Source organism: Streptomyces reniochalinae, from assembly GCF_003323735.1.
Lineage (GTDB): Bacteria > Actinomycetota > Actinomycetes > Streptomycetales > Streptomycetaceae > Streptomyces > Streptomyces reniochalinae.
This window is the reverse complement of the sequence record NZ_QOIM01000032.1, coordinates 1-57,671: the sequence shown is the minus strand read 5'-3', so window position 1 is coordinate 57,671 and position 57,671 is coordinate 1. Positions and strand designations below refer to the sequence as shown.

At 72.2% G+C, this 57,671-nt stretch carries 47 protein-coding genes, 4 pseudogenes and 3 riboswitches (1 of these 54 running past the window's edge); of the genes and pseudogenes, 31 read left to right on the top strand and 20 right to left on the bottom strand.

Annotated elements, in window-relative coordinates; all coding sequences use genetic code 11:
- The 6 genes from rpe to DQ392_RS12455 all read left to right on the top strand — a co-directional run.
- On the top strand, positions 1-157 hold the final stretch of the coding sequence (rpe, locus tag DQ392_RS12480; RefSeq protein ID WP_114015641.1) for a ribulose-phosphate 3-epimerase. It extends 527 nt beyond the left edge of the window; the window shows 157 of its 684 coding nt (coding positions 528-684); the start codon falls outside the window, past its left edge; it ends in the stop codon at positions 155-157.
- Between the two features lie 133 nt (positions 158-290).
- Entirely contained in the window at positions 291-1,289 is a 999-nt protein-coding gene (locus tag DQ392_RS12475) for a sugar-binding transcriptional regulator (RefSeq protein WP_181856399.1), read from the top strand.
- A gap of 66 nt (positions 1,290-1,355) precedes the next feature.
- Positions 1,356-1,832 carry a cation:proton antiporter regulatory subunit gene (locus tag DQ392_RS12470; protein ID WP_114015639.1) on the top strand — a complete coding sequence of 159 codons (477 nt, stop codon included), beginning with the start codon at positions 1,356-1,358 and terminating at the stop codon, positions 1,830-1,832.
- A gap of 39 nt (positions 1,833-1,871) precedes the next feature.
- Complete coding sequence (locus DQ392_RS12465; RefSeq protein WP_114015638.1) at positions 1,872-3,128, top strand: cation:proton antiporter; 1,257 nt, start codon at positions 1,872-1,874, stop codon at positions 3,126-3,128.
- 111 nt (positions 3,129-3,239) lie between these two features.
- On the top strand, positions 3,240-4,676 hold the full coding sequence (locus tag DQ392_RS12460; protein ID WP_114015805.1) for a GuaB1 family IMP dehydrogenase-related protein: 1,437 nt from the start codon (positions 3,240-3,242) through the stop codon (positions 4,674-4,676).
- Positions 4,677-4,773: 97 nt separating this feature from the next.
- Positions 4,774-5,475 (top strand): class I SAM-dependent methyltransferase, encoded by a 702-nt coding sequence (locus tag DQ392_RS12455; protein ID WP_114015637.1) that lies wholly within the window; start codon positions 4,774-4,776, stop codon positions 5,473-5,475.
- Here DQ392_RS12455 and DQ392_RS12450 read toward each other — a convergent pair.
- Complete coding sequence (locus DQ392_RS12450) at positions 5,472-6,479, bottom strand: SGNH/GDSL hydrolase family protein (protein ID WP_114015636.1); 1,008 nt, start codon at positions 6,477-6,479, stop codon at positions 5,472-5,474. The two genes, DQ392_RS12455 and DQ392_RS12450, sit on opposite strands and share 4 nt — an antisense overlap.
- Before the next feature lie 60 nt (positions 6,480-6,539).
- On the opposite strand from DQ392_RS12450, the gene DQ392_RS12445 reads away from it, so the two are divergent.
- From DQ392_RS12445 to DQ392_RS12435, 3 genes are all read left to right on the top strand, one after another.
- Positions 6,540-7,004, top strand: coding sequence for an Lrp/AsnC family transcriptional regulator (locus DQ392_RS12445; RefSeq protein WP_114015635.1), 465 nt, complete (start codon positions 6,540-6,542; stop codon positions 7,002-7,004).
- Between the two features lie 157 nt (positions 7,005-7,161).
- Complete coding sequence (locus tag DQ392_RS12440; protein WP_114015634.1) at positions 7,162-7,929, top strand: carbon-nitrogen hydrolase family protein; 768 nt, start codon at positions 7,162-7,164, stop codon at positions 7,927-7,929.
- A 73-nt stretch (positions 7,930-8,002) separates the two neighbouring features.
- Positions 8,003-9,724 (top strand): flavin monoamine oxidase family protein, encoded by a 1,722-nt coding sequence (locus tag DQ392_RS12435; RefSeq protein WP_114015633.1) that lies wholly within the window; start codon positions 8,003-8,005, stop codon positions 9,722-9,724.
- A gap of 75 nt (positions 9,725-9,799) precedes the next feature.
- Here the strand turns inward: DQ392_RS12435 and DQ392_RS12430 are convergent, their stop codons facing one another.
- From DQ392_RS12430 to DQ392_RS12415, 4 genes are all read right to left on the bottom strand, one after another.
- Entirely contained in the window at positions 9,800-10,729 is a 930-nt protein-coding gene (locus DQ392_RS12430; RefSeq protein ID WP_114015632.1) for a TIGR03619 family F420-dependent LLM class oxidoreductase, read from the bottom strand.
- Positions 10,730-10,854: 125 nt separating this feature from the next.
- A complete protein-coding gene (locus DQ392_RS12425; protein ID WP_114015631.1) occupies positions 10,855-11,562 on the bottom strand; it encodes a DUF5995 family protein in 708 nt (235 codons plus the stop codon).
- Between the two features lie 184 nt (positions 11,563-11,746).
- Complete coding sequence (locus DQ392_RS12420) at positions 11,747-13,126, bottom strand: uracil-xanthine permease family protein (RefSeq protein ID WP_114015630.1); 1,380 nt, start codon at positions 13,124-13,126, stop codon at positions 11,747-11,749.
- Between the two features lie 219 nt (positions 13,127-13,345).
- Positions 13,346-14,548 (bottom strand): MFS transporter, encoded by a 1,203-nt coding sequence (locus DQ392_RS12415; RefSeq protein ID WP_181856405.1) that lies wholly within the window; start codon positions 14,546-14,548, stop codon positions 13,346-13,348.
- A 488-nt stretch (positions 14,549-15,036) separates the two neighbouring features.
- Positions 15,037-15,167, top strand: a riboswitch (FMN riboswitch).
- Between the two features lie 149 nt (positions 15,168-15,316).
- Between DQ392_RS12415 and ribD the strand changes: the two genes are divergently transcribed.
- From ribD to DQ392_RS12365, 10 genes are all read left to right on the top strand, one after another.
- Positions 15,317-16,546, top strand: a complete 1,230-nt coding sequence (ribD, locus tag DQ392_RS12410; RefSeq protein WP_114015628.1) for a bifunctional diaminohydroxyphosphoribosylaminopyrimidine deaminase/5-amino-6-(5-phosphoribosylamino)uracil reductase RibD — start codon at positions 15,317-15,319, stop codon at positions 16,544-16,546.
- The gene (locus DQ392_RS12405; protein ID WP_114015627.1) at positions 16,547-17,203 is read left to right on the top strand and encodes a riboflavin synthase; all 657 of its coding nucleotides are present in this window, start codon (positions 16,547-16,549) and stop codon (positions 17,201-17,203) included. It begins immediately after the preceding gene.
- Positions 17,200-17,883, top strand: coding sequence for a nicotinamide riboside transporter PnuC (pnuC, locus tag DQ392_RS12400; RefSeq protein WP_114015626.1), 684 nt, complete (start codon positions 17,200-17,202; stop codon positions 17,881-17,883). Before DQ392_RS12405 ends, pnuC begins: the two co-directional genes overlap by 4 nt.
- A gap of 64 nt (positions 17,884-17,947) precedes the next feature.
- Positions 17,948-19,321, top strand: coding sequence for a bifunctional 3,4-dihydroxy-2-butanone-4-phosphate synthase/GTP cyclohydrolase II (locus tag DQ392_RS12395; RefSeq protein ID WP_114015625.1), 1,374 nt, complete (start codon positions 17,948-17,950; stop codon positions 19,319-19,321).
- A 59-nt stretch (positions 19,322-19,380) separates the two neighbouring features.
- Positions 19,381-19,866: a 6,7-dimethyl-8-ribityllumazine synthase gene (ribH, locus tag DQ392_RS12390; protein WP_114015624.1), complete on the top strand. Its 486-nt coding sequence runs from the start codon at positions 19,381-19,383 to the stop codon at positions 19,864-19,866.
- Positions 19,867-19,900: 34 nt separating this feature from the next.
- Positions 19,901-20,173, top strand: a complete 273-nt coding sequence (locus DQ392_RS12385; RefSeq protein ID WP_114015623.1) for a phosphoribosyl-ATP diphosphatase — start codon at positions 19,901-19,903, stop codon at positions 20,171-20,173.
- A gap of 78 nt (positions 20,174-20,251) precedes the next feature.
- The gene (gene hisG, locus DQ392_RS12380; RefSeq protein ID WP_114015622.1) at positions 20,252-21,103 is read left to right on the top strand and encodes an ATP phosphoribosyltransferase; all 852 of its coding nucleotides are present in this window, start codon (positions 20,252-20,254) and stop codon (positions 21,101-21,103) included.
- A 40-nt stretch (positions 21,104-21,143) separates the two neighbouring features.
- The gene (locus DQ392_RS12375) at positions 21,144-21,623 is read left to right on the top strand and encodes a PH domain-containing protein (protein WP_114015621.1); all 480 of its coding nucleotides are present in this window, start codon (positions 21,144-21,146) and stop codon (positions 21,621-21,623) included.
- Between the two features lie 178 nt (positions 21,624-21,801).
- A complete protein-coding gene (locus DQ392_RS12370; RefSeq protein ID WP_114015804.1) occupies positions 21,802-23,226 on the top strand; it encodes a hemolysin family protein in 1,425 nt (474 codons plus the stop codon).
- Entirely contained in the window at positions 23,223-24,374 is a 1,152-nt protein-coding gene (locus DQ392_RS12365; protein ID WP_114015620.1) for a hemolysin family protein, read from the top strand. Before DQ392_RS12370 ends, DQ392_RS12365 begins: the two co-directional genes overlap by 4 nt.
- Here the strand turns inward: DQ392_RS12365 and DQ392_RS12360 are convergent.
- Positions 24,298-26,397 (bottom strand): AAA family ATPase, encoded by a 2,100-nt coding sequence (locus tag DQ392_RS12360; protein WP_114015619.1) that lies wholly within the window; start codon positions 26,395-26,397, stop codon positions 24,298-24,300. The two genes, DQ392_RS12365 and DQ392_RS12360, sit on opposite strands and share 77 nt — an antisense overlap.
- A 377-nt stretch (positions 26,398-26,774) precedes the next feature.
- The gene (locus DQ392_RS12355; protein ID WP_114015618.1) at positions 26,775-27,416 is read right to left on the bottom strand and encodes a uridine kinase family protein; all 642 of its coding nucleotides are present in this window, start codon (positions 27,414-27,416) and stop codon (positions 26,775-26,777) included.
- A gap of 390 nt (positions 27,417-27,806) precedes the next feature.
- Between DQ392_RS12355 and DQ392_RS35185 the strand changes: the two genes are divergently transcribed.
- Positions 27,807-29,216, top strand: coding sequence for a peptidase C39 family protein (locus tag DQ392_RS35185; protein WP_114015617.1), 1,410 nt, complete (start codon positions 27,807-27,809; stop codon positions 29,214-29,216).
- Positions 29,217-29,294: 78 nt separating this feature from the next.
- Here the strand turns inward: DQ392_RS35185 and DQ392_RS36185 are convergent.
- From DQ392_RS36185 to DQ392_RS12300, 9 genes and pseudogenes are all read right to left on the bottom strand, one after another.
- A pseudogene (locus DQ392_RS36185) lies at positions 29,295-30,137 on the bottom strand (tyrosine-type recombinase/integrase); the annotation flags it as partial.
- On the bottom strand, positions 30,112-30,657 hold the full coding sequence (locus DQ392_RS12340; protein ID WP_114015615.1) for a hypothetical protein: 546 nt from the start codon (positions 30,655-30,657) through the stop codon (positions 30,112-30,114). The gene DQ392_RS12340 and the pseudogene DQ392_RS36185, both read right to left, overlap by 26 nt.
- Positions 30,654-30,938, bottom strand: coding sequence for a DUF211 domain-containing protein (locus tag DQ392_RS12335; protein WP_114015614.1), 285 nt, complete (start codon positions 30,936-30,938; stop codon positions 30,654-30,656). Before DQ392_RS12335 ends, DQ392_RS12340 begins: the two co-directional genes overlap by 4 nt.
- Positions 30,939-31,080: 142 nt before the next feature.
- Complete coding sequence (locus DQ392_RS12330; protein WP_181856398.1) at positions 31,081-31,275, bottom strand: hypothetical protein; 195 nt, start codon at positions 31,273-31,275, stop codon at positions 31,081-31,083.
- A 472-nt stretch (positions 31,276-31,747) separates the two neighbouring features.
- The gene (locus DQ392_RS12320) at positions 31,748-33,076 is read right to left on the bottom strand and encodes a PP2C family protein-serine/threonine phosphatase (protein ID WP_181856397.1); all 1,329 of its coding nucleotides are present in this window, start codon (positions 33,074-33,076) and stop codon (positions 31,748-31,750) included.
- A 101-nt stretch (positions 33,077-33,177) separates the two neighbouring features.
- Positions 33,178-33,642: an inorganic diphosphatase gene (locus DQ392_RS12315; RefSeq protein WP_181856396.1), complete on the bottom strand. Its 465-nt coding sequence runs from the start codon at positions 33,640-33,642 to the stop codon at positions 33,178-33,180.
- A gap of 44 nt (positions 33,643-33,686) precedes the next feature.
- Positions 33,687-33,751, bottom strand: a riboswitch (Fluoride riboswitch).
- A gap of 112 nt (positions 33,752-33,863) precedes the next feature.
- Positions 33,864-35,129, bottom strand: coding sequence for a phosphopyruvate hydratase (gene eno / locus DQ392_RS12310; protein ID WP_114015610.1), 1,266 nt, complete (start codon positions 35,127-35,129; stop codon positions 33,864-33,866).
- A 183-nt stretch (positions 35,130-35,312) separates the two neighbouring features.
- A pseudogene (locus tag DQ392_RS12305) lies at positions 35,313-35,923 on the bottom strand (2,3-bisphosphoglycerate-dependent phosphoglycerate mutase); the annotation flags it as partial.
- The gene (locus DQ392_RS12300) at positions 35,920-36,408 is read right to left on the bottom strand and encodes an inorganic diphosphatase (protein ID WP_114015609.1); all 489 of its coding nucleotides are present in this window, start codon (positions 36,406-36,408) and stop codon (positions 35,920-35,922) included. The pseudogene DQ392_RS12305 and the gene DQ392_RS12300, both read right to left, overlap by 4 nt.
- Positions 36,409-36,670: 262 nt before the next feature.
- Positions 36,671-36,735, bottom strand: a riboswitch (Fluoride riboswitch).
- A gap of 188 nt (positions 36,736-36,923) precedes the next feature.
- On the opposite strand from DQ392_RS12300, the pseudogene DQ392_RS12295 reads away from it, so the two are divergent.
- Positions 36,924-37,127: pseudogene (locus DQ392_RS12295) on the top strand (helix-turn-helix domain-containing protein); the annotation flags it as partial.
- Positions 37,128-37,858: 731 nt separating this feature from the next.
- Here the strand turns inward: DQ392_RS12295 and DQ392_RS12290 are convergent.
- Both DQ392_RS12290 and DQ392_RS12285 read right to left on the bottom strand, forming a co-directional pair.
- The gene (locus DQ392_RS12290; protein WP_114015608.1) at positions 37,859-39,136 is read right to left on the bottom strand and encodes an NAD(P)/FAD-dependent oxidoreductase; all 1,278 of its coding nucleotides are present in this window, start codon (positions 39,134-39,136) and stop codon (positions 37,859-37,861) included.
- 93 nt (positions 39,137-39,229) lie between these two features.
- The gene (locus DQ392_RS12285; protein ID WP_114015607.1) at positions 39,230-40,423 is read right to left on the bottom strand and encodes a LacI family DNA-binding transcriptional regulator; all 1,194 of its coding nucleotides are present in this window, start codon (positions 40,421-40,423) and stop codon (positions 39,230-39,232) included.
- A gap of 177 nt (positions 40,424-40,600) precedes the next feature.
- Between DQ392_RS12285 and DQ392_RS12280 the strand changes: the two genes are divergently transcribed.
- From DQ392_RS12280 to DQ392_RS12235, 10 genes are all read left to right on the top strand, one after another.
- On the top strand, positions 40,601-41,644 hold the full coding sequence (locus tag DQ392_RS12280) for an SIS domain-containing protein (RefSeq protein WP_114015606.1): 1,044 nt from the start codon (positions 40,601-40,603) through the stop codon (positions 41,642-41,644).
- Complete coding sequence (locus tag DQ392_RS12275; RefSeq protein WP_114015605.1) at positions 41,644-42,618, top strand: PfkB family carbohydrate kinase; 975 nt, start codon at positions 41,644-41,646, stop codon at positions 42,616-42,618. Before DQ392_RS12280 ends, DQ392_RS12275 begins: the two co-directional genes overlap by 1 nt.
- A 7-nt stretch (positions 42,619-42,625) precedes the next feature.
- A complete protein-coding gene (locus tag DQ392_RS12270; protein WP_114015604.1) occupies positions 42,626-44,686 on the top strand; it encodes a hydantoinase/oxoprolinase family protein in 2,061 nt (686 codons plus the stop codon).
- A gap of 79 nt (positions 44,687-44,765) precedes the next feature.
- The gene (locus DQ392_RS12265) at positions 44,766-46,508 is read left to right on the top strand and encodes a hydantoinase B/oxoprolinase family protein (RefSeq protein WP_114015603.1); all 1,743 of its coding nucleotides are present in this window, start codon (positions 44,766-44,768) and stop codon (positions 46,506-46,508) included.
- Between the two features lie 135 nt (positions 46,509-46,643).
- Positions 46,644-48,095: an MFS transporter gene (locus tag DQ392_RS12260; RefSeq protein WP_114015602.1), complete on the top strand. Its 1,452-nt coding sequence runs from the start codon at positions 46,644-46,646 to the stop codon at positions 48,093-48,095.
- Positions 48,092-49,714 (top strand): gamma-glutamyltransferase, encoded by a 1,623-nt coding sequence (locus DQ392_RS12255; RefSeq protein ID WP_114015601.1) that lies wholly within the window; start codon positions 48,092-48,094, stop codon positions 49,712-49,714. Before DQ392_RS12260 ends, DQ392_RS12255 begins: the two co-directional genes overlap by 4 nt.
- A gap of 363 nt (positions 49,715-50,077) precedes the next feature.
- Entirely contained in the window at positions 50,078-50,824 is a 747-nt protein-coding gene (locus DQ392_RS12250; protein WP_114015600.1) for a response regulator transcription factor, read from the top strand.
- An 89-nt stretch (positions 50,825-50,913) separates the two neighbouring features.
- On the top strand, positions 50,914-52,470 hold the full coding sequence (locus DQ392_RS12245) for a sensor histidine kinase (protein WP_114015599.1): 1,557 nt from the start codon (positions 50,914-50,916) through the stop codon (positions 52,468-52,470).
- A 40-nt stretch (positions 52,471-52,510) separates the two neighbouring features.
- The gene (locus DQ392_RS12240; protein ID WP_114015598.1) at positions 52,511-53,926 is read left to right on the top strand and encodes a bifunctional glycosyltransferase family 2/GtrA family protein; all 1,416 of its coding nucleotides are present in this window, start codon (positions 52,511-52,513) and stop codon (positions 53,924-53,926) included.
- Positions 53,923-56,181, top strand: coding sequence for an ArnT family glycosyltransferase (locus DQ392_RS12235; protein ID WP_114015597.1), 2,259 nt, complete (start codon positions 53,923-53,925; stop codon positions 56,179-56,181). Before DQ392_RS12240 ends, DQ392_RS12235 begins: the two co-directional genes overlap by 4 nt.
- Here the strand turns inward: DQ392_RS12235 and DQ392_RS12230 are convergent.
- Both DQ392_RS12230 and DQ392_RS35815 read right to left on the bottom strand, forming a co-directional pair.
- A pseudogene (locus DQ392_RS12230) lies at positions 56,176-56,978 on the bottom strand (cytochrome P450); the annotation flags it as partial. The gene DQ392_RS12235 and the pseudogene DQ392_RS12230 sit on opposite strands and share 6 nt — an antisense overlap.
- Positions 56,979-57,159: 181 nt before the next feature.
- Positions 57,160-57,294, bottom strand: a complete 135-nt coding sequence (locus DQ392_RS35815; protein ID WP_281272979.1) for a hypothetical protein — start codon at positions 57,292-57,294, stop codon at positions 57,160-57,162.
- Positions 57,295-57,671: the final 377 nt, after the last annotated feature.

Below are 57,671 nucleotides of genomic sequence, written 5' to 3'. Positions count from 1 at the left end.
CGGGGTCTCCGCCTCCACCATTGAGCGGTGCGCCGAGGCGGGTGCCGACGTGTTCGTGGCCGGCTCCGCGGTCTACGGTGCCGAGGACCCTGTGGAGGCGGTGCGCGCGTTGCGGCGGCAGGCGGAGCGGGCCGGCCGCCCGGGGCAGGGGAGCTGAGGTGAACGCTGGGTGACCAGGGTCACGTTTGTCAGGGGATCTGCAAGGATGAACGCGCGGCGCGCACGTGCCGCCGGCGCGGACACGGCAAGACAGTGAGGTGAGAGCGGTGTCGTCGGGGCGAGCCACGCGAATGGGACCCGCCGAGCTCATGCAGGCGGCGGCGATGGCCCGCCGTTTCTATCTGGAGGGCAAGTCCAAGATCCAGATCGCGGACGAGTTCGGGGTGAGCCGCTTCAAGGTGGCCCGGGTGCTGGAGACGGCGCTCGAATGCGACCTGGTGCGGATCGAGATCAGGGTGCCGGCCGAGCTGGAAGCCGAGCGTTCGGACGCGCTGCGTGCCCGCTTCGGGCTGCGGCACGCGGTCGTCGTCGAGTCGCCCACCGAGGCCGTCGACGACGCGGCGGACCCGGAGAACCTCGGCGAGGTCGCCGCCGATCTGCTGGGCGAGCTGGTCACCGACGGCGATGTGCTGGGTCTGGCCTGGGGCCGCTCCACCATCCACATGGCGACGGCGCTGCGCCAGCTGCCCCCGTGCACGGTGGTCCAGCTCACCGGTGTCTACGACGCGGGCACGGCCGACCGCGGTTCGGTGGAGGCCGTCCGGCGTGCCGCGGAGGTCGCGGGCGGGGAGGCGCACCCCATCTACGCGCCGATGCTGCTGCCGGACAGCTCCACCGCCGCGGCGCTGCGTCACCAGACGGGCATCGCTCGCGCTTTCGAGTACTTCGACAAGGTGACCGTCGCCGCCGTCTCCATCGGCTCCTGGGAGCCGGGGATCTCCACGGTGCACGACATGCTCAGCGCCGAGGAGCGCGAGCACTACTCGTCACTCGGGGTGGCCGCCGAGATGTCGGCGCACCTGTTCGACGCGCAGGGCCGGCGGATCGGCCGCGACCTGGGGGAGCGGTGCATCACCGTCGAGGCCGAGCGGCTGCGCCGGATCCCGGAGGTCGTGGCCATCGCCGGGGGGCACCGGAAGGCGGCCGCCATCGGCGCCGTGCTCCGCTCCGGACTGGTCACCAGCCTGGTGACCGACACCGCGGCAGCCGACTGGCTGCTGGCCGAGGAAGAATCGGGCCCCCGTCCGGCGTTGGAGCGTACGGATCCGGACAGCACCGCCGCTTCGTAGCAGTTCGCCGCAGGACGCCGAGCGGACCTGCGCAGTCCTCGTGGAAGGTTGAGAAGGGCAGCAGCCATGACGACCAAGAGCACCAAGCTGCCGGGGTTGGGCAAGCAGTACGACATCACCACCCGGACCGGGCGCCACATCTCGGTGGTCGCCCACCAGGACGGCCGCAGGTTCCTCGGTTTTCATCCGGAGGACGACCCCGACGCCTGTCTGGCCACGGTGCAGCTCGACAGGGAGGAGGCGGGCTCCCTGGCGGAGATCCTCGCTCCCGGCGAGAGCCCGCGGCTGGGCACGTGCGAGATGGAGATCGACCTGGTCACCGTCCGCATCCCGATGTCGGGGCAGTCCCCGTACAGCGGGGAGCCACTGGGTGCCACCCAGGCGCGGAGCCGTACCGGCGCCTCCATCGTCGCGGTGCTGCGCCGTACCGGCGCGGTGCCCTCGCCGACGCCCGACTTCCGGCTGGAGGCGGGGGACACGCTCGTCGCCGTCGGTACCCGGGAGGGAGTGGACGAGCTGACACGCATCATCTCCGGCACCTGAGCCGCGAGGACAAGCCGCTGGACAACTGAAAGGCCCTTTGTGCACGACACCACCGTCCTGCTGATCGAACTCGGCGCCGTCATTCTGGGACTGGGGCTGGTAGGCCGCTTCGCCGGCCGTATCGGGCTCTCCCCGATCCCGCTCTACCTGCTGGGGGGTCTCGCCTTCGGGCAGGGAGGGCTCTTCCCGCTGACCGCCACCGAGGGGTTCATCGAGGTCGGTGCGGAGATCGGGGTGATCCTGCTCCTGCTGCTGCTCGGTCTGGAGTACAGCGCCTCGGAGCTGGTCACCAGTCTCAAGACCCAGTACCCGTCCGGCATCGTGGACTTCGCGCTCAACGCGGTGCCGGGCGCGGTGGCGGCGCTGCTGCTGGGCTGGGGCCCGGTCGCGGCGGTGGCGCTGGCAGGTGTCACCTGGATCTCGTCGTCCGGGGTGATCGCCAAGGTGCTCACCGACCTGGGCAGGCTCGGCAACAAGGAGACGCCGGTCATCCTGGGTGTGCTGGTGATCGAGGACCTGTCGATGGCCCTCTATCTGCCGCTGCTGACGGCGCTGGTGGCGGGGCTCGGGCTGGCGGGGACGAGCGTGGCGATGCTGGTGGCGGTGGGCACGGTCGGCATCGTGCTGCTGGTGGCGCTGCGCTTCGGCCGGCACATCAGCCGCGCCGTCAGCTCGAACACCCCGGAGATGCTGCTGCTCGTGGTGCTGGGGCTCACCTTGCTGATCGCGGGTATCGCCGCGAAGCTCCAGGTTTCGGCGGCCGTCGGCGCGTTCCTGGTGGGTATCGCGCTCTCGGGCGAGACGGCCGAGAACGCGCGCAGCCTGCTCACGCCGTTGCGGGACCTGTTCGCCGCCGTCTTCTTCGTCTTCTTCGGGCTCAACACCGACCCCTCCCAGATCCCGCCCGTGCTACTGCCCGCGCTGATCCTGGCCCTGGTCACCGCCGTCACGAAGGTGCTCACCGGCTGGTATGCGGCGGGGCGTGCCGGAGTGGGCGGCAAGGGGCGGCTGCGCGCGGGCGGGGCGCTGGTGGCGCGGGGCGAGTTCTCCATCGTGATAGCGGGGCTCGCCGCGGGCGTGGACTCGCGGATCACCCCGCTGGCGACCGCGTACGTGATGATCATGGTGGTCTTCGGTCCGCTGACCGCCCGCTGGACGGAGCCGGTGGTGCGCCGTCTGAAGGGGGTGGCCGACGCCCGCGCGGCGCGCCGCACGCCGGTGGCCCCGGAGCCCGAGCCCGCCTCCCCGCACGGCGAGGTGGTCCCCGACCCGGTGAGCGGCGGGCACACTCCGTAGTCGCGGCGGGGCGTTGCGCGCTGTCCTCGTGCGATCCCACCAGGGCCGGCCGCTCACTCCGGCGGATCCTCCCCTCTCGCATGGATGTGCGGACGTGGGAGGATGAAGTACGTGCGTTTTCTCAATGATCAGCGGCCCCCGTACGACCTGACGTACGACGACGTCTTCATGGTGCCGAACCGCTCGGCGGTCGGTTCCCGGCAGGGCGTGGACCTCTCCTCGCCCGACGGCACGGGCACCACCATCCCCCTGGTGGTCGCCAACATGACCGCCATCGCCGGACGCCGTATGGCCGAGACCGTGGCTCGCCGCGGCGGGCTCGTGGTGATCCCCCAGGACATCCCGATCGACGTCGTCACCGAGGTCATCGGCTGGGTCAAGCGGCGGCACCACGTCCTCGACACCCCCATCACGCTCGCCCCCACCCAGACCGTCGCCGACGCGCTCTCGCTGCTGCCCAAGCGGGCACACGGCGCCGGTGTCGTGGTGCGGGACGGGCGGCCCGTCGGCGTCGTCACCGAGTCCGATCTGACCGGCGTCGACCGCTTCACCCAGCTCTCTGAGGTCATGACCAGCGAACTGCTGGTCGTCGACGCGGACATCGACCCCCGTGACGCCTTCAACCGGCTCGACGCAGCGCACCGCAAGTTCGCGCCCGCGGTCGGGCCCGACGGCAAGCTCGTCGGCATCCTCACCCGCAAGGGCGCGCTGCGGGCCACCCTCTACAGCCCCGCCGTCGACGCCGGAGGCGCCCTGCGCGTCGCCGCCGCCGTCGGCATCAACGGCGACGTGGCGGCGCGTGCCCGTGCGCTGCTGGACGCGGGCGTCGACACCCTCGTGGTGGACACCGCCCACGGCCACCAGGAAGGCATGCTCGACGCCCTCAAGGCCGTCCGCGCCCTCGGCCCGGCCGTCCCGGTCGTGGCCGGCAACATCGTGGCCGCCGAGGGCGTACGCGACCTGATCGAGGCGGGCGCCGACATCGTCAAGGTCGGCGTGGGCCCCGGCGCCATGTGCACCACCCGCATGATGACCGGCGTCGGGCGGCCGCAGTTCTCCGCCGTCCTGGAGTGCGCCGCCGAAGCCCGCAAGTTCGGCAAGCACGTGTGGGCCGACGGTGGCGTGCGGCACCCCCGCGACGTCGCCATGGCGCTCGCCGCCGGAGCCTCCAACGTGATGATCGGCTCGTGGTTCGCCGGCACCCACGAGTCGCCCGGCGACCTCCAGCAGGCCGCCGACGGACGCCTCTACAAGGAGTCGTTCGGCATGGCCTCCGCCCGCGCCGTGCGCAACCGCACCCAGGAGGAGTCGGCCTACGACCGTGCCCGCAAGGGCCTGTTCGAGGAGGGCATCTCCACCTCCCGGATGTTCCTCGACCCGGCCCGCCCCGGCGTCGAGGACCTGATCGACTCCGTCATCGCGGGCGTCCGCTCGTCCTGCACCTACGCGGGCGCCGGCACGCTGGAGGAGTTCGCGGAGAAGGCCGTCGTCGGCGTCCAGAGCGCCGCGGGCTACGCGGAGGGCAAGCCGCTGCACGCCAGCTGGTGACCGCTCCGGCGACCGGCGCCGCACCCCGGGCCGGGGCGCGGCGCCGGTCGTGTCCGAGGGCTTCCGCGCCACTGAGCCGCGTGATCGGATGACGTGCATGAGCACTTACACGCGCCAAGCGAACACGGGCACCGGTCCTGGGGAGATCACCCCGGACGGCTGCGCCGTGGAGGTCTACGCCCGGCTGCCGGAGATCGGCGAGACCGGGATCGTCGCCTCCGCCGTGGCGGAGCCCCGCGGACTGACCCTGCTCGAACTCGGCGCGGGCTCCGGGCGGATGACCCGCTCCCTGGTCCGGCGCGGCTTCCGGGTGACCGCCGTCGACGAGTCGCCGGGCATGCTCGACCTGATCGAGGACGCCCGCACCGTACGCTCCGCCATCGAGGACCTCGATCTCGGCGAGCGCTTCGACGTCGTCACCCTCACCTCCTTCCTCGTCAACACCGCCGACGACGACCTGCGCACCGGACTGCTCGACGCCTGCGCCCGGCACGTCGCCTCCGACGGCTGCGTCGTCATCCAGCGCCAGCACGACAGCCGCCACGAGGACGTCAGGCCCGGGCACGGCTGGCGCGCGGACGGGATGACCGTCACCACCACCGACGTCGAGCAGGTCGGCGACGGACTCACGCGCTCCCGCGTGGAGTACACCAGCGAGGGCCGCACCTGGGTGCAGACGTACTACTCGCGTCTGCTGACCGAACCCGTCTTCGCCGAGGCGCTCTCCGCCGCCGGGCTGCGCGTCGACCGCTGGCTGACGGAGCGGCACGACTGGGTGCGTGCCGTACCGGCCGGCTAGAGAGCCCCGCCCTCCCCGGGCGTCGGCACGGCCGCCTCCTCGCTCAGGGCGCGGGCCACCGCGGAGGCGACCAGCGCGTGCCCCGCGTCGTCGGGGTGCACGCCGTCCACCAGGTGTCCGGGACCGATCAGATCAGCGCCCGGCAGCAGCGCGAGCCGGTCGTCGCCCGCCGCGATCCGGGCCCGTACGGCCTCCTCCATCGCCGCACGCAGTCCTGCCAGGGTCGCGCCGAGGGCGTTCGGCTCACGCTCGGCCTCCGGACGCACCAGCGGAGAGACCACCAGCAACGGCGCACGGGGATGCCCTGCGCGCACCAGGCGCAGGAACGCCGTGACGGTCTCGGCCATCAGCCCCGTCGAATACGGCACGCCCGTCCAGCAGTTGCAGCCGAACGCCAGGGTCAGCACCGAGCCGGGGAGAGCCGCCAGCTGCTCGGCGCTCGCCATCTCCCCGTGCGCGGAACCCGTGTAGCCCAGGTTGACGGTGTCCAGGCCCAGCTCGCGGCCCGCGACCGCGGGCCAGCCCAGTGAGGGCGCCGACGCCGACCAGCCCTCCGTGATCGAGTCGCCGTACACCAGCCAGCGGGGTCGCCGCGGTGCGGGCCGCGCGCCGCGCACCCCCAGCAGCACAGGGGCGTACCCCTCCGGCGGGTACAGCACCCCGCGGCCGCCCGGCCAGTCCACGCGCAGCACCCTTGTGGCCTCCTGCGGGGTCTCCGGGACGGCGGTGACCCTCTCGCCGTCCCGCAGCGCCTCCCACATCCGGCTCCCCTCCCGCAGCGCGTCCACGGTGCCCAGAGCGGCCGCGCGGTAGCGCACCTCGAACGGGCCCCGCGCGACGAACTCCAGCCGTACCCCCACCGGCATCCGGGCCCGGGCCCAGGTCGTGGCCGGCAGCCGGGCCGCGTCCGCCGGGTCGGCGCGCACGCACCTGTCGCCGTCCCGCCAGGACACCCCCCTCAGGAACGGCCCGGCGTCCTGCCACCCGCCCACCTCTTCCGGCACCCTCACCCCGTCCTTCCGGCCGTTCCGCGGCCCGAGTTCACCTCGTGTTCTACTGGCGCCGTGCCACAGAACGATCTCGACACCCTCGACGAACGCATCGTCCACGCCCTCGCCGAGGATGCCCGCCGCACCTACGCCGACATCGGAGCCGAGGTCGGCCTGTCGGCACCCGCCGTGAAGCGGCGCGTGGACCGGCTGCGGGAGCGCGGCGCGATCACGGGGTTCACCGTACGGGTCGATCCGGCCGCCCTGGGGTGGCAGACGGAGGGTTTCATCGAGATGTACTGCCGCTCCCGGACGGCGCCCGAGGACATCCGCCGGGCGCTCGCGCGCTATCCCGAAGTGGCCTCGGCCTCCACGGTGACCGGGGACGCCGACGCGCTCGTGCAGGTCTTCGCGGCGGACATGCGGCACTTCGAGACGGTGCTGGAGAGGATCGCGGGCGAACCCTTCGTCGACCGCACCAAGTCGGTACTGGTGCTCTCCCCCTTGCTGCGCCGCTACACCGCGGGCCCCCCGCTGTAGACGCACCCTGCCCTTCCCCCCGGATTGCGTCCGGGGGCACTCCGGCACGGCAACGCAACAGAACGTCCGTCTCGGCCGAGATCGCGCAACAGATGAGGGGTGACCCCGCAAGATCGGCAGCTTGCCGCCCGCAAGGGCGCTCCGTAGCGTCGAAGTCGTGCGTATCGCCCTCCACCAGACCCGGGCCGCCGGCCTGGACGCCCTCGACAGCGCGGCCCGCGAGGCAGCCGCTCGGGGTGCCCGTCTCCTCCTCACGCCGGAGCTCTCCCTCACCGGCTACGCCCTCGCCGACCCGGCGGGGGCGGCACAGCGCAGCGACGGCCCGGCCGCGCGGAAGGTCTCCCGCATCGCCCGCCGCCACGGGGTCGCTGTCGGCTACGGCTACCCCGAGCGGGGCGAGGACGGCGCCGTGCACAACACCGCCGGGCTCGTCGGCCCGGACGGCGAGGCCCTCGCGCACTACCGCAAGACGCACCTGTACGGCACCTACGAGACCGAGCACTACACGCCGGGTACCCGCCTGCCCGTCCAGGCGCGGCTGGAGGGGCTGACGCTCGGTCTGCTGATCTGCTACGACGTCGAGTTCCCCGAAGCCGTGCGCGCGCACGCCCTCGCGGGCACCGACGTCCTGCTCGTGCCGACCGCGCTGATGCGCCCCTACGACACGGTGGCCACGACGCTCGTTCCTGCGCGGGCCGTGGAGAGCCAGCTCTACGTCGCCTACGCCAACCGCGTGGGCCGCGAGGGCGAGTTCGACTTCGCGGGGCGCAGCTGTCTGGCCGCTCCTGACGGCACCGTGCCGGCCCGCGCCGACGGCGACGCGCAGACCCTGCTGGTGGCCGACGCCGATCCGGCGTTGCTGGAGGCGTCCCGCGAGCGCAACCCGTATCTGGCCGACCGCCGCCCCGAGCTGTACCCGGCCTGAGGCCCCCTCCACTCGCGCCCAGGGCGCCGTCCCCCTACCCCTTGCCAGGCCCGCACCCCAGGAGTACCTCCGCATGACTTCCACCGTGCCCACCGCCGCCCACGAGCAGGACGAGCGGCAGCCCGCAGGCGAGCAGCAGGCGCAGCGTCCGCTCACGATGTTCGGTCCCGACTTCCCGTTCGCCTACGACGACTACCTGGCGCACCCGGCGGGCCTGGGCGCGGTGCCGCCCGCCGAACACGGCAGCGAGGTCGCCGTCGTCGGCGGCGGCCTGTCGGGCCTGGTGGCGGCGTACGAGCTGATGAAGATGGGGCTCAAGCCCGTCGTGTACGAGGCCGACCAGCTCGGCGGCCGGCTGCGCACGGCGGCGTTCGAGGGCGGCGACCCGTCGCTGCGCGCGGAGATGGGCGCCATGCGCTTCCCCCCGTCCTCGACCGCGCTCCAGCACTACATCGACCTCGCCGGGCTGGAGACCAAGCCGTTCCCCAACCCGCTGGCGCCCGGCACCCCCTCCACCGTGGTGGACCTCAAGGGCGAGTCGCACTACGCCCGCACGCTGGAGGACCTGCCGCCCGTCTACCACCAGGTGATGGAGGCGTGGAACGCCTGCCTGGAGGAGGGCGCCGACTTCTCCGCGATGCAGCGGGCGATACGCGAGCGGGACGTGCCCCGCATCCGCGAGATCTGGTCCGGGCTGGTGGAGAAGCTGGACAACCAGACCTTCTACGGCTACCTGTGCGACTCCCCGGCCTTCTCCTCCTTCCGGCACCGGGAGATCTTCGGCCAGGTCGGCTTCGGCACCGGCGGCTGGGACACCGACTTCCCCAACTCGATCCTGGAGATCCTGCGCGTCGTCTACACCGGCGCCGACGACGACCACCGCGGCATCGTCGGCGGCTGCCAGCAGCTGCCGCTGCGGCTGTGGGAGCGCGAGCCCGGCAAGCTCGTCCACTGGCCGCAGGGCACCAGCCTGGCCACGCTGCATCCGGGCGGCGCCCCCCGCCCCGCCGTCACCCGGCTGCACCGCACCGCGGGCAACCGCGTGACCGTAACCGACGCGGGCGGGAACACCCGCACCTACCGGGCCGCCGTCTTCACGGCCCAGTCGTGGCTGCTGCTCAGCCGCATCGACTGCGACGACGCGCTGCTGCCCATCGACCACTGGACGGCCGTGGAGCGCACCCACTACATGGAGTCCTCCAAGCTGTTCGTCCCCGTCGACCGGCCGTTCTGGCTCGACCAGGACCCGCGCACCGGCCGGGACACGATGAGCATGACGCTCACCGACCGCATGACGCGCGGCACCTACCTGCTGGACGAGGGACCCGACCGGCCCGCCGTCATCTGCCTCTCGTACACGTGGTGCGACGACAGCCTCAAGTGGCTGCCGCTGAACGCGAACGAGCGGATGGAGGTCATGCTCAAGTCGCTGGGCGAGATCTATCCCGGCGTCGACATCCGCAAGCACATCACCGGCGACCCGCTCACCGTCTCCTGGGAGGACGAGCCCTACTTCCTCGGCGCCTTCAAGGCCAACCTGCCGGGGCACTACCGCTACCAGCGGCGGCTGTTCACCCACTTCATGCAGGACCGGCTGCCCACGGACCGGCGCGGCCTCTTCCTGGCGGGTGACGACATCTCCTGGACGGCAGGATGGGCCGAGGGAGCCGTACAGACCGCGCTCAACGCCGTGTGGGGCGTCATGCACCACCTCGGCGGCGCCTGCGACCCGGCCAACCCCGGCCCCGGGGACGCCTTCGACGGAATCGAACCTGTGCTGCTGCCGGAGGACTGACCAGGGGGCCGAAGCGGACCGGAAGTGCCGGGCGGGCCGAAGGCGCGGGCGGACCAGAGGGGCGCGGGGAGCGGGCTACAGCCCTGCGTCCGTGACCGCCTCGCGCAGCTCCTTCGCGGAGTCGATCAGCTCCTGGGCGTCGCGGCACTCCAGCTGGTTGTCCAGCAGCACCTCGCTCACCCCGGCCCGCGCCGCCCCGGCCAGGTCCTCGACGATCTGCTCGACACTGCCCTGGTAGGGGCTGCGCCTCCCCTCGACGGGGCGGTCGGTGACCCGGACGAACGCCCGTACCGTCGTGGACAGTTCGGCCGGATCGCGCCCCACCTCGCCGGCCAGTTCCCTGATCCGGGCGTGGGTGGCGACCACCTGCTCGTTGGAGACCAGCGAAGGCAGCCAGCCGTCGGCCCGCCGCACCAGCCGCCGCAGCGCACGGTCGTTGCCCGCCGCCAACAGCACCGGAACGTGGGACGCCGCGGGCTTGGGGCCCACGGCCGACGGGGTGAAGCGGGTGCGCCCGCCCTCGTAGGAGGCCGGGTCGGCGCCCCAGACCTTGGCGCACACGTCCAGCAGCTCATCCAGAGCGGCGCCGCGCGAGGCGTAGTCGACGCCCGCAGCCGCGTACTCGTCGCGCGACCAGCCCGTGCCCAGGCCGGCGACGAGCCGGCCCCCGCTGGCCGCGTCCAGCGAGCCCAGCGCCCGCGCCAGCAGGAACGGCGGGCGCAGCGGGCCGACCAGAACGGCGGAGCCCAGCCGGACGCGCCCGGTGACGGCCGCGGCCATCGACAGGGTGACCAGCGGATCGGCGACCGACCTGAAATACGCGGACCACTCCAGACCCGGGATCAGGTACATGTCGTCCAGGGGCTGTTCGGGCCGCATGATCCGCTCCAGCACCCAGACGCTGTCGTACCCCATCTCCTCGGCCGCCCGCGCCACCGTCGTCACGTCCGTGGCCAGGTCGTACGTACCCGTCTGCGGCAGTCCGAGCCCCAGTCGCAGTGCCATGTCGCCCTCCGTCAGCTGATCGCCCGTCGTCGGCGCCCTGCGGGCGGGGACCGTCCCCCGCGCCCGTGGTACCTGCCTACGCGATCAGGTCCCTCAGGGCAATGGCGCCTCCCCGGCCCGGACGCTCAGTGCCACAGCGGCGTCAGCAGGCAGCGGCCCGTCATGGCGACCGTCGAGTCGAGCCCGTCCGCCATGTCCTCCAGCAGTTCGCCGAACGTGCGCAGCCCCCACAGCGCCCGGAACGCGGCCCACGCGCCGCATCTGGCCCGCTCCAGGCTCCACGCACCGATCAGGTGCGTCAGCGGATCGGCGACGTCCAGCAGGTCGGGGCCCGGCATCAGCTCCTCGCGGATGCGCTCCTCAAGACCCGTCAGCAGCTCGCCGATCCGCTCGAAGTCCGCCTCCAGCGTCTCGGGACCCGCCCCGAGCGCCTGGCAGGTGTCCACCAGCGCCAGCGGCAGGTCGTGGCAGATGTGCGCGTTGACGCCCGCCAGGGCGAACTGGAGCGGATGAACGGACGGATGGCGGCGGAAGCGGAAGAGCGGGCGCCAGCACGCGGGCGTGCGCAGCCCCTGGGCCTCGGCGTCCACCGCGTCCAGGAAACGCCGGGCGAAGCGCGTGCCCAGCTCGCCGGTGGCGGCGCGGTCGGCGAAGTGCCCGGAGACCAGCCGCCGCTCCAACTCCTCGGTCACCGACAGATACACCCGGTCGAAGACGGCCACCCCGTCCTGGCGCGGCAGTGTCGCGCCGATCTCCCGCATGCGAGCGGTCACTTCGGCAATCGACGCCGACGACACCGCGCGCTGCGCGGGTACCTGGTCCGTAGAGGTCATGCCACGCAGCGTGACAGCCGGCCGCGCGCCACGGAGCCGGCCCGCACCGCAGGGCCCCCGGACGGAGGACGCCGGTCTCGGCGATCTCGGCCTCACAGCGGGTGACGCGGGCCGTCGGCGTGCGCGAGGTGGGGGAGGACCACCGGGGACGGTACTTCGAGCTGACGGCGCAGGGCGCGCCGCCTCACTCCTTCTCGTCGTAGCCGCTGGTGCCCTCGTCCAGCAGCGGCTCCTGCGCCTTGAGATGCGGCGGTGCCAGCGCCTTGAGGACGTGGTAGCCGGTGAGGACGACGAGGGTGCCCAGCGCGATGCCGCTCAACTCGAATGTGTCGGTGAACTTCAGGGAGACGCCGCCGACCCCGATGATGATGCCCGCGGCCACCGGCACCAGGTTGAGCGGGTTGCGCATGTCCACGCGGTTGTTGATCCAGATCTGCGCGCCGAGCAGGCCGATCATGCCGTACAGGATGACGGTGATGCCGCCGAGCACCCCGCCGGGGATGGCCGCGACGATCGCGCCGAACTTGGGGCAGAGCCCGAAGAGCAGGGCGAAGCACGCCGCCGCCCAGTACGCGGCCGTCGAGTAGACGCGCGTGGCGGCCATGACCCCGATGTTCTCCGAGTAGGTCGTGGTGGCCGGGCCGCCGAACGCCGTGGAGAGCACGCTTCCCACGCCGTCCGCGGAGATCGCGGTACCGAGTTGGTCGTCGAGCGGGTCACCCGTCATCTCGCCGACGGCCTTCACATGGCCCGCGTTCTCGGCGACCAGCGCGATCACCACCGGCAGCGCCACCAGGATCGCCGACCACGAGAAGTCGGGGCCGTGCACCGACGGCAGCCCGAACCAGTCGGCCTGCCCGACCCCGGACAGATCCAGCCGCCAGTGGTCCACCGTCTTCCCGCTCGCGTCCGGCGAGTGGATCCGGCCGAAGACCGTATCGAGGCCCCACGAGAGCAGGTACCCGACGACCAGCCCCAGGAAGATCGCGATGCGCGACCAGAAACCCCGCAGACACACCACGGCGAGGCCGGTCAGCAGCATCGTCAGCAGAGCCGTCCACTGGTCCTGCGGCCAGTAGGTGCTCGCCGTGACCGGTGCCAGGTTGAAGCCGATCAGCATGACGACCGCGCCGGTCACCACCGGCGGCATCGCCGCGTGGATGATCCGCGCTCCGAACTTGCGCACCGCCATACCGACGAGGAGGAGCGCGGCACCGACCACCAGGATCGCGCCGGTCACCGTGGCGCTGCTGCCGCCCTGGCCGCGGATGACGGCGGCCACGCCGACGAAGGAGAGGCTGCACCCCAGGTAGCTCGGTACCCTGCCGCGGGTCGCGAGCAGGAAGAACATCGTCGCGAACCCGGACATCATGATGGCGAGGTTGGGGTCGAGGCCCATCAGGACGGGCGCCACGAAGCTGGCACCGAACATGGCCACCACGTGCTGGGCGCCCAGGCCCGCGGTCCGCGGCCAGGACAGCCGCTCGTCGGGCTTCACGACGGCACCGGGTGCGGGGACTCGCCCGTCCCCGTGCACCTTCCACCGCACGCCGAGCCCACCCATGATCGCTCCCGCTCTGTTCCTGGCCGATTCTGATCGCCCCACATCCTAGTTCGACCGCCCGCACCCTTATCCCGCCCGCAACCTCTGCCGCCACCGCAGGGGCGGCGTACCCCCGCCGGGGTGCTCGGCGCTGCACGCACGGACCCTTCGTCGGGAGCGCCCCCAGGGGCGCAGGGACGCGAGAGGCCGGGGAAGCCGGCTCGGGCACAGCGCCGAGCGTCAGGCGCGCAGGACGGTGGCCATGGCCACCAGCCCCAGCAGCAGGGCGGTGACGACGCCGAAGGAGACCGACAGCGTGGTCGTCTGGGCGATCCAGCCGACGATGGCGGGCGCGGCCAGGCCCGAGGCGTAGGCCAGGGTGGCGACCCCGGCGATGGCCTGTCCCGGCGCGGTGGCGGTGGTGCGGCCCGCCGCGGCGAAGCAGAGCGGGACCACCACGGCGATGCCGACCCCGATGAGGGCGAACCCGGTGACGGCCACGGCGGGTGTGCGGGCGGCGACGACGAGCGCCGCGCCCAGCGCGGCGAGCACTCCGCCGGCCCGTACCGTCGCCACGGGGCCGAAGCGCCGCACCACCGCGTCGCCGGACAGCCGGGCGAGGGCCATGGTGCAGGCGAACGCCGTGTAGGCGGAGGCGGCGAGTCCTGGTTCGGCTCCGGTGACGTCGGCCAGATAGATGCCGGACCAGTCCATCGAGGCCCCCTCGGCGAAGACCGCGCAGAAGCCCAGCAGTCCGATGGCCAGCGCGCCGCGTGAGGGCAGCGCGAACCGGGGCGGCGCTTCGGTGCCGTCGTCCCCGTCGGCGGCGTCCGGCGCGGTCGCGGGCTCGGTCCCCGGTGTCCAGTGCGCGGCGGCCACCGCGAGCGCACCCAGCAGCGGCGCGGCCGAAGCCAGGTGGACCCGCCCGTCGAGGCCCGCGTGGGCGGCCAGTACGCCGCCCGCGCCGCCGACCAGGGTGCCCACGCTCCACAGGCCGTGCAGCCCCGACATCACCGACCGTCCGTACGCCGCCTCGACGCGTACGCCCTGGGCGTTCATGGCCACGTCCATCAGCCCGAGCCCGCACCCGTAGAGGAAGAGGGCCACGCACAGCCAGCCCAGCGCGGGTGCCTGCGGCGGCAGCACAAGGCCCGCGCAGCAGACCAGGGACACCCAGGCGAGGGCGCGCCGGGGGCCGTACCTGTGGGCGAGGCGGGCGGAGAGCGGCATGGCGGCGGAGGCGCCCACCGTCATGAACACCAGTGCCAGTCCCAGCCAGCCGGGGCTGAGGCCGAGGTTTTCGCGCAGCCAGGGGATGCGGGTGGCGAAGGTGCCGCTGGCCGTGCCGTGCACGGCGAAGACAACGGAGACGGCCACCCTCGCTCGCCGTACCTCCCGGCCGGGGCGTGATTGGCCGGAAGTGCCCGCCGCGGTGGCCTCCAAGCGCGCGTCGCGCACCCGGTCGCTCCCCACGGACGCCGTCGCGCGCCCGTCGTCGGGCACTGTCGCGCGCCCGTCGAGCCGCCGGTCGCCGGGCGCGGTGTCCGTCCTCGCATCCGGCTCCCGCCGGCTGTCGCCCGTCTGCATCCTGTCCCTGTCTCCCCTTGCCGCCGCCCGTGTCCCGCCGTCGCCACTCGTCTCGCGAGAGGCGCCGCGCGGCCGGGACCGCCACCGGCGCCGGCCGTGGGGACCCCGCCGGTGTCCCGCGCTGATCGTGCCCGGCCCGCGGCCGGTTCGAACACCTGTACAGGGCTGACACCTGCACAGGGCTGACACCTGCGCGGGGCGTACACGAGCGCAGGGCGCGGATACGGAGGCGCTGTTTTCGGCCACTGTGAGTCAGCACACAGCGTCCGCCCGCATGGGTCCCGCTTCCGCGTGGCAGACTTGGGGTACCTCCCGGCCGAAGGCTGGGGGAGTACCAGTGACGTCAGCGCACTCCGGGGTCGGTGAAAGTCCGAACCGGCGGTTACAGTCCGCGACCCGCCCGCAGCCAGCGGCCGGTTGACCAGGTGAGATTCCTGGACCGACGGTGAAAGTCCGGATGGGAGGCAGTGCGCGGCGGGCCGAAGCCGGTACGCCGTCCTCGTCGGCGGCCCCGCCCGGGCAGCAGCCTCGAAGCGGGTCCTCCGCCCCGGCCGGTTTCCCACCGGATGCGTGTCCGCCCTCGTCCCTCGAGGTCCCTCGAGCGAGCCCCGGAGTCCGTGCCCGATGAGGCAGGAGGACCCGGTGGCCCCCCACCCCCAGGCGCCGTCCGCGCCGCAGGCCGAGCGCGATGCCATGCGCCGCGCCCTCGCCCTCGCCGCGCGGGGGCTCGGCTCCACCAGTCCGAACCCGGTCGTGGGCTGCGTCGTCCTCGACCGTGCGGGCCGGACCGTGGGGGAGGGCTGGCATCAGCGCGCCGGCGGGCCGCACGCCGAGGTCCACGCCCTCGCCGAGGCGGGCGACGACGCGCGCGGCGGCACCGCGGTCGTCACGCTGGAGCCCTGTGACCACACCGGACGCACCGGACCGTGCTCGCGGGCGCTCGTCGCCGCGGGGGTCTCGCGCGTCGTCTACGCCGTCTCCGACCCGAGCCCAGGGGCCGCAGGCGGCGCCCGTACCCTCGCGGCCGCCGGTGTCGACGTCGAGGGCGGGCTGCTGGCCGACGAGGCGGCCGCGGGCAACGTGGCGTGGCTGACCTCGGTGCTGCACGGCCGCCCCTACGTGACCTGGAAGTACGCCGCCACGCTCGACGGGCGCACCGCCGCGGCCGACCGCTCCAGCCGCTGGATCACCTCCGCAGAGGCCCGCACCGACGTGCACAGGCTGCGCGCCGAGTCCGACGCGGTGCTCGTCGGTTCCGGCACGGCACGCGCCGACGATCCGCACCTGGCCGTGCGCGGAATCCCCGGCGCCATCCAGCCGCTCCGCGTCGTCGTCGACAGCGAGGCCGCCGCCGTCGGGCCCGGGGCACGCGTCCTCGACCCCGTGGCGCCCACCCTCGTCGCCGTCGCCGGCGACGCGGACGCCGGGGCTCTGGAAACCGCGCTGCGCGGCGCCGAGGGCGATGCCGCACTGCTGCGGCTGCCCCGGGCGCCCGAGGGGCCCGGGCTCGACCTGACCACCCTGCTGGCGGCCCTGCACGGACGCGGTGTGCGCTCCGTGCTGCTGGAGGGCGGCGCCACCCTCGCCGGCGCGTTCGTCGCCGCGGGCCTGGTCGACCGGGTGGTCGGCTATCTGGCGCCCGTGCTGCTGGGGGCCGGGCCGCCGGCGCTGGGCGAGGCCGGAATCAGCACGCTCGCCCAGGCGTTGCGGCTGACCGTGAGCGAGACCGTGCGACTCGGCCCCGACCTGCGGATCACCGCCGTGGGCGGCACGGCACCCGGGACGGCCCACACCGCCGCCGCTGCCGCCACCGCCGGAGCGGAGAAGCCGCCCGAGCAACCAGAGGAGTCCTGAGTGTTCACCGGAATCGTGGAAGAGCTGGGCGAGGTCGTCGCCGTCGAGGACCGGGGCGAGGCGGCACGGCTGCGGCTGCGCGGACCCCGCGTCACGGCGGACGCGGGCCACGGAGACTCGATCGCCGTCAACGGCGTGTGCCTGACCGTCGTCGAGACGAGTAACGGCGTCTTCACCGCCGACGTCATGGCGGAGACCCTGCACCGCTCCGGCCTCGGCGCGCTGAAGGCCGGCTCGCCCGTCAACCTGGAGCGCCCCATGGCGCTGGGCGGGAGGCTCGACGGCCATCTCGTGCAGGGGCACGTCGATGGCAGGGGCACCATCACGGCCCGCAACGACAAGGACAGCGGCACCGAGATCACCGTCGCCCTGCCCGACGGGCTCGGCAGGTACGTGGTGGAGAAGGGCTCGATCACGGTGGACGGCATCAGCCTGACCGTGGTGGAGGCGGGGGAGGCCCACTTCACCGTCTCCCTCATCCCCACCACGCTCGCCCTGACCACGCTCGGCACCAAGCAGCCTGGCGACCCGGTGAACCTGGAGGTCGACGTCCTGGCCAAGTACGTGGAGCGGCTGATGGGCGCCGCGCCCACCGGCCGCGAGACCCCGGACGGCCGCGAGACCCTGAGCAGGGGAGAGAGGGAAGGGGCGCGGTGAACGTCTTCGAGTGGCTCAACACCGAGGCGTTCACCGTCTTCGGGCAGCGCGTCATCTGGTCCGACATGCTGGGCAACACCATCGGGCTGATAGCGCTCGCGCTCGGCTGGCGCCGCTCCATCGCGACGTGGCCCGCGCAGTTCCTCTCCGGGCTGGTACTCGTCGGCGCGTTCGCCTCCGCGCACCTGGCCGGCGGTGTCGGCAAGCAGCTCCTGGTGATCGTGGTGGCCCTGTGGGGCTGGTACCAGTGGCGGCGCGGCAACCAGCGGGCGCAGGACGGCTCCATCGCCGTACGGTTCGCCGGCCGGCGCGAGCGCGGGGTCCTCGCGCTGGGCACCGCGCTGGGCACGGTGGCCGTCGGCGTCCTCTTCAGCCTCGTTCCGGCCCTCTCCTGGAGCCCGTGGGCCGACGCCTACATCTTCGTCGGCACGCTGGCCGCCATGGTCGCCCAGGCGCGTGGCCTGGTGGAGTTCTGGTTCGCCTGGCTGCTGGTCGACGTGGTCGGCGTGCCGCTGGCCTTCAGCAGCGGGCTGGCCTTCTCAGGACTCGTCTACGTCGTCTACCTCGGCCTGGTGCTCTGGGGACTGCGTGACTGGTGGCAGCGGTCCCGCAGCGATGCCCGCGCCCCGGCGGGAACCCGTAAGGAGCCCGCGCTGGGCCCGACCGGAGCCGCGTTGTGAGCGGCGCCGCTCACAGGCCGGCGCACCGCAGGCCGGCGCCCTGCAAGGAAGAAGGAGCCCGCTGATGACCTCTCTCCCCCACCGGTACGACGCGCCGGGCCCCGCCGCGGGCGCGGTCCCGCAGCCCGGCCGGACGGCCGGGGAAGCCGGCGACGCGCACTTCGACCTCGTCCTCGACCCGGTCGAGGAGGCGGTGCGCGACATCGCGGAGGGCCGCCCCGTCGTGGTCGTGGACGACGAGAGCCGGGAGAACGAGGGCGACCTGGTGGTCGCCGCCGAGCTGATCACGCCCGAGATCGTCGCCTTCATGATGAGCGAGTGCCGGGGGCTGATCTGCACCCCGATGGAGGCCGCCGACCTCGACCGGCTGTCCCTGCCGCAGATGGTCGCCGAGAACACCGAGTCCATGGGCACCGCCTTCACCGTGTCCGTGGACGCGACCGGCGCGCACGGCGTCAGCACCGGGATCTCCGCGGCCGACCGCGCCGCCACGATCCGGCTGCTCGCCGCCGCCGAGGCCACCGCCGAGGACTTCGTGCGGCCCGGGCACGCCTTCCCGCTGCGGGCCAGGCCGGGCGGTGTGCTGGCGCGGACCGGGCACACCGAGGCGGGCGTCGACCTGGCCAGGCTCGCGGGGCTGCGGCCCGCCGCGGCCATCGTCGAGATCGCGGGCGAGGACGGCGCCATGCTGCGGCTGCCCGAGCTGGTGCCGTTCGCGCGCAAGCACGGTCTGCGGATCATCTCCATCGAGGACCTGGCCGCCTACCGGCGCAGCGCCGAGCCGACGGTGCGCCGCGAGGCCGCCACCCGGCTGCCCACCCGGCACGGAGAGTTCCGCGCCTACGGCTACCGCTCCACCGTCGACGGGGTCGAGCACATCGCACTGGTGACCGGCGACATCGCGGGGCCCGACGCGTCCGGCGGCGCCGTCGGTGGTGAGGACGTGCTCGTGCGGGTGCACTCCGAGTGCCTGACCGGGGACGTCTTCGGCTCCCAGCGCTGCGACTGCGGACCCCAGCTGGAGACCTCACTCGAACGTGTCCAGGAGGAGGGCCGCGGCATCGTGCTCTACCTGCGGGGCCACGAGGGGCGGGGCATCGGGCTGCTGTCCAAGCTGCGCGCCTACGAGCTCCAGGAGCACGGCCGCGACACCCTCGACGCCAACCTCGAACTCGGCCTCCCCGCGGACGCGCGCGACTACGCCGCGGCCGCGCAGATCCTCACCGACCTGGGCGTGCGGTCGCTGCGGCTGCTGACGAACAACCCCGACAAGACCGCGGCCCTGCTCAGCCACGGGCTCCGGGTCACGGGACGGGAGCCGATGCCCGTGCAGGCGGGCGAGCACAACCTGCGCTACCTGCGGACCAAGCGCGACCGCATGGGCCACGACCTGCCCTGGCTGGACGCGGACCGCACCTCCCCCTGCGGCACGCAGTAGCGGCCGCGCGGTACCGGACGAGACCATCCACAGCACACCAGACACCTGCGAGGAGCACCGTGAGCGGCAAGGGCGCACCCGAACTGACCGTCAAGAACTGCCAGGACCTGCGGGTGGCCGTGGTGGCGGCGCAGTGGCACCAGCAGGTGATGGACGGCCTCGTCGACGGCGCGCTGCGGGCGCTGGGCGAGCTGGGCATCGACGAGCCCACCGTGCTGCGCGTCCCCGGCAGCTTCGAGCTGCCCGTCGTCGCCAAGGTTCTCGCCGACCGCGGCTACGACGCGATCGTCGCGCTCGGTGTCGTCATCCGCGGCGGCACCCCGCACTTCGACTACGTCTGCCAGGGGGTCACCCAGGGCCTCACCGACGTGGCCGTGCGCAGCGGCGTCCCCATCGGCTTCGGCGTGCTGACCTGCGACGACGACGAACAGGCCCTCGCCCGCGCCGGTCTGCCGCACTCCAGCGAGGACAAGGGCCACGAGGCGGTCACCGCCGCCGTGGCGACGGCCACGACCCTCAGGACGGTGGCCGAACCCTGGCGCTGAGCGGCCGCCGGGACCGCGTAGGGTGGCAGACACCATGGCGAACAAGACATTCGAGCAGCTCTTCACCGAGTTGCAGCACAAGGCCGCCCACGGCGACCCCGCGACCTCCCGCACCGCCGAGCTCGCCGCCGCGGGCGTGCACGCCATCGGCAAGAAGGTCGTGGAGGAGGCCGCCGAGGTCTGGATGGCCGCCGAGTACGAGAGCGACGCGCGTACGGCGGAGGAGATCTCGCAGCTCCTCTACCATCTCCAGGTGCTCATGGCCGCCAAGGGCATCGCCCTCGACGACGTATACGCTCACCTCTGAGCCCGGCTGCGTTCTCGCGCCCCGGCATTCTCGCGGCCCCCGCAAACCACCACACCACCCACCGAAGGAAGCCCTCCCATGCTGCGCATCGCCGTCCCCAACAAGGGTTCCCTCTCCGGCCCTGCGGGGGAGATGCTGCATGAGGCCGGCTACCAGCAGCGCAAGGCCTCCAAGGAACTCGTCCTGGTGGACCCGGAGAACGAGGTCGAGTTCTTCTACCTGCGCCCCCGCGACATCGCCATCTACGTCAGCTCCGGACGCCTCGACATCGGCATTACGGGGCGCGACCTGCTGCTGGACTCGGGCGCGCGGGCCGAGGAGCTGCTGCCGCTCGGCTTCGCCCGCTCGACCTTCCGCTACGCGGCCAAGCCCGGCACGATCACCTCGCCCGACGACCTGCGGGGACTGACGGTCGCCACCTCCTACGAGGGCATCGTCGCCCGGCACCTGGCGGACAAGGGCATCGACGCCTCGGTCGTCCACCTCGACGGCGCCGTGGAGACGGCCATCGAGCTGGGTGTCGCCCAGGTGATCGCGGACGTGGTGGAGACGGGCACCTCGCTGCGCAACGCGGGCCTGGAGGTCGTCGGCGAGCCGATCTTGCAGTCCGAGGCCGTCGTGATCCGCAGGAGCGGAGGCGAGGAGCAGGAGAACCCCAAGGTGCAGCAGTTCCTGCGCCGCCTCCAGGGCGTCCTGGTGGCCCGCACCTACGTGATGATGGACTACGACATCCGCGCCGAGCACCTGGAGGAGGCCGTCGCGCTCACCCCGGGCCTCGAGTCGCCGACCATCTCGCCGCTGCACGACCAGGGCTGGGTCGCCGTCCGCTCCATGGTCCGCACCAGCGACGCGCAGCGGATCATGGACGACCTCTACGACCTGGGCGCCCGCGCGATCCTCACCACCGGCATCCACGCCTGTCGGCTGTGACACCCGCCCCTCCCCGACGACCCGGCACCGGAGCCTTGCCATGACCGACAGCGCCGAACTGCCCGCGCTCCCCGTCACGTTCCGGCCCACGCGTACCCGTGTGGTGCTCATGACGGCCGGTGTCGTCGTGTTCGTCGCCCTCACCGTCGTCGCACTGATGCTTGAGATGGGGGGCGGCGAGCGGGCCAGCTTCATCGTCACCGGTGCGCTCTTCCTCGCCGTACTGGCGCTGCTGAGCCGTCCACAGCTGACCGTCGACCCGCGGGGGGTCACCGTCGTCAACCTGACGACCAGGCGCCGCCTCGAATGGGCGCAGATCATCGCCGTACGGCTGCGTCCGGGTGACCCCTGGGTCTCGCTCGACCTGGCGGACGGCACCAGCCTCCCCGCCATGGGCATCCAGCCCGGCATCGCCAAGCGGCAGGCGCTGGCCCAGGCCCGCGCGCTGCGCGCCCTCGTCGACCAGGGCGGCCCGGAGGAGGGCTCGGCTGCGGACGCCGCGAGCCGAGCCGACCGCTGAACCCCGGCGCGCTGCCGCGCGTCTTCGCGGGGTGAGGGCCAGTGTTTACCCTGTTGCCCACCGGCATGAGCCGCCCCGCGCTCTGACGGCACCAGCGACCCGAGGAGTGACCACCTCACACGATGGACGGATCGTCCTGTAGTACGTGCGCCGCGTCCCGTGCACCGGGGGGCGCGGCATGACCCTCCCGCTACTGCTGCTCGGCGTGGCGTTCGCGCTCATCCTCGCCAACGGCTTCTTCGTCGCGGCGGAGTTCGGGCTCGTCACCGTCGAGAAACCCGAGGCCGAGCGCGCCGCCGCGCAGGGCGACCGCAAGGCCCGCACCGTCGTCCGCGCCCTGCGTGAACTGTCCTTCCAGCTCTCCGGCACCCAACTCGGCATCACCCTCACCTCTCTGGTCACCGGCATGCTCGCCGAGCCGGCGCTCGCCCGGCTGCTGGGCGGACCGCTGGCCGCCACCGGTCTGCCCGAGGGCGCGGTCGGCGGCGTCGCCGTCGTCCTCGGCATGCTGATCGCCTCCGCCGTGCAGATGGTGGTGGGCGAACTGGTCCCCAAGAACTGGGCGGTCTCCAGGCCGCTGGCCGTCGCCCGGTTCGTGGCGGGACCGCAGGGCCTCTTCTCCCGGCTGTTCCGGCCGGTGATCGCGCTGCTCAACGCGGCCGCCAACCGCATGGTGCGGCTCTTCGGCGTGCAGCCGGCCGAGGAGCTGGACTCGGCGCGCACCCCGGGAGAACTCGTCTCACTGGCCCACCACTCGGCCCGCGCCGGAGCGCTGGAGCAGGACACCGCCGACCTGTTCGTGCGCACCCTCGCGCTGGGCGAGTTGACGGCGCAGCACGTGATGACGCCGCGCGTACGGGTCAGCGCCTTGCAGGCACGGGCGACCGCCGAGGACGTCCTCAACCTCACCCGCGCCACCGGGCTCTCCCGCTTCCCCGTCTACCAGGACACCCTGGACGAGGTCACCGGCATGGTCCACCTCAAGGACGCGCTCGCCGTCCCCGCCCACCTGAGGCTGCACACCCCCGCGGCCCGCATCGCCGTCCCCGCGCTGCTGGTGCCCCGCACGCTGCCGGTGCGGCCCCTGCTCGCGCGGCTGCGCAGCGAGCAGCCCATCGCCGTCGCCGTCGACGAGTACGGCGGCACCGCGGGCGTGGTCACGCTCGAGGACATCGTCGAGGAGATCGTCGGCGAGGTGCGCGACGAGCACGACGGGCAGCTCTACGACGAACTGCCCGAACTCGCCCCGGCGTCGCCCGGCGCCGACGGCCGCCCTGCCTGGGAGGCCGACGGCGGCTGCCGGGTGGGGGAGCTGCGCCGCATCGGCCTGGAGGTGCCCGAAGGCCCGTACGAGACGGTGGCGGGACTCGTCGCCGACCTGCTGGGCCGCATCCCGGCACGCGGGGACACGGCGCACCTTCGGGTGTCCGCCGCAGGGTCCGGCTCTCCCGGCGACGGCTCGCGGGGCGCGGCCGGGGAGTGGCAGCTGCTGGTGCGGCACGTCGCCCACCACCGTGCCGAACGCGTCCGCGTCACCGCCCCGGCACACCAGCGCGGCGAGACGGCCCGCCGGGCGCACTCCGGTGAGGTGGCCGCCCGATGAGCTTCCTGCAACTCGTCTTCGCCGCGCTGCTGGTGCTCGCCAACGGCTTCTTCGTCGGCGCCGAGTTCGCCCTCGTCTCCGTACGCCGCAGCCAGATCGAACCCCTCGCCGCCGAGGGCTCCGTGCGCGCCCGGCGGGTGCTGCGCGGTCTGGAGGCGCTTCCGCGCATGATGGCCGCCGCGCAGTTCGGCATCACGGTGTGCTCGCTGACCCTGGGCGCCGTGGCCGAGCCCACCGTGGCACACCTGCTGGAGCCCGTGTTCCACACGCTGCGGCTGCCCGAGCCGCTGGTGCACCCCGCCGGATACGTGTGCGCGCTGGCCCTCGTGGTCTTCTTCCACCTGGTGGTCGGCGAGATGGTGCCCAAGAACCTCGCCATGGCCGACCCCGAGCGCGCCGCGCTGTGGCTGAGCCCGGCGCTGGTCGCCTTCGCCCGGGTGACCCGCCCGGTGACGCTGGCCCTGGGCTCGTGCGCCACCGTCGTCCTGCGGCTCTTCCGCGTCGAGCCCAAGGACGAGGTCGAGGCGGTCTTCACCAGCGAACAGCTCGGCCGCCTGGTGGCCGACTCGCGGCAGGCGGGGCTGCTGGAGGCGGAGGAGCAGGCCCGGCTCGCCGACGCGCTCCAGCTGGGCTCCAGGCCGCTGACCGACGTCCTGCTGGGCCGTACCGACCTGGTCACCGTCGGAACGGACGTCACCCCGCGCGAAGTGGAGGAGCTGACCGTGCGCACCGGCTACTCGCGCTTCCCCGTCCGCGCCGACGACGGCGCCTTCCTCGGCTACCTGCACGTCAAGGACGTGCTCGACCTGGAGGAGAGCGAGAGGCCCGTGCCGCGGCGGCTGTGGCGGCCCATGGCGACGCTGCGCGGGCACACGCCGCTGGACGACGCGCTCACCGCGATGCGGGCCGGCGCCTCGCACCTGGCGGCCGTCGCCGACGCCTCGGGCCGGGTGCTGGGCGTGGCGGCGCTGGAGGACGTGCTGGAAATGCTGGTCGGCGAGGTGCACGACCCCGCCCACACCGATACCGCGCTGCCCCCGGCGCGGCACGTGCAAGGGTGGGCGCCGGGGCTCAGACCGGCGGCTGCGGGCCGGGACGAGGCCCGTCAGGCCCCCGCCCCGACAGCACCTCCCCGTACGCCTGCATGAGGTCGGGAAGCCGCAGCGTCGCCAGATCGTCCCGCGTGGGGGTGCCCGCGTACCCGGACAGCCGCAGATCGCGGTAGGCGCAGCTCTTCTCGTACAGGGTGCGCAGGAAGCGGCCGTTGCCCAACTCGTCGATCCAGTCCTGGTCGACGACGTGGCCGCTGATGCTCCGCAGCTCCTCCAGCGCCTCCTCGTCCCACACGTCGCCGCCCTCGGCGGCCAGCACCTCGCCGATCGCCGTCAGCTCCAGCGGGCGGTAGCTGGGGAAGTCGACGCGGGTCGTGAAGCGCGACGAGAGCCCGGGGTTGGCCGCCAGCAGCCGGTCCATCCCCTCCGGATAGCCCGCCAGGATGACCACCAGCTGGTCGCGGTTGTCCTCGGCGCGCTTGAGCAGCACCTGGAGCGCCTCGTCACCGTAGGCGTCGCCCTTGGTGTAGCCGGAGTTGGACAGCGCGTAGGCCTCGTCGACGAACAGCACGCCGCCGAGCGCCGAGTCGATCAGCTCGTTCGCCTTGACGGCGGTCTGGCCCAGGTACTCGCCCACCAGGTCCGCGCGTTGGGCCTCCACCAGATGGTCGCCGCCCAGCAGACCCAGCGCGTAGAAGGCGCGGCCCAGTATGCGGGCCACCGTGGTCTTGCCCGTGCCCGAGGGGCCCGAGAAGACGAAGTGCCGCTTCGGCGGCTGCACCGGCAGGCCCTGCGACGCCCGCAGCCGCGCCATGTGCAACTGCGCCGAGAGCGCCCGCACCTGGCGCTTGACGGGCTCGAGACCCACCATGCGCTCCAGCTCGTCCAGCGCCTGCGCCAGCAGCACCGGGTCCGAGGGCCCGGCCGGCAGCCTGCCGTCCGCGCCCGCCCCCCACGCCGTGCGCTCCCGCAGGACGCCGGTGTCCACCCGGATGGGCTCGGCCGGGTCCCCGGAGTCCTCCAGCCGCAGCTCGTCGGCGCGCGGGTCCACCACGGGGTCGGCGGGCTCGGCCGCGTCCGCCTCGCCGGGGACGGCCCCCGCGGGTGTCTGCCCCGTGGGCACGGAGCCCGGCGCGCCGTCGACGAACGCGCCGTCGCAGCCGGTCGGCTCCAGCGCGGCGCCGTCGGCCGGGTCGGCGGTGCGGGCCGCCTCCCCGGTGGGCTCGCAGCCGGTGTCGTAGAACTCCAGCGCCGCGTCGACCGCCCCGCCGCCCGGGCCGAGCGCGCCGCCCGAGAGCACGGCCGCGGCCAGATCCTCCGCGGTGCCGCCCGCCCCGTCGCTCTCGGCGATGGTCGTCAGGCGTGCCGCGGTGTCCATGAACGCGGGATCGATGCGGTGCACGGCCCGGTACAGGGGCAGCGCGGCCGCGCTGCGCCCGGTGCCCTCGCGGGCGCGCGCCAGCCAGTAGCGCAGCTCCTTGCGCTGCGGCTGTTCGCTCCGGCAGCGCATCAAGGCGGCCGCCAGCAGCGGCTCGGCCTGCCCGTACATCTCCAGCCTGACCCGCGCCATCCCGGCGAACAGACCGGCCTCGATGCCCAGCAGCGCGTCGTCCACCAGCGGCTCGGTGTGGGCGACCAGCCCCTCCCAGTCCTTGGCCAGGTAGGCGCGGCAGGCGTGCAGGAAACGCACCTGGGGGTCGGCGTCGACGGGCGGGCAGCCGGCCAGCGCGCGGTCGAGCTCCGCGACGTGCCGGCCGTCGAGCCAGTGGGAGGCGTGGGCCAGCAGCAGATCTCGCTCGTACTCCAGCACCGGCTGCACCCACCAGCCCAGCCAGTACCAGGAGTTGAGGGTGCGGCCGTGGCGGTGGCGCTGCTCGCCGAAGCGGTCGCGGTGGTGGTACATCCGCAGCAGCGCTGTGGCGGTGTCGGCCCGCAGTGCGTGCAGTCCGAGCCAGGCATCCGCCATCCCGGGGTCGAGCCGCACCGCGGTGCGGAACTCCTCCTCGGCCTGCGCGTAGCCGCCGACGGTGTAGGCGTCCACCCCGCGAAGCCACGCGAGTTCGGCCGGGGCGTGCAGGCCCTGGGGGTCCTGCGTGCCGAAGTTCCTCACGTCCCCCACGAAACGTCCCCCGTCATCTGCCGGTTATCACCCGGGGTTCCCGCGCTGTTTCGCATCGTACCCGCGCGGGGGGGGCACCGTCGAAGGGTGGTGTACGGGCTGAGTGGCACGTTGGCCAGGGGAACGCGGCCGTCCGGGCCGGCGCCGCGGGGCCGACCGGTGCGAAGGTTTGCGCAAGGCCGCTACGAAGCGTGAGGTAAATGCGCTGTACTGCTTCCGCTTGAGCGTTTCCGAGCAGAACGAAGCCCCCGGTCACGGGGGAACAACCGGGGGCTTCGCGTCCGCAGACGGCCTGCGTAGACCGCCTGTTGGAAAAGTAATCGGTTCGAGGCGCACGGGTCAAGCCGCGCGGTTGCACTCAGTGCCGCGGATCGCTGTCAACTGCCCTGAGATATACGGAGGGTCATATTCACCGGAGAGACCGGAGCCTCTCCGGTGCGCCCGCACACCTCGTACCACCCCTGACTCTCGCGACGCTCCCGCACCAGGTAGTCCGCGAACGGCCGGGACGGGTCGGCGGCGAAGTGCGCACGCTCCGCCGGGATCCAGCGGTCCCAGAACCCCCGCTGGGCGGGACCGTCCCGCTCCTGGCCGCGCCGCCAGGCCACCCCGGGCGGCATGTCCATCCACAGCAGGCAGGCCAGCGAGGGCCGCAGCGCCGCCCGCCCCGCACCCACGCCCTCGACGAGGACGACCGGAGCGGGCGGGAGCACCGCCTGCGTGGTGCGGGCCCCGGCCACCCAGTCGTAGACGCCGTAGCGTGCGCTGCGGCCACGCTCCAGCGGGCGCAGCACCTGGGTGGTGAGCCGCTCCGTCCAGTCGAAGAGCGCCTCGTGGCAGGCCACGTCGTCCAGGTGCAGGACCGGAGCGCCCCCCAGCAGCGCCGCGAGGCGCCGCGCGCAGGTCGTCTTTCCCGAACCCGCGTGCCCGTCCACACCCACCAGCCGCACGGGGCCGCAGGAGGCCGGCAGAGCGGAAAGGTGGGGGGCGAGCGCTTCGAGGGTGCGGGGAGCGGGCATTTCTCCAGCGTACGCGGCGTCTCGCGCGGCGCCTCGCGCGCGCCTCGCTCGGATGTGCGGCACCGGCGCCGGCCGCCGCGGGGCCTCTCCGAGCCGGGCCTCTCCGCGCACCCCTTCGATCCGCTACCGGCTCTGTTCGGCTGTCCGATCCGCCACCCGCTCCGTACGGCTGTCCGGCCCACCACCGGGCCTCCGCCCGAGCGGTCGCCCCGGTTCCGCGGCGCCGGCTCGCCACTGGCCGGGCCAATGGTGACGGCGTGCCGAAAGGGCGAAGCTCTGGCACGGGCCCTCCCGAGCCGTAATAGTGGGCTGTCCGCGGACGCCCGCGCACCTGGGAGAACACCGCGCCGGACCATCGACTGACCGACCCACCGACTGGGGGCACCCCGCATGACCAGCGAAACCACCAACCGCCGCACAGTTCTGGCCGCCGCCGTCGCCGTGGCGGCATCGGCCGTCGCGACCCCCGCAGCCCTGGCGGCCGACAGCCGGTCGGGTGGCGCCACCACGACGCCCGGTGGATCGGACAAGCGCAGGCCGGGCAGGCCGGGGAAGGCAGGAAACGTGGAACTGCACACCTGGTCCTCGCGCCGGGACTGGGACGCGGGACGGGCCAAGGGCACCGAGGCGCGGTCAGGGCACCGCCCCGGCATCGTCCTGGCCACCCCCGCGGGACGCACCGACTACACCGACCCGCACACCAAGAAGACGGCCACCTGGGAGTACGCCACCTGGACCTCGCCCCGCCACACCTGCGCCGTGCCCGCCGGCGAACTCGTCGCCTCCTGGAACGCGCACACCCCCGAGGGCACCTGGATCAGAACGGAGGTACGCGGCACCTACTCGGACGGCACGGACACGCCCTGGTACACGATGGGTGTGTGGACCTCCGGCGACGGTGACGACGTGCCGCGCCGCACCTCCGTCGACGGCCAGAGCGACGGCAAGAGCACCGTCTACACCGACACCTTCTCCATCGACGACCTGGGCAGCGGACTGCGCCTCGCCTCCTACCGGCTGCGCGTGACCCTCTACCGCGCTCCCGGTTCCGACACCACCCCGACCGTGTGGCGGGTCGGCGCTATGTGCTCGGACGTGCCCGAGCGCTTCGAGGTCCCCGCCTCCGAGCCCGGCCTGGGCCGGGCGGTCGAGCTGAAGGTGCCGCGCTACTCCCAGGAGATCCACAAGGGCCAGTACCCCGAGTACGACAACGGGGGAGAGGCGTGGTGCAGTCCCACCTCCTCCCAGATGATCATCGAGTACTGGGGCCGCGAGCCCACCGCCGACGACCTGGCCTGGGTGAACCCGGACTACGCCGACCCCCAGGTCTGCCACGCCGCCCGGTACACCTTCGACTACCAGTACGAGGGCTGCGGCAACTGGCCGTTCAACGGCGCCTACGCGGCCACCTACCGGGACATGAACGCCGTCGTCACCCGCATGAGCTCCCTGAACGACGCCGAGGAGTTCGTCGCCGCGGGCATTCCGCTGATCACCTCGCAGTCCTTCATCGAGTCCGAACTCGACGGAGCGGGCTACGGGACGTCAGGACACCTGATGACCGTCATCGGTTTCACCGGGGACGGCGACGTCATCGCCAACGACCCCGCTTCCCCCGACAACCCCTCGGTCCGCCACGTCTACAAGCGGCGGCAGTGGGAGAACATCTGGCTGCGCACCAAGCGCAAGGACGCCGACGGCAAGGTCAAGAGCGGCACGGGTGGGGTCTGCTACGTCTACTGGCCCCTCGACCCGACGCCGGCTCAGCGCCGGGTCCTGCGCAAGCACGGGCTGGCCTGAGCCCGCAGGCAGGTGGTCCGCATACACGGCGGACACAACCTGACGGCAGCGCTCGCGACCATCCTGCGTCAGGTGCCCGTAGCGGTCGACCGTGACCTTGATCGAACGGTGTCCCAGCCAGCGGGAGACCTCGTGGATGGAGACGCCGTTCGTCAGGGTCACGGTGGCCCACTTGTGCCGCAGATCGTGCGGCGTGCACGGACGCATGCCTAGCCGCCTGATCGCCCGGTTCCACGATTTCCGCAGGAGATCCGGGTAGGGGATCGTCCCGGATTCGCTCAGGATTGGGAAGTAGGGGGCCAGAGAGAACGCGGGCTCAGGCAGAGGAACGTCGCGCCATTCACCTTCTTTACGGTGTTTGAGTGGCGCATACCGGGCGGCATATCGACCGCCTCGTGCGGTGCGCACGACTTGACGCCGCAACCGCAGCATGTCGGTGTCGAAATCCTGGCTTGACAGCCCCAGGGTCTCACCGATCCGCAGGCCGCAAGAGGCCATCATCCCAATAGCCGGCCCCAGTCGAGGTCCTATGGATTCGGCTATCGCCGAGACCTCTTCCAGGCTGGGCAGCGCACGCTCATCAACCGGCACGATGTGGTGTTCCGGCGCAAGAGCTTCCTTCGCCGGGTTAGTGGCTATGCGCTTGTGCCGCGCGGCACGCGTGAACGCAGAGGAGAGGGCGATACGCCTGGACTCGATGGTGTTGGGCTCGGCGCCCTGAGTACGCCACAGGTTGTACAGCCTCTCGATGTCGGCGGCCGTGACCTGCGAGAGCAGCTTCCGGCCCAGTTGCGGTAGGACGTGCAGCCGCCAGATACGTTCGTAGTTTTCCCAGGTTCCGTCGGACCCGCTGATGGTCTCCAGCCACTCCTGAACGAACGCGCGACGAACTCCCTCATGCGATGCGCAGCCGGATGCCAATCCAGGTCGTCGCTACCCCGCCGACCGCCATGGCCAGTGCCCAGATCGCGGGCTGCCCGGCGAGGAAGCGGGCGAGGGTGGCCCCGAGTACAGAAAGGGCGAGGATGGCCAGGGCGAGAACGATCCAGGATGGACCGGGGAACACGGCGCCGAGGGCGAGGGGGAGGGCGGCGCCCACGAAACTCGACACGCAGGCTGCCAGTGCTGCGGCGTAGGAACGCAGCAGCGCTAGGCGACCGAGGCGGGTGGCGGCCATCCGGCCGCTTTCGCTGAGACTCAGCTCGCGGGAGACGTGAACGAGATGGGCCCGGCGCTCAGCGTAGTCGGCGACCATCACGGTGAAGGCGGCGGTGACCAGGGCTGCGCCGCCGACCCGGCCCGCCAGGCCCCAGCCGACGGGTGTGCCGGACCCGGCGAGTGACCCGGCCGCCAGAGTCAGGGCGTTGAGCAGCCCGTCGGTCAGACCGAGTACGACAGGCAGCCGGACTCGTTGGATCGCCTCTCCGGGTGACGGCGTCATCGCTTGCGGGAGGTGTGGTTCAGTGTGTACGAGCCGGTCACGACCTCGTCGATGCTGTGGAGGACGGCTCCGACGTGCTCGATGGCGTGCTGGACGGTGTCAGGGTCCAGCGCTTCACCCTCGATGGTCACCACCGTTCCGATTGTCTCGATGTCGATTTCCGTCACCGTGACGTTGACTGCCTCCACCCCCGGGACGTTTTCGAGGGCCCTTGCGAGCTCAGGCAGGGACGGTTCGGATACGGCCATGTCGACGTCCAGTACCAGTCGTCTGATGGGCATGCACGTTTTCCTTTCCCCGGTTCTTGTAGGCGTTACGGGGTTTGCGGCGCCCGAACGGCCGCCGGGGGCCGGAGCCCGCCGTGCCCGTTCCTCACGGGGCGGTCAACTCATGAAGGGTCATCTTGCGCGGTGGTGAACCGGATCAGCTCGCCCCCTCGGGGGCGAGCGACTCCTTGCGGAACAGCTGCGCAAGGTCGTAGTAGGGCTTCAGCACGCGCGGCCCACGCCGCCCCTGGAGCCGCGCCTCGACCTTGGCGATCCACCCGGACAGCCCCGGCGACGTCACCAGCACCGTCACCGGCTGGAGTGTCTGCACCAGACAGCCGGGAAGGCTCATGGGCACGGCGTCCACTGCTGGGTCGGGCGGCGCGGGTTTCCGAAGCACGCGGGGAACCGGTGGTACGAGTCCCCCCGTTCCTCGTGAAAGCCGCGCGCCAGGTCGTACAGATGGGTCACGCACACGATCTGGACGCCGGAGTCCAGCAACGCCGCATGATCTGTCGGCCGATCTCGGAGCCCTCCCGCTCGTCGGTCGCGGCGAAGGACTCGTTGAAGAGGACGGCGCTGCTCGGGTGAGCAGGTCGGCGAGGTCACTCATCCGGGCCAGTTCCTCGTCCAGCTTGCCGCTGTCCATTTCGGTGTTCTCCTCACGCCGGAGGTGGGTGCAGAGACGGTCGCGGACCCCCGCGGCGAGGGAGGCGGAAGCGGTGAACATGCCGCAATGCCCCATGAGCAGCGCCAGGCCCACGCTGCGTAGGAAGGTGGACCGCCTTCGTTGACGCCGGTCACCATGACAGTGCGGTAACCATTCACGTATCGGCCGACGTACGGAAGGCGAGGAGGGCGATGTCATCCTGGTGGCCGTCGGCGAGACGTTCCAACAACGCGTCGCAGAACTCGTCCAGCGGTAGACCAGCCACGCTGGCGGCGTGCTGACGCAGGCGGGTCAGACCGCGGGAGATGTCCTCGCCGGGCCGTTCGATGAGGCCGTCGGTGTAGAACAGGAGCGTGGCGTCCGGCGGTAGTCGGGCCTGGGCGTCGTCACGGTCGATCGCCGAGTCCACCCCGAGAACCGGGGAAAGCCCCTCCTCCAGCAGCCGACTTCCTTCCGCGGGGCTGGTCAGCAGGGGCGGCGGATGGCCGGCGTTGGTCCAGTGCGCTGTCCAGGGGCCGTGAGCAGGCTTGTGTACCCGGGCGATGACGGCGGTGACCAACTCTGTTTCGCTGAGCCCTTGCATAACAGCGTCGAGACGGCGCATCACGCCCGAGGGGGCGTCCTCACTGTCGTATGCCAGCGCGCGCAACATGTTGCGGAGCTGGCCCATCCGGACCGCCGCCGTCAGGTCGTGCCCCACGACGTCTCCGATTGCCAGCACCGTCGAGCCGTCCCGCAGGCGGAAGGCGTCGTACCAGTCGCCGCCCACCTCCGCGCCCTCTCGGGCAGGTACGTAACGAGCGGCCAACTGGAGCTGTGCAAAGCCCGACAGTTCGGGCAGCAGTGAGCGCTGTAGCTGCTCGGCGGTGTCTTGTTGCAGGGCGTAGAGTCGTGCGTTTTCCAGAGTCAGCGCCGCCCGATGGGCCAGGTCACCAGCAAGGCCGGTGACCTCCTCGTCGAAGGGCTTGTCGGACGCGGAGCGTACGAGGCTGAGGGCCCCCAGCACTCCGCGGTGCACCTGAAGGGGAACGATGAGGACTGTGCCGGCGCCCAGCCTCCGGTAGAGGCGAAGCTGAGCGGTGTGAAGCGGATCGGGCTCGGCCGGCGGCGAGGGCTCCGTGGGGACCGTCACCGTCTGAGGCCCGCTGCCGCGCAACACTCTGGCCAGAGGCGTGGCCGAGTTGCCCGGCCCGGGCAGTCGTACGTGTGGCTGGAGTTGCGGCTCGTGGGCCGGTTCCTGGTGCGCCACGGCGGCTCGGCGCACCATGCCGTCTTCCACCAGGTCAACCATGCAGGCATCGGCCAGGTGCTGCACCACCAGTCGCGTCAGTCGGCCCAACGCTTTGTCGGGGTCAAGAACGCTGGTCAGAGCGAGGCCAACGTCCGACAGCAGGCGCAACCGCGCCCTCGCTTGTGCCAGCTCACGCTTCAGTTCCGAGTTTCCGTCCGAAGCCCCCACAGGATTTAGCCGCTCACCGTTCACGAGACTCCTATTTGTCAATCTGTGTGGGCATCCACTATCCGAAGCGGTGCCGTCACCGACGGCGCATAGAACGCAGCCGTCGCGAACCGCCGGGCGATACCTCAGTTGCCCTGCTGGTGCGCGTAGTTCTCTTTCGACTGACGGATCAGGGCGGACGCGTCCGGCTGGCCCCTGGTCTCCTGGACCTCCCAGGAACGATCGGGACCAAAATGCCGGAGTACAGACAGCGAAGTCCCGTCGTCCACGTGCCACCGACGGAGGTCCGCCAGCCCCGCGACGTCCGCGAACGACTGGGGCCCATGCTGTACACAGATCACCAGGTCCCCGGGACTACCGTCCACCGTCACGAGGACGCGTGCGACGGGCCGGGTCACCATCGAGCACCCGGGCAGCGCGGGCTCGTCGAGCAATACCAGGACGTCGACCGGCTCACCGTCCCCTTCGAGTGTGTCCTCTATGAAGCCCTGGCCCACGGCGCAGCCGGTGAGAAGCGGGTGGTCGGCGAAGGAGAGGGCGGGGGTGGCTTCCGTCCCTGTATGGAAAGGGGACCCTGCCGTCGCCTCCACCCCAGATCGTAAAGGTGTCCATGGTGACCTCCGGGGCGCGTCATCGTTCCACAGGAGCCATCTGCACCGGGCAGCGCAGTTCTCGGTGAGCCCCATCACCGTCGTGGCATCAACATTTCACCGTCGTGGCATCAGCATTCTTTCTCCCGCTTACAAGGTCGGCATCCCGGCGCTCCCGTGGATCTGCTAGCAGGGGCAGCTTCCCCTGCTAGCCCTCGGTCTCAGGCCAGACCGTAGGCGAGGTCGGGCCGGTCCTCGGAGATGTCGATGAGCCGGTTGTACTTGGCGACCCGCTCACCGCGCGCGGGCGCGCCCGACTTGAGCTGCCCGCAGCCCGTACCGACGGCCAGGTCGGCGATGAAGCTGTCAGGAGTCTCCCCGGAGCGGTGCGAGACCATCTGGGTGTAGCCGGCGTTCCGGCATAGCTGCATCGCTTCGAGGGTCTCGGACAACGTGCCGATCTGATTCACCTTGATCAGCGCGGAGTTGCCGATGCCGCTCCCGATCGCCTCGGAGATGATTCCGGGATTGGTGACAAAGATGTCGTCACCCATGACCTGCACCCGTTCCCCCAGACGGCTGGTCAGGCGGCCCCAGCCGTCCCAGTCATCTTCCGCGAGTCCGTCCTCGATGGACCAGATCGGGAAGCGGTCGACAAGTTCCTCGTAACGGTCGATGAGGGCTTCCGCGGTGAGTTTCTTTCCGGCCACGTGGTAAAGGCCTTCGCGGTAGAATTCGCTCGCCGCGGGGTCGATGGCAATCGCGATCCCCTCCGAACCCGCTGTGTGACCTGCCCCTTCGATGGCGGCCACCAGGTGTTCCAGTACTTGCTCTGGCCGGTCCAGGGCTGGGGCGAAGCCGCCCTCGTCGCCCAGCCCGGTGTCCAGGCCCGCCGCGGCCAGCCGCGCCTTGAGCCGACCGTAGACTTCGGCGGCTTCCCGGACCGCTTCGGGCAGGCTGGGAGCGCCGAGCGGAGCGATCATGAACTCCTGGAAGTCCACACCGTTGGCGGCGTGGGCACCGCCATTGAGCACGTTGAAGTGCGGCACAGGCAACCGAGCCTCGGTACCAGCTTGCCGAGCGATCCACTGCCACAAGGGCTCAGCCTCGGCGAGAGCGAAGGCACGGGCCGCCGCCATGGAGACCCCGGTGACCGCGTTGGCGCCCAATCGTTCCTTGTTCTCCGTGCCGTCCAGCTCTACCAGGATTGCGTCGAGCGCGGCCGAATGGGGGAAGGAGCGGCCGACCACCGCCTCGGCGATGGTGGTGTTGACGTGCTCGACAGCCTGACTCACTCCTTGGCCTCCGAACCGTTCGGGGTCGCCGTCGCGAAGCTCCCTGGCCTCCCGCGTTCCTGTGGAGGCCCCAGAGGGCACCCCCGCTACGGCACGGTGACCGTCCGGTGTCAGCAAGCTGACCTCCAGAGTGGGCCGGGCCCGGGAGTCCAGGATCTCGGTGGCGTGGAGACGGCTGATGCGCAGAGACATGGCAGTCCTTTCGAGAGTTCGGAGAAGCGTGGCATTTGAGGCCGGATCAGGAGCGACCCTCCGCAGCGACGGCGGCGGCAGCGGCACGGGCCCGTTTCGGGTCGAGGTAGCGGCCCCCGGGGGCACCGGGTGGAGTGCGTCGTCGAAGTCGTACCGCAGCGGCATACCGGCGGGGATGTTGATCTCTCCGACGTCGTCGTCGCGCACCTGGTCGATCACTGCCACCAGCGCGCGCAGCGCGTTGCCGTGGGCTACGACGGGAACCTCCTGACCCCCTGCTACCTGCGGAGCGATACGGTCCTGCCAGTACGGGGCGACGCGGCCCAGCACGTCGGCGCACGATTCGACCGGAGGGATCGTCCCCGGCGGTAGCCCGCCGTACCGGTCCTCCCCACGCAGCCGGGCCAGCTCCGGCGCGGGCAGTGGCTCCGGTTGACCGTGCAGGGACCGCCGCCAGTACCGGTACTGCTCCTCGCCCGCCTCCTCGAAGACGTCCTGCTTGCGGCGGCCAGCAGCGCCCCGCACTGACGTTCATTGAGCCGCCAGGTGCGGGCGACGGGGAGCCAGGAACGGTCCAGCACGTCAAGGACGACGTCGGCCGTGCGGATCGACCGCCCGAGTACTGAGGTGTGGGCCACCACCGGACCCGCCCCCGCCCCGCGCAACAGCTCCCCTGCCCCGCGAGCCCCTGCCACACCCGCGCCGGTCAGCGGAACATCCGAACAGCCGGTGAACCGGCTCTCGGCGTTGGCCGTGCTCTGCCCGTGGCGTAGCGGGAACAGAGTGCCGCTCACGCCCCGCCGCCTTCGACTCGGGCGAAGGCGGCGACGATCTCCGCCTCGGCCTCCGTCCGCCCGACCCAGTGTGAGACTTCCACCGACTTGCCAGTCTCCAGGTCCTTGTACACCGTGAAGAAGTGGGCGATTTCCTGCTGGGTGAAACGATCGACGTCGTCGATGTCCCGCACACCGGCATAGCGAGGGTCCCCGTCGGGCACGCACAGTACCTTCTCATCGGGCCCCTTCTCATCGCTCATCACCAGCATCCCCACCGGCCGGCACGCCACCGCGCATCCGGGGAAGGTCGCTTCGGCTGCCAGCAGCAGAGCGTCAAGCGGGTCCCCGTCCCGTCCCAAGGTGCCTTCGATGAAACCGTAGTCCGTCGGATAACCCACTCGGGTGAACAACAATCGATCCAGTCGGATCCGATTGGTTGTGTGGTCCATCTCGTACTTGTTCCTCGATCCACGGGGAATCTCGATTACCACGTCAACGGACATCGCTTCTCCTTGCACAAGGGGGTGCTGTGTCTTCGGTGAGGTTTCCAATCGGCAGGCGGAAGTCATCGCATGACGCAGAGCGGGGAACCCGCTCCATGCCAGCGGGCGTACAGGCGGCCGCGGAGCTCAAGCAGGCGCAGCGCATGTGATGCACGCGTAGGCAGGACTCCGGCCGACGAGCGTCTGCGATGGCGTCGGCACGGTGGCGACGCACTCGTCACGGAAGAGTGGGGACGAGGCATACCGGCTCCCTGGTCAGTTCGCATGGCCAGGGACCGTCAGCGGCTTACACCGCGGTTGAAGGTGAGCCCCATCACCTACGATCAATCCTTTACCCGTCGAGCCTGGTTCCATGTGTGGCAAATGGAGCCGGTGCTCGTGCGATCACCGGCGCGCACCGACGGACGATGCGAGCTGGCAGCAGACATGGAGTAACCGTTTCATCGGCCTACTGACCTTTGCGACGCGTTGTCGTTGAGGGCTGACGATGTGTGATCGTCGTGTATGCCGGTTGTATGAGGTATCCGCAAGGTGGTGGACTGACGCCTGGACGGGAGGCGTTTCGCGACCGGATCCGGTTGGAGGCCGCTGAGCGCTTCGCCGCCGGGACCTGCAACGCGGAGGTCGCCAAAGACTTACGGGTGAGCGTGCGCTCGGTTCAGCGATGGCGTCGAGCCTGGCTGGGCTCCGGCACGGAGGGCCTTCGATCGGCCGGACCGGTGCCGCGCGGGGGCTCCCAGCCGTGTTCGGCGAAGACGCTGGCGGGGGTTTGTCCGGTGTGGAGTGGCCCGCCGGACAGGTAGTCGGCGAAGTAGGTGTCCATGCCGTCGATGAGCCGCTCGGTGAAGGCGGCCGGGACTTCGTCGGGGATGGTGCCATCGAAGTGTGCGGACCAGTCCAGTATGCCGAGCGGGTCGTAGGCGTAGGTGAAGGTCCACTCGCCGTCGCGCCGGGCGGCGCGGAGGCATTGGCAGGAGCCGGCGTAGTAGGGATCCAGGCCGACGAGGGCGCGGCTCCACTCCGGGGCGGCATCCAGGAGCGGCGCGGCGGGGTCGGTGAGTCTGACCCTCTACCAGGCCCTGGACCTTCTCCAACACCTCATCGCCACCAGGTACGGCACCTGCCCACCGGCCGACAATCAACCCCGTGGTAGCCCTACGACACCACCTAACAAAGCGCTACTAGCGGGTACCGCACCGCGCCTGCGGTCCCGGCTCGCCCGCAACCAGCAACTCGCTCAGAACGCCGTCGAACGCGGCTGGCACCGCGAGGCCGAACGGCACAAGGCCATCGGCCGAACGGTTCCGCGGCCTCCTCGCCGATCTCGATGAGAGCGCCGAGCCCGTCCCTGGTGATACCTGCTGAGACAGTTCGTTCCGGCAGCCTGAACGAGAACCGGGCCGGAACCGCGACATCCAGGTGCGGCACCACCCCCTCGCGGCCGGCGGCCTCACGTCTCCGCCGAACCCCACCCGATCCGCGCGGCTCCGGGCCGGTACGGGTCCAGTGCCGGTTCGGGGCGCCCCGTGACGAGTTCGGCCGCGATCAGCTCCGCCAGCCCTGCGGCCAGGGTGACGCCGCTGTGGGTGACGACCACGTACAGCCCGCCCGCCCTCTCCCGGGTGCCGGGCAGCGGACCGACGACGGGGTGTCCGTCCAGCGGCAGCGGCCGTACGCACACCCGCCGTTCGAGGACCCGGGCCGCGGAGAAGCCGGGCACGAGTGCGCGGGCGCGAGCGAGGAGCGTGTCCGCCCAGCGGTCGAGCTCACCGGGTGGGGTGTGCAGGTCGACATCGACGTCACCGGCTTCGAGGTGTGCGGTGGCACCGCCCTCCTCCGTGGCCTCGCCGTGTGGGCGCAGGTGCACGTGCGGGGTGTGCACCACCCGTTGCAGCGGTGTGGCCACCGGACCCACCCGGGCGACGAGTCCTGGTGCCGGCGAGCCCGGCGCCGAGGGGTCCACGATCGGCACCGGTTGGCCGGCGAGCCCTGTCACCTCCGGGGTCCAGCGGCCGGTGCAGCTCACCACCACGTCGGCGCGGACGGTCGGGCCGTCCGCGGTGTGCACGAGCCAGCAGCCGGTGGCGCGGGCTCCTCGGGACAGGCCGGGGCCGGTGCGTTCCAGGGCCGTGACCTGGCCGGCGTCCCCGGTGCGGACGTCTGCGCCGGCCTGACGCAGCCGGGCGGTGAGGGCCGCGACGAAGCGTCCGGTCCGCACGTACCCCTCCCCGGGGAACCAGGCGACCTCCCGTACCTCCTTGGGCAGCCGCAGCGACGGTTCGAGCGCGGCAGCCCGCTCGGGGGGCACGAGGTGGGCGGGGTAACCCCAGCTTCGCAGCCGCCGGACCCGTTCGGTGAGCCGGCCGCCCGCGGGGTCGTCGGGGTCGTCGGGTGCCGGATCGGCCCAGCGCATGTTGCCCACCGGGCGGTACCATTCGGCACCGCCCGCCTCCTCGGCCAGCCGTGCCCAGGCGCGCAGGGAAGCGGTGCGCAACTCGTGGTAGCCGCGGTCGGTCACCCCGTTGGAGTTCAGCCAGGCCAGGCTCCAGCGGGAGGTGCCCCGCCCCGGCTCCGCCCGGTCGAGCAGCGTCACGGCGGGGGCAGCGGCCGCGTGCGCCTCGCCGGAGCGAGACGTGCCGGGGTACGCGGTGCCCCGTGCCAGCCGGTGGGCGAGTGCGGTGCCGAGCACTCCGGCGCCGATGATGACGATGCGGGTGCGGTGGCTCATGCGATCCCCTCCTGAGCTTTGCGGGCCGGTGCCCCGGGCGCGGGTCGGCCGGGGTCCGCAGGCGCGGTCCAGGCCGGACGGCGGTGCGGAAGGTCAGCCGGACGCCGGCCGGGGCCCGGGTGCGGGCCCTGTCGAATCCCGGGTGACCAGCCGGCCCTTCAGCACGATGCGTTCTCCGGTCGCCGTCTCCGGCTCGGGGCGCCCGCCCTCCGGGGCACCCGTCCCCTCGGCGCCGGGGCCGGGCAGTTCGGCTGCGTCGGCGCCGGCACGCGCTTGGCCGCGGTCGGTCAGCCGGGCGATCAGCTGACGTCCGGCGGCCGTGCCCAGTTCGCGTCGCGGCTGGCGCACGACGGTCAGTCGGGGACGCACCAGCGTCGTCCAGTCCTGGTCGTCGAAGCCGACGAGGGAGATCTCTTCCGGGCAGGATTTTCCGCTGTCCTGAAGGGCGGCCACCGCTCCGGAGGAGAGCACGTTGTCGGTGCAGAACACCGCGGTCACGTCCGGGTTCCGGCGCAGCAGCCGGCGTACGGTCCGCTCGGCGGCGTGCCGGTCGTAGGGCGAGTGGACGACGAGGGCGGGGTCGGGGTCGAGACCGGCGCGGCGCAGCGCGGCCAGGTAGCCCACCAGGCGGGCGGCGCTGGGGGGTTCGTCGCCGCCCTCACCCGCCGGTGCGTCCAGCAGCCGCTCCAGTTCCTGGGCGGCCTCGCTGACCACGGCGATGCGGCGGTGCCCGAGCCGGGTCAGGTGACCGACGGCGCTGCGGGCGCAGGCGGTGTTGTTGATGGTCACCTGGTCGGCCTGGGGGAGGGCCGCCAGGGGGCGGTCGAGGAGCACGATGGGCAGTCCTGCCTCGGCCATGGCGCGCAGGCGTTCGGCGGAGCCGGGGCCCTGCGGGGCGATGACGAGCCCGTCGACGCGCTTCTCCCACATGACCTTCAGCGCGCGCTGCTCGGCCGCCGGATCGGAGTCGGTGTTGGCGAGCAGGATCTCGTATCCGGCGGCTCGTACGGCGTCGGTCACGGCGCGCACGGCGCTGGCGAAGAAGGAGTTGCCGATGTCGGTGACGATCACGCCGACCGTCTCCGTGGAGCCGTGGATGAGGCTGCGCGCCAGCCCGTTGGGGCGGTAGCCCAGGCGCTGCGCGGCCTCCTCCACCTTGGTGCGTGAGGCGGGGCTGGTCTGGCCGTAGCCGCCCAGGACCCGGCCCGCGGTCGCGGTGGAGACGCCGGCGGCCCGGGCGACCTCGACGATGCTGGGCGATCCGTCCCGCCGCTGGCTGTTGTGCACGCGTGCTTCTCCTGTCCCCGGCCGCCTGCGTGGCCGCGGCAGCCGTTGCGGGATTCCCGCCGATCGGTCGTCCGAGACCTCTTGACGTCAGTCTAACGGCGCTGAGAAGGTTCTCATCAACTCGCTGAGAACCTTCTCAGCGACTGTTCACCGCGCCGCAAGGAGAGATCGACTTCCATGCCCTCGCCCGTCGTCACCGTCGACCCCGTACCGCTCGCAGCAGATCTGACTGCGACCCTCGAACACACCGTCGCGCAGGCCGGCGCCGCCCGGGAGCTCGCGGGCCGCGTCGTCGAAGACGGGCTGCGCACCGTCTACTTCATCGGTTGCGGTGGCTCGTACTACTCGACCTTCCCTGCCCAGGACCTCATGGAGCGGTACTCCCACGCGCCGACCGCGCACCGGATGACGGCAGCCGAGATGATCCACCGCGATCTGGCCGGTCTCGACGAGAGCGCGCTCGTGGTCGCCTCCTCGCACTCCGGGGCCACCCCCGAGACCCTTCAGGCCGTCAGGCTGGCCAAGAAGGCCGGGGCCACGGTCGCCGGAATCGCCCGGTCGGCGCCGGGGGAGGGCTCGCCGCTCGCCGAGGAGGCCGACGTCCTCTTCGACTACCCCAGCGACGTCACCGTCACCGAGCCGAAGGCCATCCACTTCACCCAGCTCGCGCTCGCCGTGCTGGAGGCGTCCGGCGCGCTGCCCGGAGCCGAGGACGCCTGGCGGGCGATCGCCGCCGTTCCGCAGGCGCTGACCGCGGCCAAGCAGGAGGTGGCGCCCCTCGGAGCGCGCATCGCCGCCCAGTGGCGGGACGCGCGGCTGGTGTACGTGCTGGGGGCCGGGCCCAACTTCGGTGCGGCCAACGCGCTGGCCTCCTGCTACCTCCAGGAGATGAACTGGCTGCACGCCTCCGCGGTGAACGCGGGCGACTTCTTCCACGGCCCCTTCGAGATCGTCGGCCAGCACCCGGTGCTCGTACTCAACGGCGAGGACGAGACCCGGGCGATGGGGGAGCGGGCGGTGACCTTCGCCGAGCAGTACTACGACACCTGGGCCGTACTCGACTCCAAGGACTTCACGCTCCCGGGGGTACCCGAGGGGCAGCGCGGCCTGATCAGCCCGCTCGCCGTGGCGAGCGCGTCCCGCCGGCTGCTGGACTTCTGCGCCGCCGAACGGGGCCACAACACCGCGCAGCGCCGTTACATGTACCGGGTGGCGTACTGATGGCCGCGCCGCCGCCCTCCGGCCCGCCCGGAGCCCCGCCGCGGGTGCTGGGCATCGGGGACAACGTCGTCGACCGCTACCCGGACCTCGGCCTGATGTTCCCCGGCGGCAACGCCGTGAACGTCGCCGTGCACGCCCGCCGCGCGGGGGCCGAGGCCGCCTACTGGGGGGTGACCGGCGACGACCGGGCCGGTGAGGTGGTGCGCCTGGCGCTGGAAGCCGAGGGCGTGGGCACCGCCCGGGTGCGCACGGTCCACGGCCCCAACGCCTGGGCCGAGGTCGGGCTGGTCGGCGGGGACCGGGTCTTCAAGGGCTCCGACGACGGGGTCTCGGTCTTCGCCCTCGACGAGGCGGAGCTGGACACGCTGACCGGCTGGGACGTCGTGCACACCGCCTACAGCGGCTCCCTGGCGGGCCAGGTACCGGACATCGCGGCCCGCACCCGTGTCTCCTTCGACTTCTCGCACCACTGGCGCGAGCCCTGGGCGGCGGGTCTGCACCGGCACCTTTTCCTCGCGGCGTTCTCCGCGTCACAGCTCGATGCGGACACAGCGGGCAGACTGCTGCGCGAAACGGTCCGCGAGGGTGCGCGGTGGGCGCTCGCGACCCGGGGCAGCGCCGGAGCGGTGCTGACCGACGGCGACTCCTGGTGGCAGCAGCCGGCCGCCACCACCGGGGCCGTCGACACGCTGGGTGCCGGAGACGCCTTCACCGGGACGCTGCTGGCCGCGCTGACGGCCGGTGACGACCCCCGGCAGGCACTGGCCGGGGCCGCCGAGGCGGCGGCAGCGGCCTGCACCGCGCACGGCGCGTTCGGGTACGGGGCTCCGCTGCCCGCCGAGGGCCCGGATGCGACGGCGCCCGGTACCGGCGGGGTCACCACCGCGCGCGGACCGGCGGAGGGAGCCGGGCCGCTGCCGACAGCGGCGCAAGAAGGGCCGCGGCCGCCGCGGCCGCACGGCGAGAACAGGTAGGAACGGCATGACTTTGCGCATCGGTGTCGACACCGGCGGCACCTTCACCGACGTCGTCGCCTTCGACGAGGAGACCGGCGCCCTGCACGTACGGAAGGTCTCCAGCACCCGCGAGGACCCGGGACTGGCCATCGTGGAGGGTCTGGAGCGGATCCTGGAGCAGGCCGGGGGCGGCTCGCCCGCCGACGTCGGCTACTTCGCCCACGGCACCACCGTGGGCACCAACGCCCTGCTCACCCACCGGGGCGCCCGTACCGGCGTCATCACCACCCGCGGCTTCCGCGACCTGCTGGAGCTGGGCCGGGGGCGGCGGCCCCGGCTCTACGACCTCCAGGCCGACAAACCCGCCCCCTTCGCGCCCCGCGACCTGCGGCTGGAGGTCACCGAGCGGGTCAGGCACGACGGCAGCGTCGAGACACCGCTCGACGAGGAGGAGGCCCGGGCCGCGGCACGTTCCCTGCGCGAGGCGGGAGTGGAGGCCGTCGCCGTCTGCCTGCTCTACAGCTTCCTGCGGCCCGAGCACGAACAGCGGATCGGGGAGATCCTCGCCGAGGAACTGCCCGGTGCCCACATCTCGCTCTCCAGCCGGGTACTGCCCGAGTTCCGGGAGTACGAGCGGCTCTCCACAGTGGTCACCAACGCCTACGTGGGCCCGGTCGTCGCCGAGTACCTCGCCAAGCTGCGGCAGCGGCTGGCCGAGCGCGGGCTCACGGCTGTGCCGCACGTGACGCAGTCCAACGGCGGCATCATCCCGTTCGAGGCCGCGGAGGAACTGCCGGTCCGCATGGTGCTGTCCGGCCCCAGCACCGGTGTGGTCGGCGCGGCCGGACTCTGCCAGGCCGCGGGCCACCCGGACATCATCACCTTCGACATGGGCGGCACCTCCTCGGACGTCTCCCTCGTCCAGGGCGGCGTGCCCAAGGTGACCACGGGCATGGAGCTGGACGGGCGGCCCGTCCGCACGCCCATGCTGGACATCCACACTGTCGGCGCGGGCGGCGGCTCGCTGGCCCGGGTGGACGTCGGCGGGCACCTGAAGGTCGGGCCGGCCAGCGCGGGCGCCGACCCGGGGCCCGCCTGCTACGGCAAGGGCAGCGAGGCCACGGTCACCGACGCCGACGTGGTCCTGCACACCCTCAACCCGGCGTACCTGCTCGACGGCCGGATGCCGGTCGACGAGCAGGCGTCCCGCGCGGCGGTGGCCCGGATCGCCGAGCGCGTCGGGCTCGGCGTGGAGGAGACCGCGCACGGCATCCTGCGGGTCGTCACCGCGAACATGGCACGGGCCATCCGCGTCATCTCCGTGCAGCGCGGCTACGACCCGCGCGACTACACGCTGGTCCCCTTCGGCGGCGCCGGCCCGCTGCACGCCTCGCTGCTGGCAAGGGAGTTGGGCATGCGCACCGTCCTGGTACCGCCCACCCCCGGCGCCCAGTCGGCCCTCGGGCTGCTGATGACGGACGTGCGGGCGGACTTCTCCCGCACCCGCATCCAGCGCCTCGGAGGCGAGCAGGCAGCGACAGCCGCCCGGCTCGGTGCTCTCTACGCCGAACTGGAGGAGGAGGCGCGCTCCTGGTTCGACGCCGAGCGGATCCCGGAGACCGACCGTGGCCTGGAACGCACCGCGGAACTGCGCTACGCGGGTCAGAACTACGAGATCCCGGTGCCGGTACCCGCCGGCCCGCTGGACGCCGCGGCGCTGGGCACCCTGTTGGAAGCGTTCGCCGACGAGCACCGCAGGCTCTACGGATACGACGCGCCCGGAGAGCCGGTCGAGGCCGTCACCGTCCGGCTCCAGGCCGTCGGTGCGGTGCCGCAGGCGCGGCTGCCGAGGCAGGAGCCGGCCGGTGAGGACGCCTCCGCCTCGCTCGCCGGCACCCGCGAGATGCACCTCGCCGGAAAGGGCTTCGCGCCCGTACCGGTGCACCGGCGCGACGCCCTGCGGCCGGGCCACCGGGTGGCCGGTCCCGCGGTGATCGAGCAGATGGACACCACGACGGTTCTGCTGCCGGGCGACGTGCTCACCGTCGACGCCCACTCCAACCTCGTCATCACGGTGGGGCAGTGACCAGCCCGCCCGCCACCCGCCCGCTCGCCGTCACCGCCCACCGGCCGTCACAGCCCTACCCGTCGCACGAGGAAAGCCGATGAACGACACCGTCACCCCACCCCCGCCGGCAGCGCCCGACCCCGTCCTGGTCGAGGTCATGGGCGCGGCCCTGTCCTCCCTCGTGGAGGAGATGGGCGAGACACTGGTCCGCGCCGCCTACTCCAGCAACATCAAGGAACGCCGGGACTGCACCGCCGGCCTCTTCGACGCCGAGGGGCACATGCTGGCCCAGGCCGAACAGGCCTCACCCATCCACCTCGGCTCGCTCATCGGCGTCGTCGCGGCGGTCCTGGAACGGTTCCCGATCGAGGACATCCGGCCCGGTGACACCTTCCTGAGCAACGACCCGTACTCCGGCGGCGGCTCGCACCTGCCGGACATGGTGCTGGTCACCCCCGTCTTCGCGGAGGGCCGGCTCACCGCCTGGGCCGCGAACCTCGCCCACCACGCCGACTTCGGCGACCGAGGGCACGCCCACATCTTCCAGGAGGGCATCCGCATCCCCCCGGTGCGGTTCGCCCGCGAGGGCACGATCGTCGACGACATCTTCCAACTGGTGCTGACCAACTGTCAGGTGCCGACCGAGCGCCGCGCCGACTTCCGCGCCCAGCTCGCCGCCAACCGGCTCGCGGTCACCCGCTACGGCGAACTCGTCGAGCGGTACGGCCGGGCGACCATGGTCACCACGTCGGCTGCCCTGCTCGACTACACCGAGCGCCGCACCCGGGCCGCCATCGCTGAGGTGCCCGACGGCACGTACGAGTTCACCGACAGCTTCGACTGCCCCGAGTTGGAGGAGACCGAACTGGAACTGCGGGTGCGGATCACCGTGGCGGGAGAGGAGCTCCACTTCGACTTCGCCGGCAACCCCGGGCAGGTGCGTGCCTCCGTCAACATGGTGCGCACGGCCCTGTACGCCACCGTGTACTACGCCGTGAAGACCCTCGTGGACCCCGACATCCCCTCCAACGCGGGGCTGCACCGCCCGATCACGATCGAGGCGCCGCTCGGCACCCTCGTCAACTGCCAGGAGCCCGCCGCTGTCAACGGCAGGACCGAGACCTGTCAGCGGGTGGTCGACCTGGTGCACGGCGCTCTCGCGCCCGCCGTCCCCGAACGGGTCACCGCCGCCGCCAACGGCGCCAACACGGGAGTGCACTTCTCCGGCTACGACCGGGCAAGGGACCGCTACTTCGTCTACCTGGAGACCATCGGCGGCGGATCGGGCGCCCGCGCCGACAAGGACGGCCTCGACGGTGTGCAGGTGCACGTCACCAACACCTCCAACCTGCCGGTCGAGGCGCTGGAGACCGAGTACCCGCTGGTCGTCGAGGCGTACGAGCTGGTGCCTGACTCCGGCGGCGCGGGCCGCACCCGCGGCGGCATGGGCATCCGCCGCACCGTCCGGGTCGAGGAGCGCTCACCGGGCACCGGCGCGGACGGCTCGCCACACACCGCGGAAGACCAAGGCGGTGGGGACGGGGACGCGGCCGTGCAGTTCTGGCTGGACACCAGTCGGCTCCACTCCCGGCCCTGGGGCCTGTTCGGCGGGCTTCCCGGAAGCAGCGCCCGCGTCGAACTGAGCCCAGGTGCCCAGCCGGTGGACCGCGGCCACACCGTGCTGCGCCCCGGCGACCGGGTCAGCGTCGTCACGGCAGGCGCCGGCGGTTACGGCGACCCGGCCGAGCGGGCACCCGAGCAGGTCGAGAGGGACGTCCAGGAAGGGGTCGCCACCCCCGAGGAGGCCCGCCGCGCCTACGGCCGGGGCACCACCGGCTGACGGCCACCGCACCCCACCGGGCCGTCGCCGCCTGTCCGCCCACCGCGACACGGCCGCCCCCACGACTACCGGGATCCGGCTGCTTCACCCACGTACGTACGCCAAGCACGGAATGAGACGAAGAGGAGGTGTGCGATGACGGACACCCCCGCACGACCGGCTCCGCCGCCCGCCCACCGCGACACGGCCGACAGCGCGACCGCGGACATCCGGGGCGGCCCGCACGAGGGCCCGGCCCCCGACGTCGGGGCACCGCCCTGGCGCCGGGTGCTGTGGGCGGCCATGCTCGGCAACGCCGTCGAGTGGTACGACAACGCCCTCTACGGCATCCTCGCCGTGATCATGTCGCGCACCTTCTTCCCCCAGAGCGACCCGACCGTGGCGCTGCTCTCCACCTACCTGGGGCTGATCCTCTCCTACGCGATCCGGCCCATCGGCGGCACACTCATGGGACGGCTGGCCGACGTCAAGGGCCACAAGTTCGTGCTGACGGTCACCATCTCGCTGATGTCCGTCGGAACCCTGGCGATCGGTGTGCTGCCCTCCTACTCGGCGCTCGGTGTCGCCGCGCCCGTGCTGCTGGCGCTCTGCCGGCTGATACAGGGACTGGGCGCCAGCGCCGAGTACACGGTGGCCACCAACTTCCTGCTGGAACACGGGCCGCGGCACCGGCGCAACTACCTCTCGGGCTGGAGCGTCGGCTCCACCTCGCTCGGCCCCCTGATCGCCTCCGTACTGGCCTACGTCCTGATCGTCACGCTGCCCAGCGAGAGCTTCAACTCCTGGGGCTGGCGGGCACTGTTCCTGCTGGCCGCGCCGCTCTCCCTGGTGACCCTCCACATCCGCCGGCACACCACCGAGGCGCCCGAGTACCGGCGCGCGCTCGAAGAGGCACGGAAGAACGGCGTCGAGCAGGCACCGTTCACCGAGGCGGTCCGCCACCACTGGCGGGACATGCTGCGGGCCATCGGCCTCGGCGCCGGTCAGCGCGTCGGCTCCTTCGTGATCCAGAGCTATTTCGTCACCGCCCTGGTGCAGAACGGCTTCGGCGAGGACCGGGCGCTGCTGGCCGCGATCCTGACCTATGTGGTGGGTGCCCCGGCCGCCATCTGGGGCGGCAGATGCGCCGACCGGTACGGCGGGCGGCGGCTGCTGGTGTGGGGCTACGGCGTGTTCGTGCTCTTCACCGTGCCGACGTTCCTGGCCATCGAGTCCGGCTCCTTCGCCCTGGCCTTCGTCGCCGTGGTCGTCTTCACCGTCATCAACAACGTCGTCGGCGCGCCACTGACCACGGCCTACGTGATGAGTTTCCCGCCGCACATCCGCGGCACGGCCGCCGCACTCAACTACAACGTCGGCACCACGCTGCTGGGCGGCACCGCACCACTGCTGGCCACCTGGCTGGTCGGCAGCACGGGCACCGAGGTGTCGTTCGGCTGGTACATGGCCTTGATCTGCCTGGCCTCCGCCCTTGTCGCCGCCTTCGCGCTGCCGAAGTCCGTCGACGAGGCCCGTGAGACCCACGCGGCCGCGAGGACACCGGCCACCCCGCACCAGCACGCGCCCACCGGAACGGAGAAGAAGTGAACACCCACAGCGCCGCCCACGACACAGGGCGGGACCCGGTGCCGCCCGCCCGCTACGGGCCCAAGCCCCCGGTGCGCGGCAGCGGCGGCATGGTCGTCACCTCGCATCCGCTGGCGACCCGCGCCGCCCGGGAGGTCCTGCGGGACGGCGGCAACGCCACCGACGCCGCGCTCACCGCCGCCGCCACCCAACTGATCGTCGAACCGCACATGACCTCCCTCACCGGCGGCCTCAGCCTGCTGCACCGCAGCGCCGCCACCGGCGCCACGCGGTATGTGAACGGCAACGTGGCCGCGCCCCTCGCACCGCTGCCGGACTTCTCCGGCGCCGATCTCACCCGTGGCCGAGGCGTACCCGTCCCCGGCTGGTGGCCCGCCTTCGAAGAGGCCCGGCGCCGCTTCGGCACGCTCGGCAGGGCCCGGCTGCTGGCACCGGCGCTCGCCGCGGCCACCGACGGCTTCGAGGTCAACCCGTTCCTGTACGGGGTCGCCTACGGGGAACAGGCCCACCTGGGCGCCTCCGAGCAGATGCGCGAGGTCTTCTTCGAGGAGGGGCACCTGGCCGTGCCCGGACAGACGATCCGGCAGCCGCGTGCCGCCAGGACGCTGGAGCGACTGCGCGACGAGGGCATGGACTACTACCTCGGCGACTTCGCGCGGGCGGTCGCAGCGACCGCCCGCGCGGACGGGGGAGTCCTCCACGAGAGGGACTTCGCCGCCTACCGCGTCCACGTCCAAGAGCCGGTACGCGGCACCTACCGGGGCGCGGAGATCGTCGCCTCGCCCCCACCGGACGACGGCGGTGTCCAGCTCATCTGCGCGCTGAACATGCTGGAGACGGTCGAGCTGCCGCGCATGGGCCCGCCCACCGCCGATCCGGAGACGCTGCGTCTCCTCATCCAGGCGCACAACGCGGCGTACTACGCCCCGCCGCTCCAGTACGGCCTGGAGGAGGACCGCACACGCCTGGAAGTGCTGCTGTCCAAGGAGTACGCCCGCACCCGGACCGCGCTGCTCGCGACGCCACCGCCCTCGAACGCCACCCCGACGCCCGGCACCATCCACATCAGCGTCGTCGACGCGGCCGGAGACACCGTCTCGCTCACGCACTCCCACATGTGCTCGGGCTTCGTCAACGGCCTGTTCAGCGAGGGCTTCCAGCTCTCGGGCGGAGGCTCCTTCTTCCAGCGGGTGATGCCGCAGCCCGGGGAGCACGCCAGCGTCTACCTCGCGCCCAACCTCGTCCTGCGCGACGGCAGGCCCGTGCTGGTCTCCGGTTCGCCCTCGGTCTCATTGGTGGCCAACGTCCTGCAGAATGTGGTCAACATCCTCGACTTCGGCATGACGATCGAAGAGTCCGTGCACGCCCCCCGCTTCGGCGCCCGGCCCCACAGCCCGGAACGCGGCTGGCAACCCGGCAACCTGCTGGAGGCGGGGTTCGACAAGGACGTCCTGGAGCAGACACGCGCCTGGGCGCACAGGGAACGCCTGTGGACGCGGGTCGTCAACCCGTGGAACGCGCTGACCGGCAACTTCGAAGGCATCTGCCTCGACCGTGCCACCGGCGAGGCCCACGCCTGCGCCGACCCGCGAAGGGTGGGCTCGGCGGAGGCCGCCTGACGGGGCTGTGCGGACACGGCTGAGGCCCGCGGCCTCAGCCGTCGGCGGACCGCGGGGTGCGGCCCGGCCTGTAGGGGCGCGCAGGTGGTGCCCGGTGTGCAACGGTCCGGCTGGTCCGTGACAGCCTGTGCTCGTTTGGGCGGTGTGTTTGACTGGCACAGTCGGTGCCACCTCGGTGCGGATGCTGTGTGTGCAATTGCTTACCGTGTGATGCCAGACTGTGCGTATTCGTGTTTATCTCGTTTGTCTCCCGGCCCTGCCCGGGGGGGGTAGCGGCAGAGACAGCATGTGGGGCGCGGGTTTCTCAGCAGATTCACAGGAAGCCGACAGGCGGCTCTCAGGGTCCGCACACACACTGGTCGTATGGCCACCTCCATGCCCCAGGGGCGCACCGAACTGCTGAGGCCGGACGGCAGCGCCGTCCGGGTACTCGTCGTGGACGACGAGCAGTCGATCACCGAGTTGCTTTCGCTCGCCCTGCGCTACGAGGGATGGGAGATCCGCTCCGCCGCGAACGGGGAGGAGGCCATGCGTGCAGCCTTCGAGTTCCGTCCCGACGCCGTGGTGCTGGACATCATGCTGCCGGACATGGACGGCCTCGCGATTCTGCGGCGGCTGCGTCACGAGAGGGCGGACGTTCCGGTGCTCTTCCTGACGGCGAAGGATGCCGTGGAGGACCGGATCACCGGGCTCACGGCGGGGGGCGACGACTACGTCACCAAGCCCTTCAGCCTGGAGGAGGTGGTGGCCCGGCTACGGGGGCTGATCCGACGGGCGGGGGCGGGCGACCGCGGCAACGCGTCCGTACTCCGGGTGGGCGAGCTGACGCTGGACGAGGAGAGCCACGACGTCTACCGCGGCAGCCAGTACATCCACCTGACAGCTACGGAGTTCGAGCTGCTGCGCTTCTTGATGCGCAACCAGCGCCGGGTGCTCAGCAAGGCGCAGATCCTCGACCGGGTGTGGTCCTACGACTTCGGCGGCCAGGCCAACGTCGTCGAGCTGTACATCTCCTACCTGCGCCGCAAGATCGACGCCGGCCGCGATCCGATGATTCACACACGGCGCGGCGCCGGCTATCTCATCAAACCCGCGGACGAGGTGCCGTGAGAGGCGCAGGAGGCATCAGCGCACCTGGCACCCGGTCCGGCCGTCGTGCCCGCCCTCACTCCCTGCGTGTCAGGCTCGCGGTCTCCTGCGTGGCCCTGATCGCGGTCGTCGCCGCCGTCATCGGAGCCGTCACGACCATCGCCCTGCGCTCGTACCTGTACCGGCAGCTCGACGACGAGGTGGGCCAGATCGCCATACGTGCCGCAGGCCCCAAGTCGCTGCCGCAGGGTATGGACCCCCACAGGCGGGATCCTCCGCCGCCCGGTGGGGACACCTACGATTTCGTCACCAAGGGTGCCACCTCCGGCACGATAGGTGCCCGGGTCGGGAGGGGCGACGACGGGAACGTGCGGGTGACCGACGGAGAGATCAACACCGACCGCTCCAGCTCCGGCGGCGGGGTGCGTACACAGGCCAGTGACCTCACCCGCGCCCAGCTCGACGCCCTGGCCGGTGTGGCGCGGGACGGCAAGGCCCACGGTGTCGAGCTTCCGGGCCGGGGCGACTACCGCGTGCGGTACGCAGACGGAGTGCGCGGCGCCTTCTACGTGGGCCGGCCCACCTCGGAGGTCGACGGGACGATCAGCACCCTGCTCGTGATCGAACTGTCCGTCGCGGGCGCCGGGCTGACAGCCGCGGGGATCGCCTCCGCCGCGATCGTGGGGGTCGCCCTGCGACCGATGCGGCGGGTGGCTGCCACCGCCACCCGCGTATCCCAGCTGCCGCTGCACAGCGGGGAAGTCGCGCTGCACGAGCGCGTTCCCGACACCGAGGCGGACCCGCGCACGGAGGTCGGCCAGGTCGGCGCCGCCTTGAACCGGATGCTCGACCACGTCCACTCCGCGCTCGACGCGCGTCAGCGCAGCGAGACCCGGGTGCGGCAGTTCGTGGCCGACGCCAGCCACGAACTGCGCACCCCGCTCGCCTCCATCCGCGGCTACGCCGAGCTGACCCGGCGCGGCCGGGTGCCGGCCGGCCCCGAGATGCGGCACGCGCTGGGCCGGATCGAGGCCGAGACCGGGCGGATGACAGGGCTTGTCGAAGACATGCTGCTCCTTGCCCGCCTCGATACCGGGCGTCCGCTGTCCTTCGCGGACACGGATGTGTGCCCGCTGGTCGTCGACGCGGTCGCGGACGCGCACGCCGCCGGACCCGACCACGTGTGGCGGCTCGACCTGCCGGAGGAAGGCGGGGCGGCCACCTGCGTACGGGCCGACCCCCAGCGCCTGCACCAGGTCCTGGTCAACCTGCTGGCCAACGCCCGCCGCCACACCCCGCCCGGCACCACGGTCACGGCCCGCGTGCGCCGGGCCGGGCCCCGGCTGCTGCTGGAGGTCCACGACGACGGCCCCGGCATCCCGCCCGCCCTGCTGCCGCACGTCTTCGAACGCTTCGCGCGCGGCGACACCTCCCGCTCCCGAGCCTCCGGGTCCACCGGCCTCGGCCTGGCCATCGTCCGGGCCGTCACCACCGCGCACGGAGGAGAGGTGCGCGTGGAGAGCGTGCCGGGACAAACCGTATTCACCGTCGATCTGCCGGCCGCGCTGGATACGGCTCCGGCTGACGGGCCCCACGGCGGCCTTCCCAGCGGGCTCGGAGAGGGACGGGCCTCCCGGCCGGAAACTCACAGGCGTCCCACAGGCTGAGCACAAGGTCCTGACAGGGCCGTTGGCGAGGCTCGACAACATGCGAACCGAGCCTCGATCCCAGACTCTCCCGCCAGGGCCGCTGCCCACGCGGGACCATCTGCCCGCGGACACGCACGGCCCTTCCCCGGGTGCTCCGGTCCTGGACGTCGTCGTCCCCGTCTACAACGAGGAGAACGACCTCGGGCCCTGCGTACGCCGCCTGCACGCCCACCTCACACGGAACTTCCCCTACCCCTTTCGCGTGACCATCGCGGACAACGCCTCCACCGACGCCACACCCGCCGTCGGCGCCGCACTCTGCGAGCAGCTGCCGTCCGCGGCGTACACGCGGCTGGCCCAAAAGGGCCGCGGACGTGCGCTGCGCGCGGTGTGGGCGGCCTCCGACGCCCCCGTCCTCGCCTACATGGACGTCGACCTGTCCACCGACCTCAACGCGCTGCTGCCGCTGGTCGCCCCGCTCATCTCCGGCCACTCCGACCTGGCGATCGGCACCCGGCTCAGCCCGGCCTCACGCGTGGTGCGCGGGCCCCGGCGCGAGTTCATCTCGCGCGCCTACAACCTCATCCTGCGTGGCTCCCTGCACGCCCGCTTCTCGGACGCCCAGTGCGGCTTCAAGGCCGTACGGCGCGACGTGGCGCAGGCACTACTGCCGCTGGTGGAGGACACCGGCTGGTTCTTCGACACCGAGCTGCTGGTCCTCGCCGAGCGGGCGGGGCTGCGCATCCACGAGGTGCCGGTGGACTGGGTGGATGACCCGCACTCCTCGGTGAACGTGGTCAAGACGGCCACCGACGACCTCAAAGGCGTATGGCGGGTGGGCCGGGCACTCGCCTCCGGGGCCCTGCCGCTGGACCGGCTCGCCCGCCCCTTCGGCGACGACCCGCGCGACCGGCAGGTGAAGGGCGTCCCCGGGGGACTGGCGCGGCAACTGGTCGGGTTCTGCGCTGTCGGAGCCCTCTCCACCCTCTTCTACCTGCTGCTGTACTCCCTCTTCCGCACGGGGGTCGCCGCCCAGGCCGCCAACGCCCTCGCGCTCCTCGTCTCCGCCGTCGCCAACACCGCGGCCAACCGGCGCCTGACCTTCGGCGTCCGAGGCCGGACACGGGCGGTCCGCCACCAGGCGCAGGGGCTTGTCGTCTTCGCCATCGGCCTCGCCCTGACCAGCGGCTCGCTGGCCGCTCTCGACACCGCGGACCCGCACCACTCGCACGGCGCGGAACTCGCCGTACTGATCGCCGCCAACCTCGCAGCGACCGTACTGCGGTTCCTGCTCCTGCGGGTGTGGGTCTTTTCCGAGCAGCGTTCGGCCGCCGCGACCGCACGGCCCGGCGCAGCCGGAGCACCACAGGCACAGGGGCCGGAGACGCCGGGAACCCCCGATACGCCGGAGCGCCTCGCGGAACCGCTCCGGCCCGAGACCACCGTCCGAGACACCCAGGAGACCCTTCGATGACCACCCACTCCACCGCAGCCGGCCCCACAGCCGCTACGGCGCCGACGCCGCGATCCCGTGGCCGCCGGTCGAGTGCGCCCTGGCACGTGCGCCTCTGGCGCGGACGCGCCGAGGACCCCGCGTGGGTGCGGCCCGTCCTCCTCGCCCTCCTGCTGGTGATCGCACTCGCCTACCTGTGGAACCTCAGTGCCTCCGGCTACGCCAACTCCTTCTACTCGGCCGCGGCGCAGGCGGGCAGCCAGAGCTGGAAGGCGTTCTTCTTCGGCTCTCTCGACGCGGGCAACGCCATCACCGTCGACAAGCCGCCGGCCGCACTGTGGCCCATGGCACTTGCGGTACGGCTCTTCGGACTCAGCTCCTGGACCGTCCTGGCCCCGCAGGTGCTGATGGGGGTGGCCACGGCCGGGGTGCTCTACGCGGCGGTGCGCCGTCGGTTCAGTGCCCTGGCGGGGTTGCTGACCGTCGCGGTGTTCGCGCTCACGCCGGTCGCCGCGCTGATGTTCCGCTTCAACAACCCCGACGCCCTGCTCGCCCTGCTGATGGCCGTCACGGTTCACCTCGTGCTGCGCGCGATCGAGGACGGACGCACCAAGTGGCTCGCGTGGGCGGGCGCCGCGGTCGGTCTGGCCTTCCTGGCCAAGACGCTCCAGGCGTTCTTGATCCTGCCGCCGCTGGCACTCCTGTACGCGGTGTGCGCTCCGGTACGGCCGCTCAAGCGGCTGGGCCAACTGCTGCTCTCCGGCGTGGTCATGGTCGTCGCCGGCGGCTGGTGGGTGGCGGCCGTCGAACTGTGGCCCGCCTCCTCCCGCCCGTACGTGGGCGGCTCACAGCACAACTCGTTCCTTGAACTGACCTTCGGCTACAACGGCTTCGGCCGGCTGAACGGCAACGAGACGGGCAGTGTCGGCGGCGGCCCCGGAGGCGGCGGGGGCGGCGGTATGTTCGGCCAGAGCGGCATCACGCGCATGTTCGGCGACGAGGTCGGCAGCCAGATCGCCTGGCTCCTTCCCACCGCGCTGTTCCTGTGCGCCGTCGGCCTGGTGATCACCCGCCGTGCCGGCCGCACGGACGCGACACGGGCAGCGTTCCTCGCCTGGGGCGGCGCCCTGCTGATGACAGCCGGCGTCTTCTCCTTCATGGCCGGGATCTTCCACCAGTACTACACCGTCGCCCTGGCCCCCTACATCGCCGCCCTCGTGGGCATGGGTGCGGCCCTGCTGTGGGAGAGGCGGGCCCACGCGGCGGCCCGGGCCGTGCTGGCGGCGACCGTCGTGGGAACAGGAGTGTGGTCCTACCTGCTGCTCGACCGCACCCCTGAGTACCTGCCCTGGCTGCGCTGGGCCGTCCTCGTGAGCTCAGTGGTCGCCGCAGCAGCGCTGCCGGCGGTGAACCGCCTGGGGCGGCCACTGGCCTGGCTCGCCGGAGGACTCGCCGTCCTGGTGTGCCTGGCCGGTCCCGCCGCGTACACCTTCACCACGCTGAACACCGGGCACTCCGGCGCCATCGTGACCGCCGGCCCGTCCGGAGCCAGCAGCATGGGCCCGCCCGGCGGCGGCAAGGGGATGCCGGGTAAGGGCGGGCCTGGTGGTGCGCCCGGCGGCACCTCGAACGGCAAGGGCACGCCGGGTGGCGCGCCGAACGGCAAGGGCAACCACCGGGCCGGTACCCCCAACGGCATGCCCGGCGGCACCTCGAACGGCAAGGGCATGCCGGGCGGTGCGCCGAACGGCAAGGGCAACCATCAGGCGGGGGCCCCGAGCGGCAAGGGCATGCCCGGTGGCGGCGGACCCGGTGGTGGCGGCGGTGGTGGCGGCATGGGCGGCCTCCTCGACGGCGCTCAGGTCAGTGACAAGGCCAAGGCCCTGCTGGAGCGGGACGCCGAGGATTACACCTGGGCGGCGGCCTCCACCGGCTCGCAGAACGCGGCCAGCTATCAGCTCGCCACCGGCGACCCGGTGATGGCGATCGGCGGCTTCAACGGAAGCGACCCGTCCCCGACCCTCAAGGAGTTCAAGCAGTACGTGTCCGACGGCAAGATCCACTACTACATCGCCGGAGGCATGGGCGGCGGAGGCAAGAAGTCCGGCGGCAAGGGAGCCGATGGCAAGGGTGGAGGGGCCGAGGCTCCCCGCGGTGGGGGTGGATTCGGGTCCAGCGGCACCGCCTCGCAGATCAGCTCCTGGGTGGAGAAGAACTTCACCAAGGTCACCGTCGGAAGCTCCACCTTCTACGACCTGACCAAGCCGAAGAGCTAGCGGGGCGCCGATGCAGCGGTGCTGGCCGAAGGCCAGGTGTCCGCCGGCGTTCCGCCCGAGGTCGAGTTGGTCGGGGGAGGGGAACCGGCCGGGGTCCCGGTTGGTGGCTCCGATGGCCACCTGCACAGGGGCGTCGGCTGGGAGGTCGGTTCCGCCGAGGGCGATGGCCTCGGTCGTGTACCGAAACGTGGCCATGCTGACGGGGGAGCTGTGGCGGAGCAGTTCGTCCAAGGTCCCCGGCAGGAGATCTGGGTCGTGGCGCAACTGCTCCAGACTGGCAGGCTGCTGGAGGAGCGCGAGGAGAGCATTGCCGATGAAGTTGGTCGTGGTCTCGTGCCCGGCGAGGAGGAGAAGGACGGCCAGGGACACCAGCTCTTCCTCGCTGAGCCGGTCCTCGCCATCCCGGGCCAGGATGAGGCGATCGAGAAGTGCGTCGCCAGGGCTGTCACGCCTGTGGGCAATGAGGCCCGGCATGTACTCGGCGATCTCGTGTGAGGCCGCGTCGATCCGCTCGGGCTGGCCCGCCGCGAACAGGTCGGCAGACCACCGCTTGACGTCTGCGCGGTCGTTTTCGGGAACGCCGAGCAGCTCGCAGACCACGGTGACGGGCAGGGCATCGCGAGGTCAGCGATGACGTCGACCTCGCCTTGGGCGGGCCATTGGTCCAGCAACGAACTGGTCACTCGTTCGACGAACGGTCGCAATGTGGCGACGGCCCCGGTCGTGAACGCCTTGGTCACCAGCTTGCGGAGGCGGGTGTGCTGGGGAGGATCGCTGGCGAGCATGCTCCCGGACACCGACGGTGAGGGCGGCCGAGCACTGTTCCTCGTCGACGGCCTCGCCGCTCGGACCGTCCGGCCTCGCCCTGCGCGCGGAACCTCGGTGATCGCGGGTCTGTCTCTCCCTTGGAGAGGCTGACCCGGCGGGCCGTCGGCCGGCGGAGGGGAGGGCCGGATGACCAGGGAGCGCAGCCGTTCATCAGCGGCGTGAGGACGTCCCGTCCGGCACCTCGGCGGTCACCGGCTGGACCGCGATGTGCAGGTGCTTGCGTGCGTCGCGGCCGTGCGACCACATGCAGACGTAGGTCTGCTCGGGCCGGCACAACGTCTCCACGACACGAGCGGTGTCGCGAACAAGGGGCCGAGTTCCACCGCTGCCGGGTCGTCGAGCTCGGCGACGGCCACGACGCAACGAGGGGGCCCGGTGGCCCACCAAGCGTCACACCCTGAGCGGTCTGCGCGAGCAGGCCGAGGGGGCGGGGACGGGTTCCGAGGGTCTGGCCGTCGGCGAACGGCTCCAGCGCGCACGCGGCGGCTGTGGTGCGCACCTGAACCGTACTGGCCTGGGCCGTCACTCGCTGGGCTCCCGTCCCCGGCTTGCCCGGGTCTGGTCGGGGTTCAGGCGTGGGAGCTGATGAGGCCGCCGGGGGTGAGGACGAGGGATACGCCGTTGGCGTCGAGGCCGGCGTCGTGGCCGTCGGCGTCCATCGT

Coding starts and splice junctions, on each gene's coding strand:
- DQ392_RS12475 (WP_181856399.1), top strand. CDS start 291: ATGGGACCCGCCGAGCTCATGCAGGCGGCGGCGATGGCCCGCCGTTTC.
- DQ392_RS12470 (WP_114015639.1), top strand. CDS start 1,356: ATGACGACCAAGAGCACCAAGCTGCCGGGGTTGGGCAAGCAGTACGAC.
- DQ392_RS12455 (WP_114015637.1), top strand. CDS start 4,774: ATGAGCACTTACACGCGCCAAGCGAACACGGGCACCGGTCCTGGGGAG.
- DQ392_RS12435 (WP_114015633.1), top strand. CDS start 8,003: ATGACTTCCACCGTGCCCACCGCCGCCCACGAGCAGGACGAGCGGCAG.
- DQ392_RS12430 (WP_114015632.1), bottom strand. CDS start 10,729: ATGGCACTGCGACTGGGGCTCGGACTGCCGCAGACGGGTACGTACGAC.
- DQ392_RS12425 (WP_114015631.1), bottom strand. CDS start 11,562: ATGACCTCTACGGACCAGGTACCCGCGCAGCGCGCGGTGTCGTCGGCG.
- DQ392_RS12420 (WP_114015630.1), bottom strand. CDS start 13,126: ATGGGTGGGCTCGGCGTGCGGTGGAAGGTGCACGGGGACGGGCGAGTC.
- ribD (WP_114015628.1), top strand. CDS start 15,317: ATGAGGCAGGAGGACCCGGTGGCCCCCCACCCCCAGGCGCCGTCCGCG.
- DQ392_RS12395 (WP_114015625.1), top strand. CDS start 17,948: ATGACCTCTCTCCCCCACCGGTACGACGCGCCGGGCCCCGCCGCGGGC.
- DQ392_RS12385 (WP_114015623.1), top strand. CDS start 19,901: ATGGCGAACAAGACATTCGAGCAGCTCTTCACCGAGTTGCAGCACAAG.
- hisG (WP_114015622.1), top strand. CDS start 20,252: ATGCTGCGCATCGCCGTCCCCAACAAGGGTTCCCTCTCCGGCCCTGCG.
- DQ392_RS12375 (WP_114015621.1), top strand. CDS start 21,144: ATGACCGACAGCGCCGAACTGCCCGCGCTCCCCGTCACGTTCCGGCCC.
- DQ392_RS12370 (WP_114015804.1), top strand. CDS start 21,802: ATGACCCTCCCGCTACTGCTGCTCGGCGTGGCGTTCGCGCTCATCCTC.
- DQ392_RS12365 (WP_114015620.1), top strand. CDS start 23,223: ATGAGCTTCCTGCAACTCGTCTTCGCCGCGCTGCTGGTGCTCGCCAAC.
- DQ392_RS12355 (WP_114015618.1), bottom strand. CDS start 27,416: ATGCCCGCTCCCCGCACCCTCGAAGCGCTCGCCCCCCACCTTTCCGCT.
- DQ392_RS35185 (WP_114015617.1), top strand. CDS start 27,807: ATGACCAGCGAAACCACCAACCGCCGCACAGTTCTGGCCGCCGCCGTC.
- DQ392_RS12340 (WP_114015615.1), bottom strand. CDS start 30,657: ATGACGCCGTCACCCGGAGAGGCGATCCAACGAGTCCGGCTGCCTGTC.
- DQ392_RS12335 (WP_114015614.1), bottom strand. CDS start 30,938: ATGCCCATCAGACGACTGGTACTGGACGTCGACATGGCCGTATCCGAA.
- DQ392_RS12330 (WP_181856398.1), bottom strand. CDS start 31,275: ATGAGCCTTCCCGGCTGTCTGGTGCAGACACTCCAGCCGGTGACGGTG.
- eno (WP_114015610.1), bottom strand. CDS start 35,129: ATGTCTCTGCGCATCAGCCGTCTCCACGCCACCGAGATCCTGGACTCC.
- DQ392_RS12300 (WP_114015609.1), bottom strand. CDS start 36,408: ATGTCCGTTGACGTGGTAATCGAGATTCCCCGTGGATCGAGGAACAAG.
- DQ392_RS12290 (WP_114015608.1), bottom strand. CDS start 39,136: ATGAGCCACCGCACCCGCATCGTCATCATCGGCGCCGGAGTGCTCGGC.
- DQ392_RS12280 (WP_114015606.1), top strand. CDS start 40,601: ATGCCCTCGCCCGTCGTCACCGTCGACCCCGTACCGCTCGCAGCAGAT.
- DQ392_RS12275 (WP_114015605.1), top strand. CDS start 41,644: ATGGCCGCGCCGCCGCCCTCCGGCCCGCCCGGAGCCCCGCCGCGGGTG.
- DQ392_RS12270 (WP_114015604.1), top strand. CDS start 42,626: ATGACTTTGCGCATCGGTGTCGACACCGGCGGCACCTTCACCGACGTC.
- DQ392_RS12265 (WP_114015603.1), top strand. CDS start 44,766: ATGAACGACACCGTCACCCCACCCCCGCCGGCAGCGCCCGACCCCGTC.
- DQ392_RS12260 (WP_114015602.1), top strand. CDS start 46,644: ATGACGGACACCCCCGCACGACCGGCTCCGCCGCCCGCCCACCGCGAC.
- DQ392_RS12250 (WP_114015600.1), top strand. CDS start 50,078: ATGGCCACCTCCATGCCCCAGGGGCGCACCGAACTGCTGAGGCCGGAC.
- DQ392_RS12240 (WP_114015598.1), top strand. CDS start 52,511: ATGCGAACCGAGCCTCGATCCCAGACTCTCCCGCCAGGGCCGCTGCCC.
- DQ392_RS12235 (WP_114015597.1), top strand. CDS start 53,923: ATGACCACCCACTCCACCGCAGCCGGCCCCACAGCCGCTACGGCGCCG.